This window comes from Kribbella catacumbae DSM 19601, assembly GCF_000372465.1.
Classification (GTDB): Bacteria; Actinomycetota; Actinomycetes; order Propionibacteriales; family Kribbellaceae; genus Kribbella; species Kribbella catacumbae.
In genome coordinates this window covers 1-57,671 of the sequence record NZ_AQUZ01000039.1, presented here as the reverse complement: position 1 = coordinate 57,671, position 57,671 = coordinate 1, and the positions used below count along the sequence as shown (strand labels likewise).

At 64.2% G+C, this 57,671-nt stretch carries 31 protein-coding genes and 4 pseudogenes; 21 read left to right on the top strand and 14 right to left on the bottom strand.

Annotation, left to right across the window (positions count from 1 at the left end):
* Positions 1 to 45: 45 nt before the first annotated feature.
* From A3ES_RS0131555 to A3ES_RS54450, 4 genes are all read left to right on the top strand, one after another.
* Entirely contained in the window at positions 46 to 399 is a 354-nt protein-coding gene (locus tag A3ES_RS0131555; RefSeq protein ID WP_157630852.1) for an LppU/SCO3897 family protein, read from the top strand.
* Positions 400 to 537: 138 nt separating this feature from the next.
* Positions 538 to 798 carry a twin-arginine translocase TatA/TatE family subunit gene (locus tag A3ES_RS49085; RefSeq protein ID WP_083933830.1) on the top strand — a complete coding sequence of 87 codons (261 nt, stop codon included), beginning with the start codon at positions 538 to 540 and terminating at the stop codon, positions 796 to 798.
* Between the two features lie 230 nt (positions 799 to 1,028).
* Positions 1,029 to 14,486, top strand: a complete 13,458-nt coding sequence (locus tag A3ES_RS0131545; RefSeq protein WP_237745110.1) for a putative Ig domain-containing protein — start codon at positions 1,029 to 1,031, stop codon at positions 14,484 to 14,486.
* A complete protein-coding gene (locus A3ES_RS54450; RefSeq protein ID WP_157630850.1) occupies positions 14,483 to 14,707 on the top strand; it encodes a hypothetical protein in 225 nt (74 codons plus the stop codon). The genes A3ES_RS0131545 and A3ES_RS54450 overlap by 4 nt, the downstream gene beginning before the upstream one ends.
* Before the next feature lie 145 nt (positions 14,708 to 14,852).
* Here A3ES_RS54450 and A3ES_RS49080 read toward each other — a convergent pair.
* Positions 14,853 to 15,359: pseudogene (locus A3ES_RS49080) on the bottom strand (DDE-type integrase/transposase/recombinase); the annotation flags it as partial.
* A 128-nt stretch (positions 15,360 to 15,487) separates the two neighbouring features.
* Here A3ES_RS49080 and A3ES_RS0131535 point away from each other — a divergent pair.
* From A3ES_RS0131535 to A3ES_RS49075, 8 genes and pseudogenes are all read left to right on the top strand, one after another.
* Positions 15,488 to 16,732: a tyrosine-type recombinase/integrase gene (locus A3ES_RS0131535; RefSeq protein WP_020390842.1), complete on the top strand. Its 1,245-nt coding sequence runs from the start codon at positions 15,488 to 15,490 to the stop codon at positions 16,730 to 16,732.
* A complete protein-coding gene (locus A3ES_RS0131530) occupies positions 16,729 to 17,541 on the top strand; it encodes a tyrosine-type recombinase/integrase (RefSeq protein ID WP_020390841.1) in 813 nt (270 codons plus the stop codon). Before A3ES_RS0131535 ends, A3ES_RS0131530 begins: the two co-directional genes overlap by 4 nt.
* 49 nt (positions 17,542 to 17,590) lie before the next feature.
* Positions 17,591 to 18,808, top strand: a complete 1,218-nt coding sequence (locus A3ES_RS0131525; protein ID WP_063746016.1) for a tyrosine-type recombinase/integrase — start codon at positions 17,591 to 17,593, stop codon at positions 18,806 to 18,808.
* A complete protein-coding gene (locus A3ES_RS0131520) occupies positions 18,805 to 19,722 on the top strand; it encodes a tyrosine-type recombinase/integrase (RefSeq protein ID WP_040456022.1) in 918 nt (305 codons plus the stop codon). Before A3ES_RS0131525 ends, A3ES_RS0131520 begins: the two co-directional genes overlap by 4 nt.
* The gene (locus A3ES_RS0131515) at positions 19,722 to 20,711 is read left to right on the top strand and encodes a tyrosine-type recombinase/integrase (protein WP_020390838.1); all 990 of its coding nucleotides are present in this window, start codon (positions 19,722 to 19,724) and stop codon (positions 20,709 to 20,711) included. The genes A3ES_RS0131520 and A3ES_RS0131515 overlap by 1 nt, the downstream gene beginning before the upstream one ends.
* Positions 20,712 to 20,852: 141 nt before the next feature.
* The gene (locus A3ES_RS54445; RefSeq protein ID WP_020390837.1) at positions 20,853 to 21,026 is read left to right on the top strand and encodes a site-specific integrase; all 174 of its coding nucleotides are present in this window, start codon (positions 20,853 to 20,855) and stop codon (positions 21,024 to 21,026) included.
* Entirely contained in the window at positions 21,023 to 22,012 is a 990-nt protein-coding gene (locus A3ES_RS0131505) for a tyrosine-type recombinase/integrase (protein ID WP_020390836.1), read from the top strand. The genes A3ES_RS54445 and A3ES_RS0131505 overlap by 4 nt, the downstream gene beginning before the upstream one ends.
* An 82-nt stretch (positions 22,013 to 22,094) precedes the next feature.
* Positions 22,095 to 22,601: pseudogene (locus A3ES_RS49075) on the top strand (IS3 family transposase); the annotation flags it as partial.
* 274 nt (positions 22,602 to 22,875) lie between these two features.
* Here the strand turns inward: A3ES_RS49075 and A3ES_RS49070 are convergent.
* The 8 genes from A3ES_RS49070 to A3ES_RS54440 form a co-directional block, all read right to left on the bottom strand.
* Positions 22,876 to 23,838, bottom strand: coding sequence for a T3SS effector HopA1 family protein (locus A3ES_RS49070; protein WP_020390834.1), 963 nt, complete (start codon positions 23,836 to 23,838; stop codon positions 22,876 to 22,878).
* Positions 23,835 to 24,950 (bottom strand): class V lanthionine synthetase subunit LxmK, encoded by a 1,116-nt coding sequence (gene lxmK / locus A3ES_RS0131490; protein WP_083933826.1) that lies wholly within the window; start codon positions 24,948 to 24,950, stop codon positions 23,835 to 23,837. The genes A3ES_RS49070 and lxmK overlap by 4 nt, the downstream gene beginning before the upstream one ends.
* A gap of 36 nt (positions 24,951 to 24,986) precedes the next feature.
* On the bottom strand, positions 24,987 to 26,228 hold the full coding sequence (locus A3ES_RS0131485; protein ID WP_020390832.1) for a M16 family metallopeptidase: 1,242 nt from the start codon (positions 26,226 to 26,228) through the stop codon (positions 24,987 to 24,989).
* Positions 26,225 to 27,475 (bottom strand): M16 family metallopeptidase, encoded by a 1,251-nt coding sequence (locus A3ES_RS0131480; protein WP_020390831.1) that lies wholly within the window; start codon positions 27,473 to 27,475, stop codon positions 26,225 to 26,227. Before A3ES_RS0131480 ends, A3ES_RS0131485 begins: the two co-directional genes overlap by 4 nt.
* Positions 27,472 to 28,401 carry a hypothetical protein gene (locus A3ES_RS0131475; protein ID WP_020390830.1) on the bottom strand — a complete coding sequence of 310 codons (930 nt, stop codon included), beginning with the start codon at positions 28,399 to 28,401 and terminating at the stop codon, positions 27,472 to 27,474. The genes A3ES_RS0131480 and A3ES_RS0131475 overlap by 4 nt, the downstream gene beginning before the upstream one ends.
* Positions 28,398 to 29,015, bottom strand: coding sequence for a flavoprotein (locus tag A3ES_RS0131470; RefSeq protein ID WP_020390829.1), 618 nt, complete (start codon positions 29,013 to 29,015; stop codon positions 28,398 to 28,400). Before A3ES_RS0131470 ends, A3ES_RS0131475 begins: the two co-directional genes overlap by 4 nt.
* Positions 29,016 to 29,133: 118 nt before the next feature.
* Positions 29,134 to 29,295: an LxmA leader domain family RiPP gene (locus A3ES_RS55170; protein WP_169501821.1), complete on the bottom strand. Its 162-nt coding sequence runs from the start codon at positions 29,293 to 29,295 to the stop codon at positions 29,134 to 29,136.
* 174 nt (positions 29,296 to 29,469) lie between these two features.
* Positions 29,470 to 29,607 (bottom strand): LxmA leader domain family RiPP, encoded by a 138-nt coding sequence (locus tag A3ES_RS54440; RefSeq protein ID WP_157630848.1) that lies wholly within the window; start codon positions 29,605 to 29,607, stop codon positions 29,470 to 29,472.
* Positions 29,608 to 30,014: 407 nt separating this feature from the next.
* On the opposite strand from A3ES_RS54440, the gene A3ES_RS0131455 reads away from it, so the two are divergent.
* Positions 30,015 to 44,072 carry a putative Ig domain-containing protein gene (locus A3ES_RS0131455; protein ID WP_237745109.1) on the top strand — a complete coding sequence of 4,686 codons (14,058 nt, stop codon included), beginning with the start codon at positions 30,015 to 30,017 and terminating at the stop codon, positions 44,070 to 44,072.
* On the opposite strand, the pseudogene A3ES_RS54435 reads toward A3ES_RS0131455, so the two are convergent.
* Positions 44,056 to 44,226, bottom strand: a pseudogene (locus tag A3ES_RS54435) (IS1634 family transposase); the annotation flags it as partial. The gene A3ES_RS0131455 and the pseudogene A3ES_RS54435 overlap by 17 nt on opposite strands.
* 317 nt (positions 44,227 to 44,543) lie before the next feature.
* Between A3ES_RS54435 and A3ES_RS49065 the strand changes: the two are divergent.
* Together A3ES_RS49065 and A3ES_RS49060 are read left to right on the top strand one after the other, a co-directional pair.
* Positions 44,544 to 44,762 (top strand): annotated as a pseudogene (locus A3ES_RS49065) (transposase); the annotation flags it as partial.
* A gap of 40 nt (positions 44,763 to 44,802) precedes the next feature.
* On the top strand, positions 44,803 to 45,183 hold the full coding sequence (locus tag A3ES_RS49060; RefSeq protein ID WP_083933824.1) for an IS3 family transposase: 381 nt from the start codon (positions 44,803 to 44,805) through the stop codon (positions 45,181 to 45,183).
* Here the strand turns inward: A3ES_RS49060 and A3ES_RS54430 are convergent.
* The 3 genes from A3ES_RS54430 to A3ES_RS0131435 form a co-directional block, all read right to left on the bottom strand.
* The gene (locus A3ES_RS54430) at positions 45,180 to 45,353 is read right to left on the bottom strand and encodes a hypothetical protein (RefSeq protein WP_157630847.1); all 174 of its coding nucleotides are present in this window, start codon (positions 45,351 to 45,353) and stop codon (positions 45,180 to 45,182) included. The two genes, A3ES_RS49060 and A3ES_RS54430, sit on opposite strands and share 4 nt — an antisense overlap.
* Before the next feature lie 369 nt (positions 45,354 to 45,722).
* A complete protein-coding gene (locus tag A3ES_RS57255) occupies positions 45,723 to 45,914 on the bottom strand; it encodes an alkaline phosphatase family protein (RefSeq protein ID WP_420323158.1) in 192 nt (63 codons plus the stop codon).
* A gap of 247 nt (positions 45,915 to 46,161) precedes the next feature.
* The gene (locus A3ES_RS0131435; protein WP_020390821.1) at positions 46,162 to 48,705 is read right to left on the bottom strand and encodes an FG-GAP-like repeat-containing protein; all 2,544 of its coding nucleotides are present in this window, start codon (positions 48,703 to 48,705) and stop codon (positions 46,162 to 46,164) included.
* Between the two features lie 577 nt (positions 48,706 to 49,282).
* On the opposite strand from A3ES_RS0131435, the gene A3ES_RS0131430 reads away from it, so the two are divergent.
* Together A3ES_RS0131430 and A3ES_RS0131425 are read left to right on the top strand one after the other, a co-directional pair.
* Positions 49,283 to 49,831, top strand: coding sequence for a GNAT family N-acetyltransferase (locus tag A3ES_RS0131430; protein WP_237745114.1), 549 nt, complete (start codon positions 49,283 to 49,285; stop codon positions 49,829 to 49,831).
* 438 nt (positions 49,832 to 50,269) lie between these two features.
* The gene (locus tag A3ES_RS0131425) at positions 50,270 to 51,127 is read left to right on the top strand and encodes a hypothetical protein (RefSeq protein ID WP_020390819.1); all 858 of its coding nucleotides are present in this window, start codon (positions 50,270 to 50,272) and stop codon (positions 51,125 to 51,127) included.
* A 233-nt stretch (positions 51,128 to 51,360) separates the two neighbouring features.
* Here A3ES_RS0131425 and A3ES_RS0131420 read toward each other — a convergent pair whose 3' ends face one another.
* On the bottom strand, positions 51,361 to 53,952 hold the full coding sequence (locus A3ES_RS0131420) for an ATP-binding protein (RefSeq protein WP_020390818.1): 2,592 nt from the start codon (positions 53,950 to 53,952) through the stop codon (positions 51,361 to 51,363).
* A 170-nt stretch (positions 53,953 to 54,122) separates the two neighbouring features.
* On the opposite strand from A3ES_RS0131420, the gene A3ES_RS0131415 reads away from it, so the two are divergent.
* Genes A3ES_RS0131415 through A3ES_RS0131400 form a run of 4 tightly spaced genes read left to right on the top strand, consistent with a single transcriptional unit; the run spans position 54,123 to position 57,670 of the window.
* Positions 54,123 to 55,100 (top strand): ABC transporter ATP-binding protein, encoded by a 978-nt coding sequence (locus tag A3ES_RS0131415; protein ID WP_020390817.1) that lies wholly within the window; start codon positions 54,123 to 54,125, stop codon positions 55,098 to 55,100.
* Positions 55,097 to 55,876, top strand: coding sequence for an ABC transporter permease (locus A3ES_RS0131410; RefSeq protein WP_157630846.1), 780 nt, complete (start codon positions 55,097 to 55,099; stop codon positions 55,874 to 55,876). Before A3ES_RS0131415 ends, A3ES_RS0131410 begins: the two co-directional genes overlap by 4 nt.
* Positions 55,873 to 56,658: an ABC transporter permease gene (locus tag A3ES_RS0131405; RefSeq protein ID WP_020390815.1), complete on the top strand. Its 786-nt coding sequence runs from the start codon at positions 55,873 to 55,875 to the stop codon at positions 56,656 to 56,658. The genes A3ES_RS0131410 and A3ES_RS0131405 overlap by 4 nt, the downstream gene beginning before the upstream one ends.
* A gap of 49 nt (positions 56,659 to 56,707) precedes the next feature.
* Complete coding sequence (locus tag A3ES_RS0131400) at positions 56,708 to 57,670, top strand: SMP-30/gluconolactonase/LRE family protein (protein ID WP_237745108.1); 963 nt, start codon at positions 56,708 to 56,710, stop codon at positions 57,668 to 57,670.
* Position 57,671 lies beyond the last annotated feature (1 nt).

The window sequence follows — 57,671 nt, the reverse complement described above, 5'->3', positions numbered from 1 at the left end:
ACTGTCAACCCGATCAAGGAGAATCTTGTGGCCTCGGAAGAATCGATGACCCCAACAGCAGGCGGCCGCGCCAAGCTGACCCGGAAGCAGAAGATCACGAATATCGTCGGCCTGGCGATCATCGCGCTGATCTTCGGCACGGTGTTCTACTTCGCCCGGAACAACGCTTCGAACACCGATGTCGGGGACTGCGTCAAGGAGACCGGATCGAACGGCCTTCAGCAGGTCGACTGTGGCAACTCGGAAGCGCGGTACAAGGTTGTCGGCAAGGTGAAGGACAAGAGCCAGGCCGAGGCAACCTTCAGTACTTGCAGCGAGTTCAAGGGGACGTCGGACCTCTACTGGCAGAAGTCCGGCAGCCAGTCGTTCGTCCTCTGCTTGGCCCCAGTCTCCCCGTAGTCGCTCCATCCGTGAGCTCTGCCTGCCTGGGAAGTCGGGCGATGTATCCGGATCGTTCCCAGCGGATGCCCAGCAGCACATTCGAAGCTATCTCACAGTCGATGCATCTGATGTCGGACCTATGGGAGGGGAGTGCGCGTGATTCCGATTCTGGGGATGCCGCAGGGCGGGGAATGGCTGGTCCTCCTCGCCATCGTCTTGCTGCTCTTCGGCTCAGCCAAGCTGCCGGGCTTGGTGAAGCAGTTGGCCAGGTCGAAGAAGGTCTGGGACAAAGAGGTTCTTCCGCGCCGCCGGCAGGCCAACGAGCTGGCCGAGCAAGTGACCAGTTCCCTGACGACTGCCTCGGAAAGCCTGCCGACTCAGCTGCGCGACCCATCAATCACGCACGTCTCTGACTGAGGTTTCTCTAACACACATCGGGCTTGCCTCTCGCCCGAAGCGCTTACCGGCGCAATTGGCGTGCCCTCTCTTTTCTCAACTCTCGAAGACTGTCGAAGTGGAGCTGGTCCTGCATGGTTGCGATCGTTGCTGGTAGTGGACTTGGTTTGTTCAATGCGAGCCCGAATATTCTCGGTGGCGCGGCCGTCCTGGGGCAGAGTTCTCTTGGGCAGGCCGGGGGCCGGTGTTATGTGAATGTTGCGACCGGCAACCTTGTGCTGCAGGCCGGCGATGAGCATCTCTCGGGACGCGGCCTTGGTTTGTCGCATTTGCGGACCTACAACTCTTTGGGTGCGCAGAGCGATGGTGACGGGGATGGCTGGCGCTGGGACGGCGAGCGAACTGTCGTGCTGGCGGGGACGAACGGAGCCGCGGGCAGTACGGTGACCCGGACTGATGGCGACGGTCACGAGACGGTGTACAGCTGGAATGGTTCGCGGTACGCCAGTACCGAAGGTGGCGGTGCGCACGACGGACTCGTTCACGAGCAGAGTTCCCAGCAATGGGTCTGGACCGATGGGTCGAGCCGGCTGGAGGAGAGGTACGCGGTTGCTACGGGCAAGCTGGCGAGTCAGCAGGACCTCAGTGGTAACAAGACGACCTTCCAATATGAGTCAGGCCGACTGACAGGCGTCACTGATCTGGCCACCGGCCAGAAGTTGGTGCTGGTGTACGAAACTCTTCCTGGGAATGCCAATCTGACCCGGCTGAAGCGGGTCGACACGATCGCTCTGACCGTTGATGCCTCCGGTCGTGCCACCAATGTGCCTGGGACCGCGGTCAAGCAGGTCGACTATGCCTACGACACAGCTACCGGCCGGCTGCTGTCGGTGCGTACCGAGTTGACTCCGACGGAGACGTCGGACAACAAGTTCTACATCACCGACTATGCCTATGAGATCGGCAGCAACCGCGTCGTCAGTATCACCCAAAGTGATGGCTCGGTCGCAACCTTCGCCTACGAGTCGGGCAAGGTCAAGACGGTGGTGGACGCGAATGGCACACAAACGTTCACATATAGACCACCGGCTAACGGCAGACTGGAGACCGACATCAGCTTCGATGTCGGTGGGTCTGCCCAGGTGTGGACGTATGTCTGCGACGGTTCACAGCGGCTGCTTGAGATCAAGTCTCCGCCGCCAGTCGCGGGTGCGGCGAGGCTATCGACTCAGTTTGAGTATCACCCCGACGACAGCGTGAAGCGGGTCATCGATGCTAAAGGCAACGGGACCGCGTATGAGTACGACGTCCAGGGAAACCGGCGGCTCGAACGCGACCCGTTCGGCAACACGATCATCCGGACCTTCGACCAGCGCAATCAGGTCGTCACCGAGACCCGCTTCGGGATCCCTGACCCGGACGGCGGTGACCAGCAGACTGCCGGCAATCCGGTGACGACCCGCTTCGCCTACGACAGCCAGGCACGTCTGCGGTTCACGGTCAGTGCGGAGGGGGCAGTCAGCGAGAACCGTTACGGCACGACCGCACCGGCCGTTGGTCTGCTCACCCAGACGGTGCGATACACCGGCGCTAGGTTCACCGTTGGTGGCATGACGCCGCCGGAGGAGCTGACCGAGGCGGTATTGGCGGCTTGGGCCAGCGGTCAGGATAAGTCGCAGGTCGAGTTGACCGACTTCGCTTACGACCTGCGCGGCAATCTGAGCAAGCAGACCGCCTTCGCCAAGACCACCGCCGCTGGTGTCGGCGTGCTCGATGCGGCCGCTGAGGTTACCGAGTACATCTATGACGCGCATGGTGATTTGCTGGAGACCGTCGTCGGGCGCGGGGCCGGCCGCACTAGGCGGACGATCGTGTCCAGCGTTGTACGCGATGGTCTTGGCCGGGTGACCCAGGCCACCAACGCTGGTGGAAACAGCAGCACGGCGTACGACGATGCCAACAGCAAGATCCAGTTGACTACGGCAGCTGGCCTGGTGGATTCCCGCCGCTTCGACAACCGCGGCCGGTTGGTCGAGGTGACGCAGAGCGGCAGTGGTGCAAGTCGCACGGACAAGAACGTGTACGACGAGGCCGGGCGGCTGCGGATGGCCGAGGACCCGCAAGGCGGGCGGGAGTTCATCTTCTACGATGCGGCTGATCGGGCTAGGTTCACGGTTGACGTGACGGGCGCGGTCACCGGTCTGGAGTACGACGCCAACGGACGAGTCATAGTGCAGACGCAGTACCGCAACGTGGCGAATACCAGCACCTGGTACGACGCCGGCACCAATACCGTCACCAAGAACTCCCTGACTCTCGGTACCACGAACGTGGATGTGGTGGTCGATACCGTCCATGATCGCGTCACCCGCTACGCCTACGACTCCTCGAACCGACGCACGACGGTGACCGACGCCGTCGGCACGGTCTCGACCACCGGCTATGACGGCAGGTCGCTGGTCACGCAGCAGCAGACCGGTGGCCGCGTGTCACGGTTCTTCTATGACCGCGACGACCGCCAGGTCGGTGTCGTCGACCCCCTGGGTTACCTGACTGAGTACAAGTACGGTGCCGCCGGTCGACTCTCCGAAACCATCCGGTACAACAAGCGCAGCCCAGCCGCCGCCAACGTCGCTGACCCGGTTTGGGGCGGAGCGACGAGTCTGACCGCGGTCGGCGGTCGACTGTTTGAATACCTCCTGCCCGCGTTCGACCCGGATGGCGACGATCTGGTCTACAGCAAGATCGGTACCTGGCCAGGCTGGCTGACACTCGATACCACTACTGGTTCCGCCATCTTGAAGGGCACCGTGCCGACCACGCTCACGTCGTATAGCGTGATCGTGAAGGCCGACGATCAGCGCACCAGGACGGCCAATAGAACCGTCACCATCACCGTGGTCAACACCCCGCCGACGTGGACGACGCTTCCGAACAGCACTGCGCCGAGGGGTAAGGCGGGTTACAGCCTGATCCTGCCGGCGGCGACGGACATCGAGCCCCCTGCCGGACAGTTGGTGTACTCGTTGCGCTCGCCGCTGCCTGCGGGGCTGGCCTTCTCGGCTGCCGATCGCAGGATCAGCGGCACACCCACGGCCGCCGGGGTCTCCACGTTGACCGCCCGGGTCACCGACCAGCAGGGCCTGTTCGCCGAGCAGAGTTTCACCGTGACGGTGACCAACAACGGGCCGACCTGGACGGCAGTGCCGACACAACCGGCCGAGTTCCAGGTACCGTTCAAGCGACCCGACGGCTCGCCCGTGACGGTGCCGCCGGCAACGGATCCGGACGAGCAGCCGCTGACCTACAGCGTCGTGTCCAAGCCAGCGTGGATGCAGTTCGATCCGAATACCCGCGTGCTGAGCGGTACGCCGACTGCGGTGCGCCTCGACTCGGTCGAGCTTCGGGCCGAGGACAGCCTCGGCCGGACCGTGACGGTCGCGTTCAGCGTGGACGTCAAGTTTCCTGTGATCGGGATCTCCGGGAACAACCGTCCGCCCACCTCGGCGAAGGCGGTGCCGATCGTGATGACCGCGGGTTCTCTGCTGAGCTATGCGCTGCCGCCCGCGGTGGATCCGGAGGGCACACGGCTGACCTACAGCGCGGTGAGCGGCCTGCCGGAGGGACTGTCGGTGAACTCGGCGACCGGGGTCATCACGGGCACGACGGCTGCGGTCGGACGGCATCAAGTGGTAATTCGGACCACCGATTCAGGCGGGCAGTCGTCGGACAGAGCCGTCCCGCTCGAGGTGAAGAAGGCAGCGCCACGATCCGTTGCGCCGCTGGCTTCGGAGCCGGTCGAGGATGTGCTTGCCGCATGGCGACCAACGGATGCCAGCGGGCTGCGCAGCTACCTGTACTACGACGGCCAAGGTGCGGTTGTCGGCTCGGTCGACGAGCGCGGCTTCCTGACCGAAACGGTGTACAACGCCGAGACCAACACGCAGCAGGACCTGCGTTATCGGAACGCTGTCACCGTGTTGCCCACTGACACCTTGGCGAGCCTGAAGGCCAAGGCGGGCAGCGGGAAAGTCACTACTACAGTCGAGTTCGACGACCTGGGCCGAGTGAGTCGGCTCATTGCCACCGACGGCACGGTGACACGCAACGAGTACGACAACGCGGGCCGGTTGGTCCGCGAGGTGCTTGCTGTCGGCGCGGGCGAGCAGCGTGCCGGGCGAACCCGGCTCAACGCGTTCGGTGAGGCAACCGGAGCCCTAGGTGGTGAGGGTGACGCGACCCTGCCGGTCGATCCCACCCAGCCGGTGATCGATGCGGCGATCGCGAGCCGTGGCGCGCGGTACGAGTACGACAAGCGCGGACGTCGGGCGAAGGCCATCAATCCGACCAACGACGCGACGCTGTCCTTCTACGACGGCGAGGATCGGCTGACCCACACCATCAACGCCGAGCGCGAGGTGGCCGAGACCAACTACGACGCCAACGGACAGGTCTCCTCCGTACGCCGGTATGCCACCCGGATCACGGCGCAGAACATGGCCATCCTGACCGGAGGCCCGGCTGCTCAACTGGCTGGCAAGCTGCCTGCCATCGACACCGTCGAGGATCAACTCACAACGTATGAGTACGACCGGCGCGGGCTGCTGACCAAGTTGACCGATGCCGAAGGCTTCATCACCAACCGGACCTACAACCAGTTCGGGCAACTGGAGACCGAAACCCGCACGATTAGCACAGGACTCGGCGGCACCAGGTCGGTCACGACCCGGTTCGACTACGACCTGCGCGGTGAGCTGTTGTCGCAGACCGCCGATGTCGGCGGGATCAGTCTCAATCAGCGCACGTCGTACGACGGTCAAGGTCGGCCGGTCCGATCAGTCAACGGCACCGGCCATGCCGCGAGCACTGCCTATCTCGACGGCGGACGAACGATCGAGGTAACGGACCCATTGGGCCGTAGGACGCGGTTGGAGCATGACTCGCTTGGCCGGATCCTCCGGCGGACGGATCCCTCTCAGCAACTGACCCGCTACGACTATGACGACTCGACACAGGCCGAGTCGGCGACCTCGCCTGAGAACGTGCGGGTCACCACTCGTAAGAATCGGCATGGTGAGGTCGCTGAGGTCGAAGACGGCGTTGGCGGTACGACGAAGTACCAGTACAACAAGGACGGGCAGCTGCTGAAGGTCATCGACGCGACCGGCGCGACGATCCGTGAGAACACCTATGACGCCAGTGGCCGGCTGGAAGCCAGCAAGGATGGCCGCGGGATGCTGGTGCGGCTCTCCTACGACGCCGCGGATCGGGTCCGGGAGCGGAAGGTCGAGTCCGAGAGCAACGTGACGACTGCCTATCTGTTCAATGCCTTGGGGCAGACCGCAACGGTGACTGAGGGCAAGGGCACCAGCGCGGAATTGATCACCAGTTACGACTATGACCGCAATGGTCGGTTGCTGGAGGTCGTGGTCGACCCGGGTGGGTTGAAGCTGTCGACCAAGTACAGCTATGACGGATTCGCTGCCGTGACTATCCAGCACGGTACGGTGGATAGCCCGGCGCAGCAGGTGATGACATACGAGTTTGACAACCTGGGACGTAAGACGAAGCAGATCGATGCGCCCAGTACGGTGCTGGGTACGGGTGCGCCCGGCACCAGGGATCTGACCACGCAGTATCGCTACGACGCTGCGGGCCGGCTCAGTCGGGTAATAGGCGTCGACGGCAATAGCGCCTGGACCGTGTACGACGCGGCCGGGCAGGTAACGCACGCGATCAACGCTGAGGGCGAGGTCAGCCAGAACACCTATGACTTGAATGGGCGGCTGATCAAGACTCGTCGCTATCTGAACCGGCTGGGCGCGGCGACCTTGGCCGGTCTGGGTGATATCGCGGGCCCGATGGTGCCGGCAGCGAACGCGAACGATCAGCGCAGCATCTTGGCGTACGACAAGGACGGCCGGTTGCGGTTCACCGTGACCGCAGTCACCGACACCGGGTGGGCGATCGGCGAGAACCGTTTCGATGCCAACAGCAACGTCATCGAGACGCGCCGTTACGACCAACTCTTGCCTGAGGACCGCATTGCTGCGCTCGACACTACTGCTTCGCCGGGCCTGTCCGTGGCCGAGGTCAATGCCGAGCTGACAGCTCTGGGGTACGGAGGAGAGGAGACGCTGACCCTGATCCAGCGCACCAGGTTTGCCTATCACGCGAACAACCGGTTGCGGTTCACCGTTGATGCTCTGGGGGCGGTTAGCGAGAACGTGTACGACCCGATGGGTGCCCTGGTGGCCACCGTGCAGTTTGCGGCCAAGCCGACTCTCACGACGTACACCCAGAACGCGATCAGTGCCGCGGTGGATCGCCTGAATCCCGGCAACCGGGTCACACGCTTCGCCTACGACACCCAGGGGCGATTGAGGTTCACGCTGCGCGTCGCGGCCAGCGACGGCCAGGGCAAGGCGACCCAGCATCTGGTGAGCGAGCAGGCCTATGACGCACTCGGCCGGCCGACCCAAACTACGCAGTACTTGACGCCGGTCGGTGCGCTAACCGATTACAAGCCCTCGACTATTGCGACCGCGATCACACCGAACGCTGAGGACCGTCGTCAGGTTTCGGTGTATGACATCGTCGGCCGGCAGGCCTACTCTGTGCGAGTCCTCACCGCAGGGCCGCAGGGCAAGCACCAAGTGACCAGGACCGAGTACGACGCCCTCGGTCGAGTCACGCAACGCACGGCGTACGCGCTCGAGATGGAACTGTCCGGCTTCTCCAAAGCCACGCTCGACGCCGCAGTCGCTGCTAACAAGACCAACAAGGACCGGACGACCACCTTTGTTTATGACCTTCTGGGACGGCAGCGTTTCGTAGTCGGCGCCGACGGCTCCCTCAGCGAGACGGCCTACGACATGCTCGGACGGGCTGACGAGAAACGCCGCTATTTCCTCAGGCTTGATGCTTCGACCCCCCGCACGGAGGCTGCGCTGGTCGAGCGTCGCGGCAGCCGCGCGCTGGGCGACGGAGCCACCCGCGGTGAGCGGTACACCTACGACAAGGTCGGGCGACTCCTGACCAGCACCGACGCCAAAGGTCTCACCGAGACCAACGCCTACAACGGACTGGGCGACCGGACCAATCACACCGACAAGAACGGTGCGGTCTGTACCTACGCCTATGACCGGCTCGGCCGGGTGTTCCGCAAGATCAACCCAGCGGCCGAGGTCTTCGCCCAACTGCCCGACCAGAGGCCGTCGATCCAAATCGTCGCTTTGGAGGACGTGACCTACCACGACGCGTTCGGCAACCTGTGCAAGACCGTAGAACGGGCGAACACCGTCGATGCTCGCACTACCGACTTCGGCTACGACACTCTCGGCCGGCTCACGAGCACGGCATTGCCTGGCTACTTCGCTGACCCAGCGGCTGCCGGCGCTGACCCGTTGTCGGTCGGCAAAGTGCACAAAGACGAAGCGGCCGGCCGCTTCCGGCGGACTGTTGAGCTCGGGTACGACGTGTTCGGCAGCGTGGTCCGGACCCAGACCCGCACTGGCCTGGCAACGAACCAGTTCGAGTACAAGACCTACGACCGGCTCGGCCGGGTCAAGCACGACGTGGACGCTTTGAACCACGTGGTCGCGTTCGCTTACACCACCTTCGACGAACAAGGGGACGTCACCCGGCACGGCGTGACCATCACCGGTACGCCGCCCAACGGCAGCCATTGGACTGAGGCCGAGATCGCGGGAAAGCTCGGCACTGACCCGAAAGCTCGCGTCATCACCACCAAGTACGACAACGCAGGCCGCAAGAGGGAGGTCAAGCTGCCGCCGGCGAGCTATTACCACAGCGACCGCCTGCAGCGGAAGAACGCTCCCCAGCCGCCGCTGGTCACAGACCGGGCGACAACGAGGTACTTCTACAACGCCTTCGACCAGGTGCGCCACGAAGCCGTCAAGCTGGATGCCACCAGCTGGCAGGACACGTGGCGCTACTTCGATGCGATGGGACGTGAAGTCCGCACGGTCGACACCCTCAAGCATCACACGACCAAGGGCTACGACCCGCTGGGCAACCTGGACCGGGTCGTGGAGTATAAGGAGCCCGGCCAGCAGGGCAGCGATAGCACCAACGAGCCGGGGGCGAACGACAGCGATAGTGATCGCATCACTGCCTTCTCCTACAACGTACTCGATCAGCAGACCAGCGTCCGGCGGCTGGGTGCGCGCTACAGCGAGTTCGACAACGACAGGTACGTGGAGGTGAACAACGCGCGCGACGTCGTGTCCACCCTGCAGAGCTTCACCTACGACGGGCTCGGCAGGGTCCTGACGCAGACGGACGGAACGGGTGCCGTGACCCGTCTCCGTTACAACTCTCTGGGGCAGGTCGATCAGATCACCGAGCCGCCTCGCCTGACGGCGGCGTCGGGTGCGGTCGATCCGTTCCGCAACCCGGTGACCGCGACACCTGTGACCGTCTTGACGCTGGATGGCTTCGGCAATGTTCGCACGCAGATGCGGACCAACGGCGGTGGCGCCGGCGAGCACCTGTTCCTGCAGCCTGCCTACGACCACGCGGGCAACCTCACCACAACGACCGACCCCAAGGGCAACGTCAGCCATCAGCAGGTCGACTATGCGGGCCGCGTCGTCAAGGAAGTCCAGCCGGTGAGCGTCGCGCAGGGCGACCAGTTCACATACTCGCACAACCTGGAACGGCGCTACGTCTACGATGCGGCAGGTCGCCAGACGCACACGCTGGACGTCTTCCTTGAGGGCACGCAGGCCAAGCAGAGCGGCGTGTGCACCCTGTTCAACGCCTTCGGTGAGGTGACCGAGGAGCGTAAGGTCTGGGGCCTGGCTGCGCAGACGCCGGCCGATCTCAGCAAGGCGGCCGTTGCCCTGTACAGCTACGACAATGCCGGCCACGTGTTCGACAAGACCTCCTCTGATGGCAAGACCCGGTTCCGCTACAACCTTGCAGGCCAGGTCACTCGGCAGGAACAGCTCGGCAAGAATCCGGACAGCAACGAGACCGCCACCCGGCTCACCGAAACGGGGTACGACGAACTCGGCTGCGGGGTCATCCGGCGGCTCCCGACCTTCAGCGCACTCGTGGACAACGCACCGACTCGGGTCACGCCACTCGTGATGCAGGACGACCATGACCGATGGGGCAATGTCGAGAGCCGGGTCGAGGGGAGGTTCGTTCGCAACGACAACGGTCTCGTGCTCGGTCAGTCCTCGACGACGAGGTACGAATACAACGCTGACAACAGGCCCACGATCCAGCGGCTGCCACCGACGACGGTCACGAACCTGGGCGGTTCTATCCACACTGCGGACCTTCGTCATGAACTGCGCTACGACCTGATCGGCCGCCTTGTTGAGGAGGTCGATATCTCTAGCCTGCCCGCGACGCCCCAGGTCTTTGTTGTCCAGCGACGCCGAAGCAGGAGGTACGACTCGGCCGGCCAGATGATGTCGGAAACGGACGGTACCCTCATCACCACCCGGTACGCGTACGATGCCCACGGCAACAGGGTCGGGGTCCAGAATGCGCTGGGGATCGTCCAAGTCGATCTCTTCGACAAAAACGGGAACGTCGCGGGTCACGGAGTTCTGCGTCAGGCTGGCAACGTTGTTTACAACGGCGGACTTGGTCAGACGCCGATCGTGCGTGCGTTCAATGCCTACCAGTACGACCAAGCGAACCGTCGCATCGGTAGCGGCGAGAGGCTGCAGGAGGACGGTACTGGTCCGTTCGTGCAATCGTTCACCAAGCTCGACGAGCGAGGCTTCGCCCGGATCAACAGTCATGCCGGCAGAGTCACGACCTGTGAGTACGACATTGTCGGCAACAAGACCCGCGAGAACGACGCCAACGACCAGGCCCGGACCTGGGTCTACGACGCTGATCCTGACCCGGCCGATCCGACTCAAGCGGTCCAGCACATCTTCCGGTTCGGGCGCCTGCTGAGCAGCACCGTCGGTGGCAACCGCACGACCGGGTACGAATACGACGACTTCGGCGAGGTCAAGAGGGAGAACTACCCGGTAGCCGCCTTCACCAATAGCTTCCGCAATCATGACTATCACGAGAACGGCCTGCTGAAGCGGGTCAACGAGGTCATGGCGAAGGGCACTCCCGGAGCAGGCGGCGAAGACGACTACGTGGCCACCAACGAAGAGACTCTCTATGACTACACGGCGCTGGGACAACTGGCCAAGGAGAAGTTCACTCGGACTGGTGAGCACGACGTCAAGAGATTTGTGAACCTCGAACTCCTCTGGGTGTACGAGGTTCAACCGCTGTCCCCGATCGGCCGCACCACCATCACGAGCTACGACGCGCTCGGCCGGATCAGCACTCTGTCCAGCACGCCCGCGAACGACCCTGTGACCGCGAACAAGCGTAGCTCGGTCGCTCTGACCTACGGCTACGACGAACTCGGCAACCGGCGGAAGGTGAGCGCGACTTTCACTCCCCCGGGATCCACTGCCCCCGAACAGTCCCGCGACCGATGGCACGTCTACGACGCCGAGGGCCGGATGAAGGTCGTCGAGGGGGGCATCACCGGCGCCATCAACCGTTCCACCGGGACCAAGATCACCTACGACCAGGTCGGCCGTCGCCTGACCGCGGAGAAGTTCCTTAGCACTGGGGGTGGACAGACGCCCTCTGGACGGACCATCGGATGGATCAATTACCGCGAAGAGCGTTACGACTACGACGACCGGAACTTCCTGATCGGCGTCTCGCAACGCATCAACAAGCGTGAGTACTCGGCCACCGGGACTGTTCCCCCAGATCTCCCAGCCAACGGGTCGAGCCCGTGGAAGAACTCCGAGATCCGACACGTCGCCGGCAGCGGTGTGATCGTACAGACAGACGTCTACGCGGCAATCCAGTCGAACGGCCCCCAGGCGGTCGACGTGACGAACCCGCAGCTCGATACGGTGATCGGGAGGTTCTATCTGCCGAGCGGCGAGCTCATCCGGCAGATCACGACCAACCACACCGGCCACGCGCCGAACTCGACATCGGACCACTACGCATACGATCCCGCCGGCATCCTCCGGTCGTACTCCTACCGCCAGGATGCCGTGCCGGGCAACAGCCAGAAGCCAGCCTTCACCAACACGTACAGCTACGAGTACTTCATGGAGTTCGGCGGCTACAAGGAAAAGAAGATCACCGTCTCCTCGAGCATGCCGGACCTGAGGACAGGGGAAACGACCTTCAAGTACGACGGGGGTGGCCGCCTGCGGGGCCAGTCGATCACCTTGGGCGGCGGGGTCACGAGGCGTCGCAGTTTCACATACGACATCGACGACCACGTGCTGACCAATGACGAGGCCACCGTCAACCCGAACGGCGATGACAGGTCCGGAAAACAAGACTTCAGCTACGCACGGGGCCGTCTGGTCTCAGTCGTCGGCAGCGAAACGATCAACAGCGGGCCACCCGCGTTGAAAATCGCAGAATTCACCAATGTCTTCACGCCGATCAGCGCTTCCTACCCCGCACCAACCGTCGCCGGCCACGTCGCCAGCGCCGGCGATACCCTCGCCGGGATCGCACAGCTCTACTTCGGCGACAGCTCCCTATGGCACCTCATCGCCGAGGCAAACAGCATCGCCAACGGCCCCACCGAGCCGCTGCCCGACACCGAGCTCGGCAAGACGTACCGCATCCCGAACGTCGTCGGCAACATTCACAACAACGCCAACACCTTCAGGCCTTACAACGTCGGCAACATCATCGGCGACTCCACCCCATATCCGCGACGCCCACTTCCGCCGAAGCCCAGTTACCTATTCCTCAAGCAGTTCGTGGTCTACGCCGTCAAGACCCTCGTTGCCGCGCTGGTAACAGCCGCAATCATTTACGTTGGGGGCCCAGGCGGCGCCGTGGCCGCAATCGCCGGCGGAGTCGGCCAAGCGTCCGGCGAGATGGCAGGGCAAGTTGTCGCCAACTGGTTGGGACTACAGGATGGCTACGACTACAGAGCCGTCGCGGCCGCGGGCATCACAGGAGCCATCACCGGCGGGGCCGGCTACCTGGCTCCGGGCAAAGGACTCAGCGACCGGGTCGCCCGGGCAAGTTCCAGGTGGATGGGTGCGTTCGCTGGCGATCTAGTCGCAGGCAGGAAGCGCCAGCCAGCCGATGACGCGTTCGATTTGGGATTCGGGATAGCCAGTGCCATTTGGCAGCCATACCTAACATCGGGCGACGGCTATTTCCAATGGGACGGCGCCGTGAACCCGATGCTCCGCAGTGCCCTCAATCCCGCCAACGGTTGGCTCTTCCACGACGAATCACGCGACTGGTCAACCATCGTCCGGCAAGCACTAAACGCACCCGGAAAAGTAGCGATCGGCGCCGGTATCGCCTGGTCACGTGACCAACTGGAGCAGGCAGTCAAGAAGTACCGGCTGGAGCAGGCCTCGAAGAAGGTCGCCGAAGCCCATCGCGTAACGGCGAGCCAGGTGAAACTGTTGCCTGAGACGGGCGAAGTCGGTGTCTATGTTCCACGTCTCGACATGGTCGTCTACACCGATAGCGCTGGCCGCGAATTTGCTTACTGGAATGGCCAGAGACTTCCGCTATTCTTCGCATTGAAGGCCCGAGCATCCGAAGGGCATGTGGTCGTCCACATGGACCTCCTGACAGATGACAACAGTTCGCGCGGCACAAGAAACCCACAACAAAGCGGCAATCAACCGCCAGAGACGAAACCCCTAGCATACGAACCGCGTCCTCCGGCGGACGCTCCGCACCCCGTATTCGACGGAATCAGCCTGCCCGATCTCCCAGTACTCGATGAGGCCTACCGTTCGGTGATAACGCAGGCCGGGTCGGCTGACTTGCCGGTGACGAATTTTGAGGTGCCTGCTAAGTCGATTTCGGAAATGCTGGAAAGCGCGGAGCGACAGATTGCGAGCGGCTCGGCTGGAGCGAGTATGATGCCTACCTCGGCTGTCCAACTTCGCTACGAAGATGGCGCGTACCAGTTGCCGGAGCAATTCATTTTCGTGCACGGCAAGGCCCCCGTTGACGAAGTCGCGATCGGGATTAGAGGCAAAACCGTGGATATGGATTGGTATGGTGCGCACGATGCCAAGCTGAGACGAGAGTGGGACGACTGGGCGAAACGCAATCCTCAATTGGCTGAAGCCGCTCGCGCTCAATGGGGCTACGACCCTGAAGGTGCCGCAGAAGCGTGGAGTGAGTTCTCTCGAGCCGACCACAACAAGGCCTGGGACAGAAGGCGCGCCGAGGTCGACCGCAATCATCGCCTCATGGATGGTCATGCGCAGATTGGTAACGCAATCGGTCGGGTCATCATTGAAGTCGCCCCATTTGGGGACTACGCCGAAGATGCTGTAGACCTTATCGAGAGCCTGCGAGAAGGTGGTCCCATCGGAATCCTCTCCGATGGTGACGACCCCTTCGACATCCCCTTTGGCCGGCGGCGATCGCGGGGATCAAAGTCACACAAGGCCAAGGGTAAAGACAAGTCTGGACGGCGGCAGCATGATGAGGACGAAGATGAAGGAATTCCACGCAAGAACACGAAACAGAATATAGAGTTCGATCGCGCGATGACGGAGGTCGAGAAGCGAATTGGACGCAAGCTTACTGGCGACGAAAAGCGAAGAGTGCACGATTTCATTACCGGGCAACAGGTGCCGAGTAGGGACATCGTGGACCATGCTATGGCCTTGTTGGGTTTATGACAGTGAAGTCCGTCTCGCGGATGCTGCCCGTGCACGGACCTCCTCGTGGGGATCTCGGCGCCGTCGCCGCAGTACCGGCAGGCCATCTGTTCGGCGCCGAATTCACGCCCGCGAGGCTTTGTGCAGTTACGTCGGGGCGGAACGCTCTCGCTGCTGACGGCGATTGCCCCGGGCGGGCTGGTTCGCAGGGCCTCGGCATAGTCGCCTCGCAGGCCGTGTGACCTGGGCTTTTGTGCTCCGACATGCCGCGTCGCTTGTGTGACTGGTGTGGTCCTTGGGACTTGGATGCAGGTGTCTACTCCGAACCCAGCCAAGGACCACACCGTCGATGAGCCGCCCCGGCGAGTCCGGAGGCTTTGTTAGGTGTTAAGCGGCCTCGGCGAGGCCGGTTCGGTGAGTGTAGTGAGTCTGCTCTGCCTGGATCGGGGTGAGGTCTTGGATGGACTCGTGGGATCGTTCGGTGTTGAACCAGTGGACCCAGTCCAGGGTTGCTGTTTCGACGTCGTTGTGGCCTTGCCAGGGGCCGTCGGGCCAGATCAGTTCTGACTTGTACAGGCCCATGTGGGTCTCGGCCAGGGCGTTGTCGTAGGCGTCACCGACGGACCCGACCGAGGCGTCGATGCCTTCGGTGATCAGGCGCTGGGTGAACGTGATCGAGGTGTACTGGGAGCCGGCGTCGTTGTGGTGCACCAGCCCGGTCAGGTCGGTGATGCCTTCGGTTCGGCGGGTCCACAGCGCCATTTCGAGGGCGTCCAGGACGAGCGGTGTGGTCATCTCGGTGGCGGCTTTCCAGCCGATGATCCGGCGGGAGAACACGTCGACGATGAACGCGACGTAGACCGTGCCGGTCGCGGTGGCGACGTAGGTGATGTCCTATGCCGACCTTCGAACTATGCCGATGTCGCCTGCGACGTTGCAGGTCATCGGGCTTGCTGAGGTTCAGGAGGTCGGCATAGTCACGTAGTTGCGATCACGCTTCAGGCACGGAGTGTCTGGAGGTGATGTCCGTGACGAAGAGATCGCCGACGGCCCGGTCGTATCCGGTTCGGGTTCCGCGGGTTCCGGTGGGTCCCTTGGCGCCAACGGTGCTGGGCGAGTGCTCGGGATGGTTGGCCGCACAGGGGTACTCGCCGAGTTCAGCGGCCGGGATCGTGAACCTGCTGGAGCGGCTGAGCTTGTGGATGCGGGTAGTGGGCGCCGGTGTCGATGACATCGACCAGGACCTGCTCGCCGAGTTCGTCGCAGCAGAGCGCTCCCGAGATCTTCCCTGCGTCGCTGTGAAGCGTTGGGTGGGCACGATGCGCCGGTTCTTGGTGGCAGTTGGCTATCTGGGTACGGCCGGGATGGAACCGGGTCAGCTCACGCCGGCCCAGGCTGCGGCGGCGGACTGGCGTTCGTGGATGCGTGACCAGCGCGGTCTGACCGAGAAGACCATCGCGGCCAACTGTCACTACGCGGCTGGCCTCTTGGACGCGCTGACGGCGCCGGACGGATCGGTGGAGTGGTGCCACCTCGACGCGTCGATCGTCAACGCGTACGTCGCCGAGCGCAGACGCCCTTACGGCGTTGTTGCTCGTGCCCACATCGTGACTGCGGTCCGCTGCCTGCTCCGGTGGGCGCTGAGTACCGGACGCCTCGACCGGGACCTGACTGCCGGGATCCTCAAGCCTCCCGGGACGCGGCGATCTCTGCCGCGAGGGGTGGATGCCGGGCAGGTCGCTGCTTTGCTGGCCGTGTCCGATCCGGCCACGGCGATCGGGGCGCGTGACCGGGCGGTCGTCATGATCCTCGTGCGGCTGGGCCTGCGCGCTGGCGAGGCCGCTCGTCTGGGGCTCGATGACATCGACTGGGCGAGTGGACATGTGAGGGTCGCAGGCAAAGGCCGCGAGCATGTCCTGCCGCTACCGGTCGATGTGGGCCAGGCACTGGAAGCGTGGTTGCGGCTTCGACCGCCCGCCCTGGACCGGGCTGTGTTCGTGCGGATGAGAGCGCCCCGCCAGATGATGGCGCCTTCGGCGATCTCGGGGATCATCGCCCGGTTGTCGGATCGGGCGGGGACCGACCGGATCTACGCGCACCGGCTCAGGCACACCGCCGCGATGGCCGTCCTGGCCGCGGGTGGCACCTTGACCGAAGCCAAGGAGCTTCTGGGCCACACCTACACCGTCACCACGATGGCCTACGCGAAGGTCGACCTCGCATCGCTGCGCGAGCTGATCGTCCCGTTTGGGCAGGTGCCGCGATGACGACGCTGCGGGAACGACTGGACGAGTACCTGGTGATGCGCCGGTCCCTGGGGTTCCAGCTCAACGACCTCGAACGGCAGGTCGGCCTGTTCTGCGCCTGGCTCGAAGCTCGCGGCCAGACGCAGACCTTCACCATCGACGACGCCGTGACGTGGGCCCGGCTCAACCCTGATGCGCACCCGTCGTGGTGGGCGACACGGCTGTCGTTGGTGCGCCGCTTCGCCGCCTACCTCAATGCGAACGGTGTTGACGTCCCGGTCGTCCCCAATGGCCTGCTGCCGGCCAGGAAGCCCCGAGCTGTGCCGTTCATCTACAGCCAGGACGACGTCGATGCGTTGCTCGCCGCCTGCGACACCGAGTTCGCCGACGCGCGGGTCGCTGCGACGGTGCGCACCGTCATCGGCCTGCTCGCCGCGACGGGCCTGCGGATCAGCGAGGCGCTGAACCTGCGAGTCGACGACATCGACCAGGACAACGACGTGTTGGTGATCAAGGCCGCGAAGTCTGCCGAGCGTCTCGTTCCCATCCACCCGTCGACGACGACCGCTCTGCGGCAGTACGTCGCTCTGCCTGCCCGGACGGCCACACACCCCGACCCCCACGGCCCGCTCTTCGTGACCTGCAAGGGAACCGGATACGTCTACGTGTCCTTCCAGTCCCTGTTCAAACGAGTCCGGGAGGCTGCCGGGCTCACCCCGCGAGGCAGGGCACGACCCCGCCTGCACGATTATGCCGACCTCCCCGTTATGCCGACGTCGGCTCGGATCTGCTGCTCTGCTTGGAGAACTGTCTGTTGTAGGTCGGCATAACGCTGGTTCTCGACGATCGTGGTGTTTCTCATCGAGAAGGAGGAGCGTCATGGTCAGGGCGAGGAGCAGGGTCAGCGGGGTCGTGGTTTCGGGGCCGTTGGAGCCGTTCGTCGGCGCCTACCGTCTGGAGCTGGAGAGCCGCGGGTACACGCCGCGGTCGATGGTGCCTCTGTTGCGCCAGGTGGGGCGGTTGAGCCGGTGGCTTCGAGGCCAGGGATTGACCCCCGCGCAGTTGGACGAGCATGCGGTCGAGGCGTTCTTCGCCGTTCAGCGGGCGGGCGGGCGGTATCGGTCGCAGTGGTCCCGTCCGGGGCTGCGGTGCCTGCTGGACGTGCTCGGGGAGCTTGGCGTGGCCCGCCCCGCTGTCTCTTGCCCGGGGTCTGACATCGAGGTGCTGGTGGGCTGCTTCGAGCGGTACCTGCTCGACGAGCGCGGTCTGGCGATCGGCACCGTCGGCGGGTATGTGGCGCACGCCCGCCGGTTCGTTGGCGGGCTGTCAGGCCAGGAACTGCACGAGCTGGAGGCAAGCCAGGTCACGGCCGCGGTGCTTCGCGAGGTTGATCGCGGCGTTTCGGTCAGCGCGGCACAGAACTTCGTGGCTGGGCTTCGAGCCTTCCTGCGCTACTGCTTCCTGGACGGCCGGATCGGCACCGATCTGGCCGGCGCCGCGCTCGCGGTGACTGGCCGGCGCCGCTCGACGCTGCCCCAGGGGATCAGCCCGGGTCAGGCGCGGGCGTTGCTCGACTCGTGCGATCGGCGAACCGCGCTGGGGCGACGCGACTACGCGATCATCCTCAGCCTGCTGCGGCTGGGCCTGCGGCGCGGCGAGCTGGCCGCCGTGACGCTGGATGACCTGGACTGGCGGGCCGGTGAGATGGTGATCCACGGCAAGGGCGGCCGAACCGACCGGCTCCCGCTGCCGGCCGACGTCGGCGCCGCGATCGCCGGCTACCTCAGTCGTGGTCGGTCAGCCAGCTCGCGCCGGGAGCTGTTCCTGCGGGCCCGGGCGCCGTTCGGCCCGATCGAGTCCGGCACGGTGTCCTCCACGGTGCGCCGGGCATGCCGGCGGGCCGGTATCGCCTCGATGGGCGCGCACCGGCTGCGGCACACCATGGCGTGCCAGATGGTCGACGCCGGCGTCCCTCTGATCCAGATCGGCCAGGTGCTGCGGCATCAGAGCCTGCAGAGCACCGGGATCTACGCCCGGGTCGACGTCGAACGTCTTCGTGAGCTGGCCCCGCCGTGGCCCGGGGTGGTGCAGCGATGAGCGGCCTGGGCGCACAGCTCGGCGACTACCTGCGGCTGCGGCGCGCCCTGGGATACCGGCTGGAGCGTGAAGAGATATGGCTGCGCGAGCTCGTCGGGTATCTGGAGACCGCCGGATCGGACCACCTCACCAGCGAACTGGCGATCAGCTGGGCGCGGCTGCCCGCAACCGCACAACCGCGGTACTGGGCGCAGCGGTTGGGCTGCGCCCGCAAGTTCGCCGCCTACCTGCACAGTATCGACAGCTCCACCCAGATCCCGCCGACCGGGGTGTTCCCGACCCAGCGGTATCGCCCTATGCCGTATCTGTGGACCGCCGAGCAGATCGAGCTCGTACTGACTGCCGCCGGTCAGCTACGCCCACCCTTGCGCGGGCTGACCTACCAGACGCTGTTCGGCCTGCTCGCCGTCTCCGGGATGCGGCTGGGCGAGGCAGTCGGGCTGCACCGCGAAGACGTCGACCTCGACGATGCGGTCATCACGATCCGGCACGCAAAGTTCGACCGGCCTCGGATCGTTCCGCTCCATCCGACATCGTCGGCCGCGCTGCGCCGTTACGCCACCCAGCGCGATCGGCTATGCCCCCGGCGACATGCGGAAACGTTCTTGGTGTCCAGTCGCGGCAATCGCCTCAGCCGCAGCGAGGCAGACAAGACGCTGCGACAGATCACCACCACGCTGGGCATCCGCACCACGACCGTGCATCCGCGCGCACACGACCTCCGGCACAGTTTTGCTGTTCACACCCTGATCCGCTGGATGCGCGACGGCGTCAGCGTTGATGAGCACATCGGCGTGCTCGCCATCTATCTGGGGCATGTCAGCCCGGCCGGCACCTATTGGTACCTCACCGCCGTCCCGGAGTTGATGGAACTGGCCGCCGGACGGCTGCAATTGCCGGCGGGGGTGCGCTGATGGCCACGCTGGCGCCCGCACTGCAGGCGTACTTCACCGAACGGTTGATCAACCAACGGGCCGCAAGCCCGAACACGATCGCCGCCTACCGCACCACGTTCCGGCTCTTGCTGGCGTTCACCGTCCAACGAACCGGGACCGCCCCCAGCCGGCTCGACATCGACGCCCTGGACGCCACCTTGGTCAGCGCCTTCCTGGACCACCTGGAACGGGTGCGGGGCAACAGTGCCGCGACCCGCAACAACCGGCTCGCCGCGATCCACTCTCTGTTCGGCTACCTCGCCCTGCACTACCCCGAGCACGCCGAGTGCATCCAACGAGTGCTCACGATCCCGCCCAAACGCACCCAGCGGCACATCCTGACCTACCTCACCGACCTGGAGGCAGACGCCCTCCTCGCCGCCTGCGATCAGAGCACCTGGACGGGACGACGCGATCGCGCCATGCTCGCGCTCACCCTGCAGACCGGGCTACGGATCTCCGAAGTTGCTGGACTCACCCGCGCCGACGTCACCTTGACCACCGGCGCGCACGTGCACACGATCGGCAAAGGACGCAAGGAACGGCGCACCCCGCTGATCCCATCCACCAGGGCGGTGCTGAAAGCGTGGCTCGCAGAAGTCGGTGAGAACCCCGGCGCGCCCCTGTTCCCCAGCACCACCGGCAAGCACCTCAGCCGCGACGCGATCGAACACCGCCTCGCCCGACACCTCACCGCCGCAGCCCGCACATGCCCGTCGCTGCAGACCAAGTCAGTCACCATGCACACCCTGAGACACACCGCCGCGATGCGCCTCCTGCTCGCCGGCAACGACATCACCATCATCGCCCTCTGGCTCGGCCACGAGCAGGTATCCACCACCACGATCTACCTGCACGCGGACATGACCCACAAGCAGCAAGCCATCGACCGGGTCGCCCCGCTGACCGCCAAGCCCGGTCGATACCGACCCCCCGACGCCCTCATCGCCTTCCTCGAAAGCCTCTGATTATGCCGACCTACAACAGACAACTCTCCAAGCAGAGCAGCAGATCCGAGCCGACGTCGGCATAACGGGGAGGTCGGCATAACGTGGTTGTGCCGACGTCGGCACAATCACGACCTGAGGCACACCTTCGCTACCGCGCACATGACCGCGGCCTACGCCCACGGCGGTGACCCCGACCGGGTGCTGTCCCTGCTGGCCACCTGGCTGGGGCACTCCGACGCCGCCCACAGCTACTGGTACTTGACCGCGACCGGGGAACTCATGGCCCTGGCCGCCGGAATGCTCGAGCCCCTCGCCGAAGGAGAACCCTCATGAACGCCCTGGCGATCAGCCTGCAGACCTACTTCACGACCTTCGCCCACACCCAGCGTGACCTGTCTGCCAACACGATCACGTCCTACCGCGACACCTGGCGGATGCTCCTGAAGTACCTGACCGCGACGCTCAAGGTTCCTGCGGACGCGCTCGACTTCGACGCCATCACCGCGACCAACGTCACCGGGTTCCTCGACCACCTCGAACATGAGCGTGGCAACGGCACCAGAACCCGCAACGCCCGGCTGACCGCGATCCGCGCCGTGCTCGGCCGAGCCCTGCCCGACTATCCCGAGCACGCCGCAACGATCACCCACGTCCTCGCGTTCCCACCCAAACGCACCACCAGACCCGTCATCGAGTTCCTCATCCCCGACCAGGTCGACGCCCTACTCGCCGCACCCGACCCCACGAACTGGACCGGACGACGTGACCACGCCCTGCTGGCCATGACAGTGCAGACCGGTCTTCGAATCAGCGAGATCTGCTCCCTGACCCACGACGACATCCACCTCGGGACCGGCCCCCACATCGCCTGCACCGGCAAAGGACGACACCAACGCATCACCCCCTTGACACAAGCCACCGTGAGCACCATGACGACCTACCTCGCAGAACGGATCACCCGCCCAGGCACTGCGCTGTTCTGCGGCCCTCACGGTCAACCCCTGTCCCGCGACGCGCTCGAGCACCGCCTCGCCAAACACCTCGCCACCGCAACGGCCACCTGTCCCAGCCTCGCCGCCAAGCACGTCACGATGCACACCCTGCGGCACACCGCGGCAATGAACCTTCTCGCCGCCGGCGTCGACGTCTCCGTCATCGCACTATGGCTCGGGCACGCCGACACCCACAGCACCGACGCCTACCTCCACGCCGACCTGGCCATCAAACAAGCCGCCATTGACCGGACCCGGCCACCCGACGTGAAACCCGGGACCTACCAGCCCGAACCCGACATCCTGGCCTGGCTCACATCCCTCTGACTATGCCGACCATCCCGCCCCGAAAGTCTCACCGGCACCCACGATCGCCAGGACTGTCGGCATAGTTCGAAGGTCGGCATAGGACTTCACCTATGTCGCGACCTGGACAGGGACGGTCTATGTCGCGTTCGTGATCGACGTGTTCTCCCGCCGGATCGTCGGCTGGCGGGCCGCCACCGAGATGACCACCCCGCTGGTCCTGGACGCCCTCGAAATGGCGTTGTGGACCCGCCGCAAAGAAGGTGTCACCAACCTGACCGGGCTGGTGCACCACAACGACGCCGGCTCGCAATACACCTCGATCACGTTCACCCAGCGCCTGATCGAGGAAGGCATCGACGCCTCGGTCGGGTCCGTCGGTGACGCCTACGACAACGCCCTGGCCGAGACCCACATGGGCCTGTTCAAGTCCGAACTGATCCACTCCTACGGCCCCTGGAAGGGCCTTGACCAAGTCGAATCAGCAACCTTGGACTGGGTCCACTGGTTCAACACCGCCCGGCCCCACGAGTCCATCCAGGACCTGACCCCGATCCAGGCCGAACAGACTTACTACACTCACCGAACCCGTCTCGCCGAGGCCGGTTAACACCTAACGAAGCCTCCGGACACGCCGGGGCGTCTCAATAGGGGACTTGCGACACCGGCTGCACTAGTCAACCTGGAGACGCCGACACCAACACCGCGCCCGAACCAGCCACTACCAACGCCGACAAGCCATCCTGGCCTGAGATCACGAACTACGGCTGCCGTACTAGGAGTCCACCAACATGGTCACCGCTGGGCAAGTAGCCTGACCACATCACATCGACTCTGTCCGTCGAAATGGTCTACCCCAGCCACACCGAGGGGCCTCAAGTGTGTCAGGCCGGCGAGCCGAGGTTTCGGTGTGGTTGATAGGGATCGATGTTTGCGGCTCGGAGCGCATTCCGGACCGCTTGGTATCGGTCCGGATCCGCTTTACCGGCAGCGTGCGCGACGAGGGCCTCTGCCACGGCGCGGGATCTGTGTTGTCCAAGACTCAGACCGACATTTCCGGGCCGGCGGTCATCGGGTTCCCATGCCCACGCCATCCCGGGAGCGAGTGGCGCTGCAAAGACGGATACTTCGGGGGCAAGCTGGAGGGAGGTCAGAACCGTCGGCAGTGAGGCGATCATCTGCAGGGCCGCGGAGTCGAGATACACCACAAGTGCGTCCCGGCGCGGGTAGAACCGGGGGGCGGAACTCGCCTTGGCCTGGTAGGGCACCTTTAGGTCGTTGAGGGCTTGAAGGACTGCCCCCCAAGCTGCTGGCGCGGCGTCTGCTGCAGGCAGATGCAGGTAGATCCGGAGTATGCCCTGGCGCGGGTCGAGAGTCCCGGATTCGCCTTGAACGAGGAGGAATCCCGGTGAGGCGGCCGGTCGGGTCGCCGGCACTCGGAAGCGCACACGTTCACCGACCTGAGCTGGGCTCGCGCCTGCCAGGGCGTCCGGGGGCACAAGCACGCGCAGGCCGTCCATCGCGACAACGATCCCTCTGGTTCCGGATACCTCGACGGCGATCTGATCCATCCAGATGAATGAGTGCGGCACCTGGTCCAGCAGCAGTTGCTCGAACCTTGCGTCGCGTACCGATTTCGGTTGCGGGCCTTCCGTACTGCGGCGTCCGGCATGCAGAACGTCGTACATCGCGTCGGCCAGTTCGCCGACAAGCTGTCGGTCGGAGTCTGCGGAGAGTATCCGGTCGTCAACCCGCGCGTGCCACGGGTCTGTGGTCACCTCTATCTGGTCGATTGCCTCGGCCAGACCGGCATTCAGATTCTCTGCACTGGCCGTTCGCGCGCTCACAACGCAACCGCCAGACCGATAGTGCTGGTGAACTGCGCCGGCTGGGCGAGCAGCCTTCGGCCGACACCGGCAGCCGCGCGATGAACAGCTGGTAGTCGCGGCCGCATGGCTGCAGCCGCGAACGCCCGGTCGATCAGATGCCGGCCAGCGACGGCGGTGGCGGTGTGAGCCAGCTCCGGTTCATCCGCGGAGGTACCCCGCGCCTCCAGGTAGCCGTGCCAGAACGCAGCGATCTGTGGGCGGATCCGGCGAAGTTCGTTGACGGCACCTTGCACGAGCCAGCCTTCGTCGGGCTCGCCGTACGGGTCAGGCTCGGCGTCGGAGAGGCGGCTGATGGCTCGCGTGAGCCATTCGCCGGCGATGGCGCCGACATCTCGGGCAGGATCGCCGATCCGGCACTCCTCCCAATCGATGAGGTGGAGCGTCTCGTCATGGCGAAGGAACTGATCCAGTCGCAGGTCGCCGTGAATCAGGACCTGTTGGCTTGCCCGGCGCTCGCGGGCGGAGAGGCTGGCCAGGCCTTCGGCCAGACTCTCGTCGGCTTGCAAGAGTCTCCAGATCTCGAGTTCGGCGGCGGTTGCCTGGCTATATGCGGCGAGCGGGAGGGATCGTGCGATCCCTGAGTGCAGGCCATGCGACTCGCGCCGATCTGAGTTGAGTGCAGCGGAAGGGGTGAGTTTGTGCAGTCGCCCGACCAGCCGGCCCATTTCCGTCGAGAGGGTTTCTGTGAGGTCGCCTGCGTCGTAGAGTTGCGAACCGTCTTCAGCCGCCACCAGCAGCTGAGTAGCGACTAGGCCGCGATCTTCATCGACGCCGAGGCATCTCGGCGAGGGCACCTCATCTCGAGCCTTCCGCAACAGTTCATCAACGGCGCTGACGCGCCGCACGCGGGTCCGGATGTCATCGGCGCCACCTACTAGACGTTTAACGAACACGGGATGTCCGGAATCAGTTGTCCCTGCCCAGATGTCATTGCGGCCGCCTGCGGAGGTGATGCGCTCGGGATCTAGACGACCCAGGCCCAGGCTATCAAGGAACACCGGTATCTCGGGAGCCTCGTGCAAGGCGATCGGCGCGATGCGATGCCGTTGTTTCAGTTGCTCGACAACCATGATGGGCTTCCCTTCAGAGGCAGACGCTCGCCGGTCTTAGCGGACGGGGCCGGCCAGGACACCGGTGAACCGGTCCGGATGCAGGAAATCGGCCGCTGCCGACCTAACAGACTGTGCGGTGACCTCGCGCAGCCGGTGCCTGAAGCGGAAAGTCTCGGTGGGTGACTGATGCCGTCGCAGATCAGCTGCGACCGCGTCGGCCAACGCAGCCTGCGGTGCGAGCCGGGTGGCGAAGGCCCCGGTCGCGCAAGTGCGAGCCGCGTCGACTTCGGCCGCGGTCGGCGGCTCAGCGCTCAGTTGGGCGAGTTCGTCGTAGGTCTTGGCGAGCACCTCGTCGGCGAATTGCCGTGCTGTATCTGTGAGCACGTGGACAAGGCTCGCGCCAGGAATCGGCTCGTAGTAGCCGCTGACGCTGTAAACAAGGCCTGCCCGATCTCGGATACTGCTTGCGAGCCGCGACGTCGTCAGTCCGGCAAGGATATTGCCGGCGAGGAAGAGCGCGGGGTAGCGGTGGTCGTCGGTGGCGACCCCTGTCGCACAGATGCTCAGGTGTGCCCTGCTGAGCCGGGCATCGTCGACTCTCGTTAGGTCGCTCTCCGCGACCGCGCGCAGCGGCGGCATGGGTGTGGGTAGCAGGCCGTCGATGTGATCGGTCCACTCTCCGAATGTGGAATCGAAGACCGCGGCCACCTCATCGATGGCGATGTTTCCCACGACTAGCAGGCATGCACGACTAGGCATGATCGCTTCCCGCCACAGCGATGTCACATCTGAACAGGTGACGGCCGCAATGTCCTCCTGTGCGGAGAGCTGAATCGTCAACGGATGTGGGCCGAAGAGGTGTCGGAGCAAGGCAGTGCGGACCACAGCCTGCGGGATCCGCTGAGCCACCTGCAGTTGTCTTGCCAACCGCTCCCGTTCTCTCGCGACGACGGCAACAGTCGGGGCCCCCGTCCGGAGTACAGACTCCAGCAGGTTCAGCACGGTGCTGATCGCTGAGCCCGGACATCTTCCGGACACGATCAGGCCGTACGGATCGGCAGTCGCCGTCAGTTCGGCGCCGAGCCGCGCCAGCTCCAGAGTCGGTGTTGGATGCTCAGGGCTGATACCGTCGGCGAGGAGACAAGCCGCAAGCAACGTCGTACAGGCTGCCTGGCTTGCGTCAGTTCGAGGCAGATCGATGGATAGGCGAATCTCGGCCAGCGGAACCGTCGGGTGCCGCATCGCGACGACCCGCAGTCCATTCTCCAGGTAGTGATCCTTGTACGGCGGTGTCATCGCAACTTCCCCTCTGGAGCGATGGAAAGTACGGCTCTCGGGCGGGTGGTCAGCCAGTCGGCCGCGGCGGCGATGTCGCCCGCGCTGATGCGACCGAACCGGTCCGGCAACGTGAGCGCGAGCTCCGCGTTGCCGAAGAGCAGCTCGGCTCGGCCTAGGGCACGGACCCGCACGGACGGCTGGTCGATACCGCGGTAGTACCCGGTGCGTTGCCCTGCCCGCGCTCGCGCGAGTTCATCGAATCTCGGCCCGTTCGCGGCCAGGTCGGCCAGTTCGGCATCCAGCCGATCAAGCACCTCGGACCGGCCGAAGGCGTCCCCGTTGTGAACAGCGGTGAGGATCCAGACATCTGTGTCGCGGGCATCCAGAAGGTCGAAGAAGCCGACTCTGGCTGACACCGACTCCACAGCATCGGACAGCGCCCTGGGCAATCTTGCCTCCCTGCCGCGAGTGAGGATCGAAGCGAGGGTCGTCAGCGAAAGATAGGCCTCGATGTCGTGCGAGACGGCCGGAATCTGGTACGCCGCGGCCACCGCAGGCAGCGGCGCCAATGGACGGACGCAGACCTGATGCGCCTCCGTGTCGAGTGCGGGATCGCCGACATCAGTGGGGCACCAGGGTCGGCTCGGGATCTGCCCGAAGTGGTGGACTACTTGCTCCAGTATGTCGGTGCCGACGTCGCCGGAGATCGTCAGTACGGCGTTGGCCGGTGCGTAGTGTGCTTCGAAGAAGCCTGTTACCTCGGCGAGCGTCGCGCGGGCAAGACCCGCTGCCTCGCCATAGCCGTTGTGGGCGTTGGGATAGTGGCGATACAAGATGGGGGAGATCAGCGGCCACGGGAACCCGCCGTACGGGCTGCCTGACATCTTCCGGTTGATCTCGTCGCACACGACGCCGATTTGGGCATGGAGCGCCGCCTCGCCGAACTTCGGCGCCCTCATCCGCTCCGCTTCGATCTTCAGCACACTCTCCACTGACCAGGCCGGTACGACGGTGTAGAAGTCCGTGTAGCCCTGCCGGGTGGAGGCGCTGCAAAATCCCCCCCAAGCCTCAACGGCCCGGAAGTGCTCAGGCGCGTCGGAGTCGCTGGAGAACATCAGATGTTCGAGCAGATGAGCCAATCCCGGCCTGTTCTCCGGGTCAGCGCTGAACCCCGCGCCATAGTGCACTGCGACTGCCGCCACCGGCGCTAGCTGGTTCGGCACGATGAGAATCCGCAGTCCGTTGTCCAGCGTCGTGCGGATCATGCGGTCGCCCGGCTGGCGTCGTCGAACGCGTTCAGCAGTTCGCCATCTGCGGCGGTGTCCAGCGTATCGATCAGGAACGGGATGTTCGTCTGGAGATCGTCGTTCCAGCCCATGTACGCCGAGAAGTCGTGGAGGTGGTTCCAGATGCCGGTTGCAGCAAAGCGGCCCACTGCCTGAAGGTCGTCCACTTCACCGTAGCCGTCCAGCAGGGCGCGGATCAGCTCCTCGAAGTACGCCGGATCTGCCTGACCGACGATATGACGCAGCTCCAGGAGCTCGCCGGCAAAGTAGCCAAGGTCAACGGCTGACGGGCCGGTCGCCAGTTCGTCTCCGACCAGGAGGTGTGCCGGTCCGGGGCTGCTCGCGGGGATCACCAACCCGCTTCCGGGGCGCCCGTGGAGTACCACTGCTGACTGCCTGGCAGCTGACTCGTCGCACCACTCGGTCAGCAGGTCCAGACGTTGCTGTCCGGCCAGGTCAGCCACTACGCGGTGGAATCGCGACGCCGCACGGGGGCCACTTCCGTCCCGCAGCCAGGCCCGCAGGCGGCGCGGCCCGATGGGCGTGTGCCCGTCCACCTGATCCGGATCGCCCAAGCTGTGCAGCACGGCCAGTAGCTCGCCCACCCCACGCAGAACCGTTGCGCACCAGGACGGCCGATCGTCGGGTCGCCCGATCAGCAATTCCGCCAGGCTTTTGGGGCCTCGAACGGAATAGCAGGCGCCGTCGGCTGGAGCCAGCTCGGCGAAGGCGATCTCCGCGGCTGGGACGGCGATCCTCGGGAAACTCTGGGTGGTGCGCGGTATGCCGAATGGTTCCGGACAATCTCTGCCAGGGTTGCGGATCCACTCATACCGGCCGTCCCCAAGGTCGAGCACCGTCGTACGCATCCGCCCGGTTTCCATCTGGGCGACGACGTCGCTCACGACGGTGCTCCAGATGGCTCAAGCTCGACGCGGCGCTTCTCCATCAACCGGAGGAGATCCCACATCGGGACAGCGGCCCCGACCTCCTCGCGACGCAGGTGAAGACTGAACCCGGTGGTAGGCGGCGCAACAACGACATTGCGCATGGCGTCGAGGGTGCGGAGGTGCCTCAGATACGCGGTGGACGTGTCCGCGCCGGGGGGAAGGGACGCTGCCAGGCCCAGTACTGCTCGGGTGCATTGCGCGGCGAGCATCACCGGCGTATCGCCCAGACCGAGGGCGAATCGCGAGACGAAATGGAAGGTGGCTGGGTAGATCGCGATCCCGTCCGGCCAGGTGCTGTATTCGACGTGCGGAGCACCCGGCTCGGCCTGGTCCGACCATCGGTCGACCGCCACTGCTTGGCCGACGACTGCGCTGACCGTGTAGCGGCTGACAAATCGCTCCGCGCTGGCCGTCAGCACGCAGCGCACCTCCAGGTCCGGGTGACTTGCGCCCAACCACTGCAGCCACGACGGCAGCGTATTCACGCTGACCGATCCGGTACCCAAGATCAGCAGCCGCTTCCCCCGAAACACAGGTCCACGCTCGGCAGACTGTTCATTGTCCAGCATGACGGAACTCCTGATTCGCGAGGATGGGTCCGTTCCGGTCGATGTCGTAGCCGGAACGGACCCCGCTCACCAGTTGACCGTCCTGACCGGCGAAGCGGTCAGTAGACGGCCGCACCGGCTAGCAGGCGAGAAGGATCGTGGCCGTCACGATCGTGGTGGTGGTGGTCACGACCTCGGGCGCGTCGGACGCACCTTCAGCGAGCACCTCGGCCGGCGTCGTGTATTCGACCACTCCGCCCATCAAGCTCAGTTCTCCAGAATTCTCCATGATGATTCTCACCGCCTCTCCTGTGATGGCCCACGGAACGCCCGGCGAACCCAGGCCGCGATGGCCCCAATTGGACGCAGGATTTCGTGAGCAGGGTCCGTTCCGGCCGACTTCGTAGCCGGAACGGACCCTGCCGTCCAGCCGACCGTTCTGACCGGCGAACCGGTCAGCAGACGGCCGCAGCGGCTAGCAGGCGACGAGGAACGTGACCGCGATCGTGGGTGTGAACTCGGGCGCGTCGGACGCATCTTCAGCGAGTACCTCGGCCGGCGTGGTGTATTCGACCACTCCGCCCATCAAGCTCAGTTCTCCAGAATTCTCCATGATGATTTCCACCTCCTCTCCTGTGATGGCCCACGGAACGTGCGGTTCCAGAGTTGCCTGTTGCGACGTTCCATCCGTGGGTAGTTCCGTTTCGCCGCGACTACAAGGCGACCTGGCTCCCGAGGAGTAGGCGGCAAGCTCACGTTCGCCAACTCGGTCGGGGAGTGATGCACCAGTCGGCAAGGAGGTAGGCGTCAGTGCCTACGCGATTTGTCGACTAGAACGAACAACCCGAGCCTCCTCGGGAGAGCTGGGCAACTGCTGGGAAGGTTGCCGGAAGCGGCTGCAGTAAAGAGGGAACCGGCCAGCCACAAGTTGCTCATGGCACCGAGTCGATCCGGACGGGATAGGCGCCAACTGGATGACGGATCGGCCGTCGGCGTTGAAGTCGACTAGATAGCCAACCAATGCCGGAGCAACGCTTCACCCAGTGGTTTCCCAGCGCTGCCTGTGAGTCTTCCGGGGAGGTAGATCTATGTCGCAAATTTCTTGAGTGGAGCTGGTCCTGCATGGTTGCGATCGTCGCTGGTAGCGGACTCGGTTTGTTCAACGCGAGCCCGAATATTCTCGGTGCTGCGGCTGTGTTGGGTCAGAGTTCGCTGGGGCAGGCGGCTGGCCGGTGCTATGTGAATGTAGCGACGGGCAACCTGGTGCTTCGGGTCGGCGACGAGCATCTTTCGGGTCGTGGCGTGGGTCTGTCGCACTTGCGGACGCACAACTCCCTGGGCACGGCCAATGATGGTGATGGGGATGGGTGGCGCTGGGACGGTGAGCGCACTGTTCTCCTACAGGGGACCGTTGGTGGGGCTGGTAGTTCGGTGACTCGGACTGATGGCGATGGTCATCAGACGGTGTATGGCTGGGATGGTTCGCGCTACTCGAGCACTGAGGGTGGTGGGGCGCACGACGGTCTTGTTCATGAGCCGGGCCCGCAGCAGTGGGTCTGGACTGATGGGTCGAGTCGGCTGGTGGAGAGGTACTCGGCCTCGACGGGCAAGCTGGCAAGTCAGCAGGACATCAGCGGCAATAGCATCACCTTTCAGTACGACTCCGGCCGGTTGGCAGGCGTGACTGATTTGTTGAGTGGCCAGAAGTTGGTGCTGGCGTATGAAACTGTGCCTGGGAGCCCGAATCTGACGCGGCTCAAGCGGGTCGAGACTGTTGCTTTGACGGTGGATGCTTCGGGTCGGGCAACCAGCGTGCCTGGGTTGCCGGTTAAGCAGGTCGACTATGCCTACGACGCGGACACTGGCCGGTTGTTGTCGGTGCGAACCGAGCTGACGCCAACGGATACGTCAGACAACAAGTTCTACATCACCGACTACACCTATGACGGGTCGAGTTCGCGGATCGCGAGTGTGTCGCATAGCGATGGCTCCAGGGCGACCTTCGGCTACCAGAACAACCAGGTCAAGACGGTCACTGACGCCAGCGGCACACAAACCTTCAGCTACGAGGTGCAAACCGACCCGCAGGGCGATGGGGATGGGTCGCTGTCGGTCACTCGTACGCATGTCAGTGTTGATGTCGGTGGCGCACCGAAGGTGTGGACTTATGTCAGCGACAGTGCACAACGGCTGATTGAGATCCTGTCGCCTCCGCCGACCGCTGGTGCCGCGCGGTTGTCGACGCGGTTCAGCTATGAAACCAACGGCAATGTGAAGCAGATTGTCGATGGGCTTGGCAATACGATGGACTACGAGTATGACGGTGCGGGCAACCGTCGACTGGAGCGGGACACTCGCGGCAATACCGTGGTACGTACCTTCGACCCGCGCAACCAGGTGGTCACTGAGACCCGGTTTGGGCTCCCTGATCCGGATGGGCCGGGTCAGCAGTCTGCCGGCAATCCGGTGACGACGCGGTTCGCCTATGACACTGAGGCGCGTCTGCGATTCACGGTGAGTGCCGAAGGCGCGGTTGCCGAGAACCGATACGGGACGTCCGGTGGCGCGAAGGGCTTGCTCACGCAGACGGTGCTGTACACCGGAGGTCGATTTGGCGTCGGAGGCCTGACTCCGCAGCAAGGGCTGACCGAGCTGGAGTTGGTGACCTGGGCCGGCGCGCAGGACAAGACGCAGATCGAGCTGACCGAGCTCGCCTACGACCTGCGCGGCAACCTCAGCAAGCAGACGGCCTTCGCCAAAACAACCACCGCAGGCATCGGTGTACTCGATGCCGCCGCCGAGGTCACCGAGTACATCTACGACGCCCACGGCGACCTACTGAAGACACTCGTGGGACGCGGTGCTGGGCGCGCTCGCCCGACGACCGTGTCCAGCGTGGAGCGTGACGGCCTGGGGAGAGTGACCCAGTCTGCCAACGCAGGTGGACCCGGCACCACGGTGTATGACGATGCCAACAGCAAGGTTCAGGTATCCACCGCGGCGGGCCTGGTGGAGACCCGCCAGTTTGATGACCGTGGCCGGCCGGTCGGGGTGACGCAGGGCGGCGATGGCGCGAGTCGTGCGGCCAAGACCGTGTACGACGCCGCTGGGCGGTTGCGGATGTCCGAGGATCCGCAGGGCGGGCGGCGGTTCATTTTCTACGACGCTGCTGACCGGATCCGGTTCACGGTTGATACGACCGGTGCGGTCACCGGTCTGGAGTACGACGCCAACAGCCAGGTCAAGGTGGAGACGCGTTACCGCAACCTCGTTGCGAACACCAACAGTTGGTACGACGCGAGCACCAACACAGTCACCAAGAACTCCCTGACCGTCGGCGCCAGTGGCGTCGACGTTGTGGTTGATGCTGTCAATGACCGGGTCACCCGCTATGACTACGATTCATCGAACCGCCGGACGTCGGTGACCGACGCGGTCGGTACCGCCTCGACCACCGGCTATGACGGCAGGTCGCTGGTTACTCAGCAGCAGACTGGTGGCCGCGTGTCACGATTCTTCTACGATCGTGACGACCGCCAGGTCGGTGTCGTCGACCCGCTGGGCTTCCTGACCGAGTACAAGTTCGACGCGGCCGGCCGTCTGTCTGAGACGATCCGATACCGCAAACGCAGCCCGATCGCTGCCAATGTCGCTGCGCCGGCGTGGGTCGGGGTGACGAACCAGACCGCGATCGGCGGCCGGCATTTCGTGTATCCCCTGCCTGCGTTCGATTCGGACGGTGACGATCTGGTCTACAGCCTGGTCGGTACACCGCCGAGCTGGCTGACGCTCGATACCAGCACTGGCGCCGCAGTCCTGAAGGGCACCCCGCCGACCACAATCACGTCGTACAGCGTGACGGTGAAGGCCGACGACCAGCGCACCAAGACGGCCAACGCAACGATCACCATCACCGTAGTCAACACGCCGCCGTCCTGGACCACGCTGACCGACAGCACGGTGGAGGTCAGCACTGGCGGCTACAGCCTGACCATGCCGGCGGCGGCGGACATCGAGTCGACAGCGGCGCAGCTGACGTACTCGCTCCTCTCACCGGCTCCGGCCGGGTTGACGTTCAGCGCCGCCCTGAGACGGCTGAGCGGGACGCCGACGGCCCGCGGGGTGTACACGTTGACGGCCAGAGTCGCCGACCAGCAAGGCCTGTTCGCCGAACGGAGCTTCACACTCAGGGTGACAGGCTCCAAGCTGCGCTGGGCGGCGGTTCCGAAGCAGGAGCTTGTAGCCGGTCAACCGTTCAGCATGACGGTGCCTGCCGCGGAGGACCCGGACGGTCATCCTGTGGTGTACAGCGTGGTGTCGAAACCCGGGTGGCTGGCCTTCAACACCAATACCCGCGTGCTGAGCGGTACGCCGACGTCGCCAGGTTTCGTGTCGGTCGTGCTACAGGCGCAAGACTCCACGGGCGCAGGAGTAGTTCTGTCGTTCGGTTTGGACGCAGCCGGCAACAGCGCGCCGGCCTGGGCGCAGATGGCGCCCACCGTGATGGCGGCCGGGTCCCCTGCCAATCTCACCCCGCCCAAGGCTGTGGCTGCGGGAGGCCGGTCGGTTACCTATAGCGCGGTGAGCGGTCTGCCGGAGGGACTGTCGGTGAATTCGGCGACCGGAGTCGTGACGGGCACGACGTTGGCCGTCGGACATCACCGGTTAGCGGTGCGGGCCACCGATCCGGGTGGAAAGTCCACGGACCGTACCGTCGAGATCGAGGTGGAGAGGGCGGGGCAGCAGCGAGCGGTTGCGTCGGTTGCGTCGGAGCCGGTCGAGGATGTGCTGGCCGCCTGGAGACCGAAGGAGACCGCCCCGCTGCGCAGCTACTTGTACTACGACGGTCAGGGCCGAGTCGGCGGTTCGGTAGACGAGCTTGGCTTCTTGATCGAGTCGGTGTACGACGCTGAGGCCAACACCGCGCAGAAGATCCGCTATCGGAACCCTGTCGCTGTAACGCCGACTGACACCTTGGCGACGCTGAAAGTGAAGGCCGGTACGGCGAAGCTGACCGGCACCGTCGAATACGACGACTTCTGCCGGGTGAGGCGGCTCGTTGATGCCGACGGGACGGTGACGAGCAGCGAGTACGACAACGCCGGTCGGCTGGTGCGTCAGGTGCGTGGTGTCGGCTCGGACGAGCCGCGTGCGAGGCGGACCCGGCTCACCGCATTCGGCGAGGCCAACGGGACCTTGGGTGGTGAGGGTGAGGCGACCCTGCCCGCCGATCCGACCCAGCCGGTGATCGATGCGGCGATCGCGAGCCGCGGTGCGCGGTACGAGTACGACAATCTGGGACGCCGTGCGAAGGCAGTGAATCCGAGCAACAAGGTGACGCTGTTGTTCTACGACAGCGAGAATCGGCTGACGCACACGATCAACGCCGAGCGCGAGGTCGTCGAGACCAGGTACGACGCCAATGGGCAGGTCGCCTCTGTGCGCGGCTACGCCACTCGGATGACTCCGCCGAATATGACGGGTCTGACGGGTGGCCCGGCTACTCAGCTGGCTGGCAAGCTGCCGGCCGTCGACACCGCCAAGGATCAACTCACAACGTTCGAGTACGACCGGCGCGGGCTGCTGACCAAGCAGACCGACGCTGAGGGGTTCATCACCAACCGCACCTACAACCAGTTCGGGCAGGTGGAGACTGAGACCCGCACGATCAGCACGGGACTCGGGGGGACGAGGTCGGTCACGACGCGGTTCGACTACGACCTGCGCGGTGGGTTGTTGTCGAAGACTGCCGATGTCGGCGGTATCGGTCTCAACCAGCGCACGTCGTACGACGGTCAAGGTCGGCCGGTCCGGTCGGTCGACGGCGCTGGCAAGGTCACCACATCGGCCGTTGAGAACGGTGGCCGTGCTATCGAGGTGACCGATCCGCTGGGCCGTACGACGCGGTCGGAGTACGACGTACTCGGTCGGGTCTCTTTGCAGGTGGACCCGTCGCAGCAGGTGACACGGTTCGACTACAACGACGCGGTGCGCACGGCGACCGTGACCTCGGCGGAGAATGCGCGGGTCACGACACGCAAGACCCGCCATGGTGAGATCGCCGAGGTCACCGATGCTCTGAGCGGTACGACGAGGTACCAGTACAACAAGGACGGGCAGCTGCTCACGGTCATCGACGCGACCAATGCGACGATCCGCGAGAACACATATGACGCCAGCGGCCGGCTGGAAACCACCAAGGACGGCCGCGGAATGTTGGTGCGGCTGTTCTACGACGACGTGGATCGGGTCCGGGAGCGGCGGGTGGAGTCCGACAATAACGTGACGACCGCCTACCAATTCAACGCCTTCGGGCAGAACGCAACGGTGACCGAGGGCAAGGGCACCAGCGCCGAGTTGGTGACCAGCTACGACTATGACCGCAACGGCCGGTTGTTGCAGGTCGTGGTCGACCCGAGCGGGTTGAAGCTGTCGACCAAGTACAGCTATGACGGGCTTGGCAACGCCGTCACGATCCAGCACGGCACGGTGGATAGTCCGGCGCAGCAGGTCACGACCTATGAGTTCGACAACCTGGGACGCAAGACCAAACAGATCGATGCACCCAGCGCGGTGCTGGGTAAGGGTGCGCCCGGCACCCGGGACCTGACTACCCACTACCGCTATGACGCCGCGGGCCGGCTCAGTCGCGTCATCGATGCTGCTGGCGAGAGTGCATGGACGGTGTACGACGCCGCGGGCCAGGCCACCCACATGATCAACGCTGAGGGCGAGGTCAGCGAGAGCACCTATGACCTCAATGGGCGACTGATCAAGACTCGTCGCTATCTGAACCGGCTGAGCGCGGCGGTCTTGGCCGGTCTCGGGGACGTCGTCGGCCCGGTAGCACCGGCTGTCGACGCGAACGACCAGCGCAGCATCCTCGTGTACAACAGGGACGGCCGGTTGCGGTTCACGCTCACCGCGGCCCAGGGCGACAAATGGGTGGTAGGCGAGAACCGTTTCGATGCCAACGGCAACATCACTGAGACGCGCCGCTATGACCAGTTCCTGCCTGAGGCCAGCATCACCGCGCTCGACACCACTGCTTCGCCCGGCCTCTCCGTGGCCGAGGTCAATGCCGAGCTGACAGCCCTCGGGTACGGCGGTGAGGAGACGCTGACGCTGATCCAGCGCACCAGGTTTGCCTTTCACGCGAACAACCGGTTGCGGTTCACCGTTGATGCTCTGGGTGCGGTCAGCGAGAACGTGTATGACCCGATGGGTTCTCTGGTGGCCGCCGTGCGCTACGCGGTCAAGCCGACGCTCTCGGACTACAACCAGAACGCGATCAGTGCCGCGGTGGACCGCACGAATCCCGGCAATCGGGTGACCCGGTTCGCCTATGACACGCAAGGCAGGCTGCGATTCACGCTGCGCGTCGCGGCCAGCGATAATCAGGGCAAGGCGACCCAGCACGTGGTGAGCGAGCAGGCGTATGACGCGCTCGGCCGGCCTGCCCAAAGCATGCAGTACGCGACGCCGGTCGGTGTGCTGGCCGACTACCGGCCCGCGACCATTGCCACCGCGATCGCCCCCAATGCGGAGGACCGCCGTCAGGTCTCGGTGTATGACATTGCCGGACGGCAGGTCTACTCCGTGCGCGTCCTCACCCCTGGCGCCCTAGGCAAGCACCAGGTGAGCAAGACCGAGTACGACGCCATCGGCCGGGCCACGCGCACCACCGCGTACGCGAAAGAGGTCGGCCTCGCCAACTACACCAAAGCCACCATCGACTCCGCCGTCGCCGCGAACGTAAGTCCCCATGACCGGACCACCGCCTTCGTCCACGATGCCGTCGGTCGACAGCGGTTCACGGTTGCGGCCGATGGCGCGCTCAGCGAAACCGTGTACGACGTAAAGGGCCGGGTGACCGAGAGGCGGTCCTTCGACGTCGTAGTGGCCGCAGCCACCCCCCGCACCGAGGCCGCGCTCACCCAGCTTCGTGGCGACCGGCACGTCGGTGACGGCGTTACCCGCGGTGAGCGCTACTCCTATGACCGCGTGGACCGCATCTTGACCACCACCGATGCCAAGGGCTTCACCGAGACCAACACCTATAGCGGCCTCGGTGACCGAACCACCCACAAGGACAAGAACGGCGCCATCTGTACCTACCACTACGACCGCCAGGGCCGAGTGTTCCGCAAGGTCACGCCACAGGTCGACGTGTTTGTCCAACTGGACGGTCAGACCGTGCCCACCCTCCAGCCAACAACGTTGGAGGACCGCACATACCACAATGCGCTGGGGAACCTGTTCAAGACCGTGGAGCGGTTCAACACCGCCGACGCCCGCACAACCGACTTCGACCACGACACCCTGGGGCGGCCGACAAGCACGGAACTGCCGGGCTACTTCGCCGACCCCAACGCCGAAGGCGCAGATCCTGCGCAGGTTGGCCGCGTATACAAGGAGAACGCCACCGGCCGCTTCCGACGGACGGTCACGTTCACGTACGACGTGTTCGGCCAGATGGTGCGGACGCAGACCCGTACCAGCTTGGTGACGAACCAGTTCGAGTACAAGACCTACGACCTGCTCGGCCGGGTCAAGCATGATGTGGATGCCTTGAACCACCTCACAGCCCTTGCTTACAACTCGTTCGACGAGCAGGGCGAGGTGACCCGGTACGGCATGAAGGTCAAGGGTGCGCCGGCCAACGGCAGCCATTGGACGTCGGCCGAGATCGCGACCCAGATCGCCAACGAGCCGCAGGCTACTTTGCTGCCTCGGCCCATCGTCACCCGCTACGACAACGCCGGACGGAAGTTCGAGGTCAAGCAGCCGCTGGCGAACTATTACCATGGCGATTCCTCGATCAGGAAGAATAGTCCGGCAGCCGTGACGGTCGAGAGCGCGCATGCCATCACGACCTACGCGCACAACGCGTTCGGTGAGGTTCGGCGCGAGTCGGTCAAGGTGAACGCCACAGATTGGCGGAACACCTGGCGCTACTTCGATACCAGAGGTCGGGAGGTTCGCAGCGTCGACGATGGTGCCCAGCACATCGTGTTGAGCTATGACGCGTTCGGCAACCTCGAGCGGACGGTCGAACATGCACAGCCCGGAATGTCGGGCAGTGACAGCAACCTCAACCCGCCCGGTGTCGGCAACTCTGACGACGACCGCATCACCGCCTTTGCCTACGATGTACTGAACCGGCGGCAGAAGGTCCGGCGACTGGGCGCGCGGTACACCCACTGGAACGGAAGCGCCTACGTCGATGTGGCCAACGGGCGCGATGTGTCGACCGATCTCCAGACGTTCGGCTACGACGGGGCCGGACACGTTCTGACCCAGACGGACGCGCTGGGTGGCGTGACGAGCTTCGCCTACAACGCGCTGGGACAGCTGACCCAGACCACCGAGCCGACCCGCAAGACGGCGCAGGCCGGTCAGGTCGATCCGTTCGTGGTCCAAGGGCCGATCGTGCCCTTTGTGACCTCGACACCGACGGTTTCGCTCACCCTGGACGCCTTCGGCAACGTGACCCGTCAAACGCGTGTGGTGGGATCTGGTCCAATCAGCGCGGCTGGCGGAACGCTGGTCGTTCAGCACGAGTATGACGCCGCGGGGAATCAGTTCCGGACCGTCGACGCGAGGGGCAACGAGACGTTGCGGCGCCACGACCACGCCGGCCGGATCGACAGGGAAACGGTACCCACGAGCGTTACGTTCCCTGGGACGGGGGAGCACGCCCACCCGATCGAACGACGTTACGAATACGACGCCGCCGGACGCCAGATCGCGACCCTGGATGCGTTCAAGGATGTGGACTTCTTCGAGGACCGAGGGATGAAGCAAAGCGGCGTGCGCAGCATGTTCAACGCGTTCGGCGAGGTCTTCGAGGAACGCAGGGTCTGGGGCCCTGCGACGGTCCCCTGGGTGCAGTTCCTCAGCCAGGCGAAACTGGCCTCCTACAAGTACGACAACGCCGGCAATCTGGAGCGGAGGCAGGCATCAGATGGCGTTACGGTGCTCTTCTACAATCTCGCAGGACAGGTGACCCGGCAGGAGCAGCGCGGTAAGTCCGGGAACCTGGGCCCGGCCACCCGCATTACCGAGACCGGATACGACCCGCTCGGCAAGGCCCGCATCCAGCGGCTGCCGGTGTTCACTTCTCACACCGGCAGCGCACGTATCGTGACTACGCCGATCGTCGAGCAGGACTACGACCGGTGGGGCAACGTCGGCTTCCGCAGCGAAGGCCGCTCGGTCCGAAACGACACTGGGGCCCTGCTCGGCAACGCTGCCGTGTCCAGGTATCGATGCAACGCCGAGAACCAGGTTGCCACCGAGGTGCTACCGGTGGTCACGGCGGTCCGGGCGAACGGCTCGGAGTACCAGGCGATCCCGCGTCACGAGTTGCGTCATGACCTGCTGGGCCGGGTGGTTCAGGAGATTGACCTGTCCGATGTGCACGGCACACCGACGGATGAAGCCACGGTCCTGCGGCGCCGTAGCCGCGAGTACAACCCGGCCGGTCAGCTGGTGGCCGAGACCGATGGCACGGGCGTCACCACCCAATATGTCTACGACGGCCATGGCAACCGGCTCGGTGAGCGCGATGCGCTCGGCACGGTGCTCGTAGATACGTTCGACAAGAACGGCAACGTTCTGACCCACAGTGTGCTGCGCCGGCCCAGCCTCACTGCACCGCCAGTGGTACACCTCATTAATCAGTACGAGTATGACCAGGCGAATCGACGATTTAAGAGCGGGGACAAGGTCGAGGACTTGAAACCCTTGTACTTGTCGTTCACCGAGTTCGACGAGCGGAGCTTCGCCCGCGAGCAGAGGAGACCCTCCGCGAGTAGCACCCAGTGCGACTACGACGTTCACGGCAACAAGGTCCGCGACATCGACAGCGGCGGGGAGCACCAGATATGGACCCACAGCGCAGCCGAGTACACCTTCGGTCAGTTGGCGACCAGCACGGAGGGGGGTCGGCTGACCACCTACCTTTACAACGACTTCGGACAGCTCGAGTCCGAGACACACCCGTTGGGGTCCAAGTCCTACGCCTACCATGAGAACGGTCTGGTGAGGCATGTCCGCGAGGTGCTGACCAGGGGGATCAAGGGGAGTGCTGGTGAGGCGGACTACTGGCAGAACGACGACCGCAGTTTCTACGACTACACAGAACGCGGTCAGCTGGCCCGGGAGGAGTTCCGTCGAGCCGGTGAGTACGAGATCCGCTGGCCCGAAGGGGATGAGGGGAGCATCGAGACCGTACCGATTGAGGAGACCACCCGGACGACGTACACAACCTATGACGCGCACGGCCGGATGGTTACGGTCCGGGCGCCGCAGGAGGAGAATCAGAAGAGGCAGCCGCTGAGCCTGACGTTCTGGTACGACGAGCTCGGCAACCGCCGCCGCATCGAAGGCTTCGTCAAGAGCGACCAGAGCGACAAGAGCGACAAGTGGTACACCTACGACGCTGAAGGCCGGATGGCCATCGTCGACGGGCGCCTGGAGAACGGCGAGGTCAAGCAGGGCCTGGGTACCGTGGTCACGTACGACCAGCTCGGCCGCCGTGCGACCGCGCACAGCTTCGCCGGCGGCAAGCACACGGAGATCATCGACGGCGAGGGTCGGCCACAAGTCGACTGGCATTGGCTCGAGTTCTCGCTCGAACGCTACGGTTACGATCGCCTGAACCATCTGTCATCGACACACCGGAACCCGATCAGGCGAGACATCACCGCGGGTCAGGCTGTGGAGCCCAGACCGGCCGACAGCGGACCCGAGAGACTCGTCGAGACCCGGGTTTACGACCGCAGAGGCGGCCTGCTCCAAGTCGACGCGTTCGCCCCCGACACAGGTGCCGCCAAGACCACGACAACTTCGACATACCGTCCGGACGGGCAGCTGGAATTTCAGAGAACTGTCGACCACGTCAATCCCGGCAGGAGCTCCGAGGTCGACCCCAAGTACAACAACAACATTCAGCCTGCCGAGAGGCTGAAGAGCTACACCTACAAACAGGTTGGCGCTGGAACGGACGCCACACCGGCATATACCAATACCTACACCTACTTCTACAGTTCGGAGTTCAGCGGCAGCAAGGTCGACGCCATCTTCGTCAGCACGACGCTTCCGTTGATGGGCGCGGGAAAAACGGAGAATACTTACGATCCCAGCGGCCGGCTCTTGAACCAGACTGTCGGACTGGGCCTCCACCAGTTCCGGAGCAGCACCTTCGCCTACGACATCGACGACCTCGTCCTCAGCAAGTCGGAGTTGACCCGCACCGACTCGTTCCCACCGCAATCCTCAGGCCTTCAGGACGTGTACTACGCACGGGGCCGGCATGTTGCGGTCATCGGCAGCGGCTCACTGGCGAAAACGACGCAGTACAGCAACGGCTTCACACCCATCAGCGCCGCCTACCCGGGCTCCAGCCCGGACAGCTATGTCGTCAAGGACGGCGACACCCTCACCACGATCGCGCAGTTGGTCTTCGGCGACACCGCCCTCTGGTACCTGATCGCCGAGGCCAATTCACTCGCCTTCGGACCCGCCGACGAACTCCCGATCACCGAACGCGGCAAGACCTATCGCATCCCCAACGTCGTCGCCAACTTCCACAACCACGCCACCACGTTCCTCCCCTACAGCCTCGCTGATGTCATCGGCGACCAGACCCCCCAACCCAGTTTCGCCCCACCACCGCCACCCCCGCCCAAGGGCTGGCTCACCGTCGTCCTCGGCACCGCCGCGATCATCGCGGTAGTCGTCATCGTCACCTACGCCACCGCCGGCCTGGCCACCGCCGCGCTGGGCGCCTTCAGCAGTGGCTTCGCAGCCGGCGCGGTCGGGGTAGGCATCAGCGCTGGTATCGCCGCAGCAGTCGGCAACGCCGCCGGCCAGTGGGTCGGCATGGAATTCGGGTTGCAGGACAAGTTCAGCTACAGGAGCCTCATCGCGGCAGGTGTCGGCGGCCTCGTCGGCGGCATGATGATCGGCCATATGACCATCGACCCCATCACCAAGTTGCCGCGAGGTACCGACCTCAGCTCTCGGCTAATGCAGACATACACCAAATGGATCACCAGCAACGTCGTCGACCGCCTCACCGGGATGCCGATGCCATCCACCAACCCAGCGATCGGCCTCGGCCTCGCCCTCGCAGGCACCGCCCTAGGACACCACACCGACGCCGCCCTGGGACGGCCCCAAGGGACCTACGCCCCGGCGATCGCCGAGGCGACGAACCTCGTCGGCAGCGCCGTCAATCCCCACTCCGGCTGGCTCTTCAACGACCGCTCCCGAGACTGGAAGAACATCCTCGGCCAGGCCCTCGGCGCATTCACCGAAGTGGCAGTCGGCGCCGCCCTCAAGCCGGCAGCCAACAAGCGAGCTCAGCTACGGCGACCGGCGTTGCCAGGATCATTCAAGGATAACGTCGCTGCCTCATACGGATTGGACCCAAGCGCAGTTCAGTTCATCGGCGGATCGAAGGGATCCGCCGACGTCATGGCGGGGACGCCGGGCGGTGAAGCTCGCAGAATCCGCCGTGAGGTTCTGCTGGAGATGTCTGGTCGCGACACTGGATCCTTGATCGGCTACGTCGGCCAACTGCTCGGGCTTACCCAAATCGGCCCCGAAGAGGAATACCTGCTTCTGGATCGCTATACGGTCCAGATTGTCAGGGAGTTCCTTGCTGGTCCATACCGCGCATGGGAAAATCGCATTGAAGGCAAAACCTATTGGACAAACTTCTTCCAGCCGGAGTTGAATTATGAGGTCGCAACGATTCGTGCGCCCGAGCTGGCCAAGCTTCGCGTTGGTCTCTTGGACTCGAAGGATCGCTTTATCATGAATCACAGCGATACCGAAATAGCCATATTGATCGGCGATACCGCCTGGCTAGAGGACCTCAATCGCCAAGCCGCAGAACTCGCAATCCAGGAAAGTGTGCGCATGCGGGTAGAAAGTGTGCGCATACAGGTAGAAAGCATCCTATTCTGGGCTGCTGGTGGCCCGGGAGGCGGGTTAGCCTGGGATGATGATGAAATTGAAGTAAGCGTAGTCTGGGATAAGGGCGCCCAGGCCTATCGGCGCGAGTCGGATGTGGGCACGCCCTTTGCGCGTGGGGGGTATGGTAAACGGGGAATTTTGGGAGCTGCTGGCGTGGCTACCGTCCGAGCCCTCGCCGGCGCAGGCGAAACGCTAATTGCAGGCACCCTCGAGATGGTTAATGAAATGGATCCGACCTACAAGGATCGGGTCAACCGGCTGAGGCGACAAGGCGAGACACTCGTGACATCGTACGATTACTGGCAATACGGTGCGGAGAAGGCCGGGATCGACACTCAATCCGTTGAATACGACGCGGGTCGCGTAGCCGGAGCGGTAGTCCCGATCGCCGGAGCCGCACTGAGCCTCGCCAAGGGCGGCTACAACGTGGCCCGCAGTTGGGCCGCGCAACGCGAAACAGCACGCATCGAAACCGCAGCGGCTGCGGTGAGCGGGGCGCGAGCGGGCGGTCTGAATAGCGAGCGCGTCATAGATCTCGCTGAGGTGGGCCTGGATAGCGGTGTCATCTCGCCGGCGTCACGGCCGTACATCCTCAACCCACCGGGGCTTGGTCAGAGTCACTATGTTCCTCGTGACATACGCACTGGAGAACCGCTGCCGCTAAACGTCGCGGAACACAATGGAATTCTTATTCCGGTACCAGATCCACGAGCTCCGGGAGCGCACACAACGATTGGGGTTAGAATCAGCAGTCAGGGAGGCTATCCTTATCGCCAGGCAGCATCATTTGGTGAGAGCGTCACTTGGCCACCCGCCCAAGGACTGACAATCCCTCGAACTCCGTCTACGTTGAGCAACAGAGTCCCAGAATGGTTTTACCATTGGTCCAATCACGCTAAGCAGTCGGGGCAGTATCTCAATCCTATTAGCCGGAGTGGCAGTCCTAATCCGCTGTATCATCCTGATCCGCATCGCCATGCCTTCAGTTTTCAGACGGTCAATGAATATCTCAGTAGGTGGGATACACTACCTGCCGAAGATCTCGATAGATTGAGTCTAATCAATCAAGTGCTCACTGCGGGCAGGTGATCGGGGTGAGGCCGCCTCGTAGATCGGTCGGGAGCAGGTCCTCGGCGGTGACGAATTTCTTTGATCGGTCAGCCGGTTCATCCTCGATGAACCTGGTGATGGTCAGTGCTGCGAAGACGATTGTGAGGTGGGCGCCCATGGATTCGCGTTTGTGCGGTAGATCGGTTATGCCGTGACCTTCGGATTGTGCCGTCCTGCACTCGGTCTGCCCTTGCCTGATGGGCATCATGTTTGGCATATTCAGAGGCTGTCGAGCCAGGTGGCGATGCTGGCCATCGGGTGAAGGGGCCGAGTTCGATATCCGGTGGGCGGGTTCGGTCGATGGTGGCCCACATAGTCGTCATGTCGCGTGCAGGTGGGCTTCTCCTCGTAGCGTGGAGACATCTCCTTTGAGGTGAGGGCGATGGGTAAGGCACGACGGAAGTTTGATCAGGGAGTTCAGGCAGGGCGCGGTCCGGATCGTCCGGCAGGCCAGTCGCGCAGGTCGCCCGGGAGTTGGGCATCAATTCGGGCACGCTGGCGAACTGGGTGGCCGGGGACCGGCGGGCCCATGGTGGTGACGGGCAGTTGAGTGAGGACGAGCGCGCCGAGCTGGCCAGGTTGCGGCGGGAGAACGCGGAGCTGGCGATGGAGCGCGCTGTGCTCAAGCGCTCGGTGGCCCTCTGGGTCGAGGATGCGATGGGCCGGTAGCCATGGCGCCTTCATCGCTACCCAGAGGGTTTAGCATCGGGTGCCTCACGCGGTGGTGTGCCGGGCGTGGTTCTACAAGTGGCGCCACGGCGACGCCTCGCCCCGGCACGCGCCGCGGGAGCAGTTGAAGGTGGCGATCGGGCGGCGGTTCGCCAAGCATCACGGGACCTACGAGTCGCCGCGGATCGCCGCCGACTTGCGCGACGAGGGATGGCGGGTCAGTGAGAACACCGTCGCCGAACTCATGCGGGAGCTCGGTCTGCAGGCCCGGCGCAAGCGGCGCCGCAAGCAGACCACCAGCCAAGGGCGAGGCAAGTGGCGGGCACGGGACCTGATCCGGCGTGACTTCGCCACCGACCGGCTGAACCGCAAGTGGTATGGCGACGGCACCGAGATTAACACCGATGAGGGCAAGCTCTAGCTGGACAGCGTGCTGGACATGGGTTCGCGGCGCATCGTCGGGTTCGCGGTCGGGAGCATCACGATGCTGGCCTCGCCTACGACGCGCTGGTGATGGCGGTCGCGGTCCGCGGCGGCAAGCCCACGATCGCCGGGTCGTCTTCGCCCAGGCCCGCGCCCGGGTCGCCGCATGGATCGAGGAATACAACCACGACCGGCGCCAGTCCGTGATCGGGATGCGCTACCCGATCACCTACGAACTCACCCTCCCCACGGGCCACGAGCCGCAACACGACCAGGCAGCAGGAACGACCGGCTCCCGCACACCGAGTCTGACCTCGTCCTCGTCGACGTCAAGGCCAAGCCCTCGGGAGGCCTCCGCCCAGCCCTGACCCCGACTCCGGGCGAGTTCCTCACGCAGCAAGCGGGACGCCGGCCCACAAACCGAAACAACAAGACTCAGGTCTCTACGGTTTCAGGGGATTGCCAGTCCATCCGGCTGGGGGCCGGTGTGTCCATCCGAGGACAGTGGACCGATGACGCTCTCATAGGACCGCGGGTTCAAGTGGGCGGCCAGGGCGTCGAAGGCGTCTGAAAAGCGTGTTCGCAGATCCTATTGCCGCTGAAGCTGTTGTCCTTCATACCATGCTTGTCTGGCCAGGCACCGGACGCGATGCTGGACCAGCCGGGGCCGCTCTTGGAGGTGGAGACGTCACCGCAGTACGGAAAGGGGCTCTCCGCGAATGTGCTCAGGGCAAGGTTGCCGAGAGTCGGGGCGTTCGCCTCGACAACCTTGGCGCCCAGTTGACTCTGTCAACGCCGATGACCAGAACCTTCGGTGTCAGCGCTGCTGGCTGAGCAGTGGGCATTGTGAAGCCGGCAAGTGCCGTAGCCGGCAGCGCTACAGCCCACTCGAGCCCTAGCTCGTCATCCAGATCGGCGTGACATGGAGTTCGGTCATTCTCCTTCCGGAGCGAGAAGCGGGGGCTGTTCTGGCCTACTAAGGGCATGGGGTTGTCGGCTTTGAGCCGACTGTCAGGTTGATGGTGCTGCCTCGGGGGGCGGGGGTGTAGGCGGTTGGGCTTTGCGTCGTGATTTTGCCGATGCTGTTGCAGGTCTTGTCGACAACGGGCTTAATCGTGCCGGCCTTGAGCCCGACGGCGGTGAGGTCGGCTTGGGCTTGCGCGGCTGTTCTGCCTTTGACGTTTGGGACGGTGACGTTGCCTGGGGGGACGTCGGGTAGGACGACGCCTGTCCCGTACTGGAAGACCTGGCGGACGGCGGCGATTTGGTAAGCGGTCCCCAGCGGGAGGTCGGGAGAAGTGGGGTAGATGTCCGCGGCGTAGCTGCCGCCGTTCATCAGCCAGATTGCTACGTTTCCGCCCTGATGGTGCCAGACGATGTCTGAGCGGCCGTCGGCGTTGGCGTCGGCGATGCCGACCACCTTCCAATCCATGCCGGCCAGCAGGCTGGGGTTGTTCTGGAAGTTGGGGTAGGAGGCGCTGGGATGAGTGCCGTGGAGCCAGATGATCTTGAGCGCTCCGTTGTCGGGGCGGCGTACCAGTATGTCGGAGCGGCCGTCGGCGTTGAAGTCGCCTACGCCTTGATATACCCACTTGAACGGGTCCTGGGTCTGCGGTGGCGGCAGGTCGTACGTCGCGGAGACGTGGTGTCCGTCCATGTACCAGATCGACAGGCGGCCATCATCGTCGGCCCAGAGCAGGTCGGAGCGACCATCGAGGTTGAAGTCACCTGCGCCTTTGATGCGCCAGGCGCCGCCGACGATGATGGTCGGGTCGTCGCCTTGATTGATTGTTGCGGCGTTGTCCTTCTGGCCGGCGGGCCAGAGCTCGATCTGGCCGTCCTGATGGCGCCAGACGATATCGGCCCTGCCATCGCCGTTGAGGTCGCCGGTCGCGGCGAGAGTGGTTGTCTTCGGCAAGGTTCCCCGTAGGTCCTGCAGTGATCCGATGTCGGGGACCAGCTCGCCTAGGTGATTGACGGCCTGGACTGCAACTTCCCCGTTCGGCCCGCGCAACACGCTGTCCGTAATGCCGTCCGCGTTGAAGTCGGCGCTGCCGGCCAGGTTCCAGCCAGTGCTGTAGTTGCCGGACACATAGTCGCGTTGGACCGTGCCATTGCGGACCTGCCAAACCCGCGACAGCGCGGTACCGGTTGACTTCCAGAGCAGGTCGATGCGGGCTGGTGGCGCGGTCCGGCCGCCGCTGAAGATGACGCCGTCGCTTTTGGTTCGTACGTCGCAACGGCCGTCGTGATTGAAGTCGGACAGGTCGAGATCGGCCAGCTTCGTTCTGGAGGTGTTGAGGTAGAACCAGCCCTGGGTGCTGCGGTACCACCACGTGGCCCCGGTCGCGAGGAAGTTGTCCTTTCTCCCATCGGCGTCGAAGTCGCACAGGCCGGGCAAGGAGACGCCAAGCCTGAGCTCAGGAAAGCTCACCCCGAAATCGTTGTTCGAGCGGTTCAGGTTGTTGCCCTCGGTCTGGTAGAAGGCGCCGGGCTCGATCAGCGGCGTTGGGCCTTCCCAATCGCGGCTGAGCGAGAAGACGTTCCAGCTTGCATCGGCTCGCACGGCCGGCTTGCCGCGCACCTTGATCGACGTACCGTCGTTGTAGGCGATCGTGTTGTAGCGGAAGTCGAAGTACTCGCCGGCTGGGCCGCAGTACTGAGACTTGCCGCCACAGGACTCGGTGCCGTGGACATCGAACATGTGGGTATCGGTCAGCCAGGTGTTCTCACCACCACCAGGCAGGACTAGGTTGCGGTAGGCAAGGTAGCCGGTGCCGTTCTCGCCGTCGCTCGCGAGGGCATGCCGGTTGAAATCGAGGACATTTCGCTCGATCAATGTGTACGCGCCGTCGTACGTGACGACGCCGTAGCCTTCGCGTCGTTTGTGGCGATTGTGATGGATGTAGTTGTCGTGGATCCGTACCGCGGTCGCATTCTGCATACTCAAGCGCTGGCGAGGATCGCGGACCGTGACCCCAGTGCCCTGCCACCCGTAGATCTCGTTGTTGTCGATCTCGACGTTGATGCTGGAGTAGATGACGATCCCCGTTGATCCGGGGGTGTCTTTGCTCACGATGCCCATCTCACCGCCGTACAGACGGATACCGCTGATCCTGATGTTGTCAGCGTTGTTGGAGAAGTCGGTCTCGAGCAGGATCTTCGGTGAGGTGGTGGTGAACAGCCGCGGTCCGGGATTGGTGGACGTCCGGCCGCCGAGGATATGAACCCCGTCGGCGATGACGAGGGATTCATAGCCGCTGAGGTCGAGGTCGACGTGATCCTGGATCCGTACGACGGTCTTCGGCGTCGCGATCGCCTGCCGGAACAAGGCCTGCTGGCTGTTGTTCGAAATCGTGACGTTGCGGGGGACCGTGACTCGTACATTGGCACTGCCCAAATTCGCCTCGAAGCCATCCGGCCTCTGAATAGTCAGCCGGTAGGTCTTGGTCGACTGCGGCTGATCGACCAGTGAGCCTTGGGCACTGACCGGACGGCCGTCGAGCATGACGGACAACACCCCAACACAATCAGGGGTGATCTTCACACTCCACCGGAGGGTGACGTTGCCTCCGAGTTGGATATCTGCAGGACCCGCAGAGAAGCTCGGTGACGACCAGCCGTAGCTTATGCAATGGTTCCAGTCTGGGTCTTCGTCGGCCTGTGCTGTTCTTGTGACTGACCAGCCGAGCGCCACTGCTAGCGCCAGCGCCATGCTGATGATGGCGGCGAATCTCTTCCGGCCCGCGCGTCCTGCACCGCGGCGAAACGTCGGGATGCTGACAGTCATACGGATACTCCCCGTCTAGTCTGGTACCGCCGTTCGAAGCGTGCCCGGCCGCGCGCCAACTGTGGCTCAGGCCCCTTGGAGACTGATGGGAAGACGGGTGTGGTCCTCCAACCACTCGGTACGACCGAGCGGAGCCTAAAGCTACTCACATTCCACCGATAGAACTTCGTGGGGAAGTGGATCACTAGCCGACTCTGGAGCCCTGCCCGGTCGGCGCAAATCGCATCTGTTAGAAGATTGCAGACCGATCCCGATTGGAGCATTAGTGATTACCTCGTCGCTCGGTGATGACGCCGAGTTGGAGCTGATGGAGCCTTGGCAGGCCGGCCAGTTCGCTGCGGCTGTTGAGGGTGCTCGAGAGCATCTCGCGCCCTGGATTCCGTGGGCGCTGTACATCAACGACGCCGACTCCGCGCGCACCTTTCTGCAACGCGTAGCGGATGCGCACGCCCGCGATGCCGACCACTTCTATGGAATTCGGGTGGGTGAGGTCCTGGTGGGTGGCGTGAGGCTGGCCAACTTCAACGCCAGCGGAGGCACGAGCGAGCTTGGGGTCTGGCTTGCGCCCGAGATGCAAGGCCGTGGACTAGCGTCTCGGGCCTCCCGCTGTCTCATCGACTGGGCCTTCCAGCAACGCGGTATCAGCCGGGTCGAGTGGCGCAACGATCCACGCAATGCGCGAAGTAGCGCTGTGGCTCGGCGGCTAGGCATGACAAGAGAGGGATTGCTGCGTTCGTCGTTCGAATTCGACGGCCTCCGCCGCGACGAGGAGGTGTGGTCTCTTCTTGCCGAGGAGTGGCCTGCAGTTGAGTCGCGCCTCGCCGGCTCCGCCCAGCCGCCGTCGGCGGACCTTTGAGTACCAGCAATGTCCCCAAAGGCGAGTCGAACGCCACTCGAATGGTTCTCCGCGTTCCTTGGGACGCAGTCGGCGTAACCCCGCTGCACTTAGCACTAGAGGTCGGCTGCTGGAACCGGGAACCGGGAACCGGGAACCGGGCGCGCCGAGCTGGCGAGCTGCCAGTTCCCGACTCGACGGCATCCGTACGACGAAGTCTTCCCTCGTGCCGATCATCGGCGGCACCATGCGCGTGGTTCGCGGCGTCTGCCGGGGGCGAGCCACATCAACTACCCGCCGGGGTACTTCCCAGTGATTGCCCATCAGTCGATGTCAGTCTCTGCGACGTACCTGCGGTCGCTGGTCGCCCAGCGGCGTGCTAACGGATCGAAGGAGAAGCGAATGACGACAAAGAGAGTCGTTCGACTCAGCGGACGGCTAGGACGGATTCTCGGCACGGTGGTGGCCACATTCGCTCTCGTTGCCGGTTCGAGTCTGGTGGCGCAGGCGAAGGTTCCCGGCTTGATCTATCTCTCTGCCAGCACAATGGTTGACTCCATTGTCTACAAGTCGGTGCGCGTTGCTTGTCCCGTAGGTACTCGGGTCGTCGGCGGGTTCTTCGCACTGGAAGGCGCCGACGGGGCGGTGGTGCTCGATGACTTCATCCCGTCCGCGACCGACCTGCTCGTTGGCGCCGGCGAGATCGTCGAACCCGGCACCGGCAACGGCGGAACGGAATTCTCCTGGAAGATTACCGCGACAGTTGCCTGCGCCAGCACACTGGCGAACTATGTGCTGATCACCAGTACCTCGGCCTTCGGCCAAGGCGCCGCACGCGCCGCGACCGCGCGGTGCCCTTCCGAGACCAGGCTGGTTGGTGGCGGCGCATCCTTGAGCAACGGATGGGGACATGTGTCGATCGACCGGCTCAATTACACGACCAGCACGGCCAACTCGGTCAACGCGCACGCCGTGTCCGACGCAGGCCCGGGTGGCTTCAACGAACCCTGGTCGGTATCCGCCTACGCCATCTGCGCCTCTGTCACAAGCACCGTCGACTTCAATACGGACAAGTCCCCCTCGGTCGGCATCACCAAGTCGGATGCCTGGATCTGCCCAGGAACAGTCTGGAGCCTCACCACCGTGGGCTGGCTCATCAACCCAGCAGCCACGAACAGCACCGATCGCTACATCACCCGCACAACAATCGACATCTTTGGAACCCAACCCGTCGGCACAGCACATGCAATCGCCACCCGACCCGACGACACACCCTGGATCCTCCGCGCCGACATTGTGTGCGTCACACAGATGTAGATCGTGACCGTTAACTGATTGGCCTTGCAGGTAAGCCGATGTGTTGTGCGGTTCAGATGGGCGGGTGTTTCCCGCGCGTGGAGGCGTGGCCGACCCGCGGGGCGTGCCATTGACGGGTTGCTGGCGGACCTGGCACGCAAAGCCGCTGGAGCCCTGCCCGGGCATGGCGCGTCGGATCAGGTTCTACTGCCGTAGTACTAGCAATCGCCCAGCTACTTGTGGCGAGCCTTGGCTTAGTCTGCGGTGCTGAGAAATTGACGTCCACGGGCGACAGCGTCTTCTCTGGTATGGACGCTCAGCTTGTCGAGGATGGCGGCGACATGGTTGTCGGCTGTGCGGACTGACAAGACCAGGCGGTCGGCGATGTCGGCGTTGGTCAGTCCCTGCGCCAGTAGGCCGAGTACTTCGAGTTGTCGTCTGGTGAGACCGGCGTGGTTGCGTCTGGTTTCCATTCCGGTGCCACGCGGTATGCCTGTGACGCCCGCGGCACGCAACTCGGACCGAATACGCCGAGCCAACGGTCGTGCGCCGATGGAGTCGAGCATGGTTAGCGCCTCGAGGCGGTCGGCTGTACGGGGGCTTTGTGCGAGCGCCGAGGCTTGTTCGTAGGGATAACCCGCATCGCCCCACACTTTCGCAGCATCCTGCCAGCGCCCCACCGCTTGCATTGAGTACGGGTCGTCCAAAAACAGCGGTGCGACTTCCTCGCCCGCCAAGCTCAGCCAGTAGGCCAGTTCGCCCTGGACTGATCGTCGCCGACGCACGGTTGCCTCGTCGTACACAGGCCTCGCTATTCGCCGGATGGTGTCGAGATCACCGCGGAGCCACGCGTCTTCGCACATAACCGACTCAGCCGGCCCGGTCACCTGAACCTCACTGAGGTTGCTGGCGAGGTGCTGCACCTCAGTCAGCAAGGTCTGTGCATTTTGTCCCGATCGGATCATCGCACGGGTCATCAGGATCAACGCGGGGGCCCGTGTTATGCGAGGCGAGTCGAGGCCGCGCGCGATCAAGTTGATTGCTTCAGCCCAGTGTGCGCGAGCGAGCTCGATCCTGCCTTTCTCAACGAACATGTGATCTAGGAAGGCGATGTGTTCCAGCCGTTCCGCAAACTCCATCGCCTCTGCCAGGTACGTCGCTGCCTCCGCGAGGCGCCGCTCGTCGAGCAGCTGCCAGACAATGTTCACGTACGCACGGCAAGCATGTTCGCTTTCGCCGGCTCTCAGAGCGACCTTCAAGCTTTCGGTCAGGGCCGGTTGACCGTTGAAATCGTTGGTTCGCCAACTGGCCGCGCCTAGATTGTTGAGCGCGTGGCTGAGCACGGCTGCGTCGCCGGTCTCACGCGCCAGCACGATCGCCTGCTGTGCGCCAGCGATCGCCTCGGCATTACGCTCGGCGAGCATGTCGAGCTGTGACAGGTTGCTGTAGGCCATCGCAAGCAGTCGCCGGTCGCCGGTACATTCAAGTACTTCGATGGCCTCGTGACCTGCATCCTCAGCCCCCGCCCGGTCGCCGTGCCACCAGAGAAGGCGCGACAACCACCGCAGACTCGTTCCCAGCGCTACTGGATCGTCGACGCTGCGACGGAGCGCGACGGCAGCCTTCTGGTCCTCGCTGGCACTTCGGTCATCGTCCCCCACGGTGTAGCACTCGATAGCCGATAATTCCAGAAGATCTGCCTCCTCAGCCGCGGTGAACGATCTGCGATAGCCGAGGACAAGCCGGAAGTGAGCCCTGGCTTCTCGATGGGAACCACCTTGTGCTGCAGCGATTCCGGCGGGACGGCCGAATCGTAGGATTGCTTCCTCGTTGCCGGCCTCGGCCGCATGGTGCAGAAGTTGAGATAGGTCGGCGCCATCGTGTTCGATGAGCGCATTCAATACCCGCTCATTGAGATCGATACGTCTGCTTGCGGGCAGCGCATCCACTATGGCGCGACGGGTGAGTTCATGCCGAAACGTTACTCGCCTCGGTGTCACTGTCAGGAGGCCGCGCTCCTCACTCGTGATCAAGCTCGTCACCCCGCCCGGGATCAAGGCATCCACAAGCCATCGATCAATGGCAGAGGGGACAACGCTCAGGTACTCGACGGCACCGCGCGATGCGCTGTCAAGACTCCGGAGTCTTGCCAGTACTGCGTCCACCACGGTGCGTGGTACCCCGGCACCAGGCGTCGTCGCCAGGATTTCGCTGACAAAGAAGGGATTTCCGGATGTCACCGCGAAGACCTCTGCCGGGTCAATGTCAAGTCCGTTGCTCAGTTCATCGACCGCCTCTGGCGAAAGCCGGCGAAGCGGCAACTGCCGGGTCCGCACGCTGCCCGACGCCAAGCCGAGGAGCTGGCTCAGCGGATGGTCACGACCGACTTCGTCGTCGCGATATGTCAGCAACAGCACGCTCGGCCATTGCGTGATCCTGCGGACCAGGTAGCGCAGTACATCCAAAGTGGCTTCGTCAGCCCAATGGACATCCTCGATCGCCAGCACCGTCGGGCGGCCGGTCCGGTTCAGCTCAGCGTGGAGACCAGCGAGCAGCTGATCGCGGTCGGCCCCCGTTTGGAGAGCCGCTGTGAGGTCGGCGCCCACGCTTCCGATCAGGTCGCGGAATGGACCGAGGACGCGTGCAGTTGCCAGATCGTCGCAGTGACCGATCAGCATGCGCCCTTCGGCCGGTAGCTGTCCGCGGACCGCGTCGACGAGGCTCGACTTGCCGATCCCCGCCTCGCCGTACATCAGCACGACAGATCCATCACCAGCTGCCGCGGCGCGGGCTGCGTCGGCTAGCTCGGCAAGCTCGTGCTCACGCTCAAGAATCCACCGTGCCATAACCAGATGTTCTCATGCCAGAAGTTTGAGCCGACGCCTCGATAACCAGGCAGTTGCTTCGACACTAAGGCCACAAACATCCTGATCGAAGCCGACCATGGCTGACTGATCACAAGCCGTACCTGGGCCGACGGCTCGGGTCAGGCGACAGGATCATGGAGGGCAGTAAAATGAGCGTGATCGAAGCGGACGGGCTGCGGCGCTCGTACCGGACAAGCACCGGGGTACTGCGGCGGCGAACCCACGAGATCGAGGCGGTCCGCGGCGTCAGCTTCACCATCGACAAGGGCGAACTCTTCGGACTGCTGGGACCCAACGGAGCAGGCAAGACCACAACCATCAAGATGCTCACCACCTTGCTCCTGCCCACCGCCGGTACCGGACGTGTCCTCGGCTACGACGTAGCGACCGAGACCGCTCGGGTGCGCGCGTCGATCGGCTACGTCTTCGGCGGGGACCGTGGACTCTACGAACGGCTCAACGCCCTGGACAACCTGCGATACTTCGCCGACCTGTACGCCGTCGAACCACGAATCCAGCGGAAACGCATCGCGGAAGTCCTCGACATCGTCGGCTTGTCCGGACGGGAACGCGAGCGCGTCGAAGGCTACTCGCGAGGAATGCGACAACGACTCCACATCGCCCGTGGGCTCCTGCACGACCCGCCCGTGATCTTCCTCGACGAACCCACCATCGGCGTCGATCCAGTCGGCTCCCGCGAACTGCGAACGACCATCGCCGCGCTGTCCGCGGCCGGCAAAACCATCCTCCTGACCACCCACTACATGTTCGAGGCCGACGCCCTGTGCGATCGGGTCGGCATCATCGCCAAAGGCCAACTACTCGCGCAGGGCTCACCAGCCGAACTGAAGGCCCGGGTCGCCGATCGGACGGTTGTCGAGATCGAGGCCCACGCCGTCACCGCTGACGCCGTTGAGAAGTTGCGCCGGATTCCCGGTGTCGTCGCCGTGACCCTCGACGAGCGCGACGATGGCCAGCTGCTGCGCGTTCAGTCGGCATCGGGCCTGGAGCTGACACAGACCATCCTGGCCCGACTGGGTGATGCCCGCGTCGGCCGGATAGCCACCCGGGAACCGACGCTCGAGGACGCCTACGTAGACGTGGTCACCCAAGGGACGCGTTCGTGAGCCGGGCCGCCGTACCCAGGATGCTCCTGCGTGGCTGGGCCATTCAGGTCAAGGACTCATCGTCGTTCGGGTTTTTCATCATGTCGAGCCTGATCGAGCCAGTCATCTTCGCAGCGATCGCGGCCTACATGTTCCGCGCCGGCAACCGGCCCGACGCACTCCTGTACGCCGCCATCGGCGCGGGCATGCTGGGCGTATGGATCGTGACCTTGATCGGATCAGGCCAGGCCCTCACGTTCCTGCGCCATGCCGGAATCCTGGAACTTCTGATCGTGGCGCCCGTCCCCTTCGTTCTCGTGCTCGCACCCATCACGCTCGCGGCCGCCACCGTCGGCATGTACTCACTGGCCGCGACGCTGGTCTGGGGATGGCTCCTGTTCGATGTGCCACTCGGCGTCGAGCACCCATGGTTGCTCCTGGCATCGGTTCCCGCCACCGTGATCGGCCTCGGCATGCTGGGCATGCTGATGGCATCTGTTTTCGTTCTCTTCCGGCACGCCAACGCCTTGACCAACATGCTCGGGTATCCAGTCTGGCTTGCCTCTGGATTCTTGGTCCCAGTGAGTCTCCTGCCGGACTGGGTACGACCCGTCTCCTGGCTGCTCCCCACCACCTGGGGAGCAGAAGCAATCAGAACCTCCATGATCGGCGGACATCCACTACCCGCAATCGGCGCATGCCTGGGACTGGCCATCGGCTACTTCGCGCTTGCAGCTCTCACCGTTCGTCACTTCGAGCGGCTCGCCCGGCAGCGAGCCAGTCTGGCGCTCGCATGAACAGCGCGAGAGTCTTCTTCCGCGGCGGCCTCCTTGCGTACAAGGCGCTCTTCAACTTCAAACAGACAGCCGTCTACATCCCGACCATGCTGATCTCACCAGCATTCCAGATCCTGTTCTTCGCCTACCTGGGCCGCTACAGCGGCCTGGCCGATGACAACTTCTTCGTAGTCGGAAACGCGATCCAGGCCACCGCGATCGGATGCATCTACGGGATGGTCCTCCTGCTCGGCAACGAACGCCAATTCGACACCTTCTCCGCAGTCATCGCGACATCGACCAGACGCGGCGCGCTGTACTTCGGACGGGCCGTGCTACCGATCGCCAACGGCATAGTCGTGACCACCTTCGTCCTCTGCACCAGCGTCCTGCTGCTGGACTTTCGGATGCCGGCTACTGCGTTGCCTGCCTTCGGAATCGTTGTCCTCGTGTCGGCGGTGTCCTGCGCCATGTTCGGGTTGACGCTCGGCGCACTGGCCCTACGACTCAAGGACATCTGGATCATTTCGAACCTGTCCTACACGCTAATGCTGCTTCTCTGCGGCGCAAACGTGCGCCCCGCCGTCCTACCCGGTTGGCTCCACGCCATCAGTAGCTGCCTACCACTGACCCACGGCATCGAAGCCGCCCGCAAGGTCGCCGACGGAGCCGCCCTGTCACAAGTCGCCGGCCTCATTGGCATCGAAGCCCTGATCGGTGGCGTCTACGCCCTCCTGGGCTACGCGCTACTACGCCTCTTCGAAGCCGGCGACAGACGCGGCGCCACCCTCATCACCGTCTAGTAGGCACGCCACATTGAGCACTCTTTACCAACTTGCTGGAGGACAACTGATGTATGACGTTGTTAGAAGCCACCGTTTGATGGCCCGCGTACTGTGGGCCGGGCTGCCATTGCTACTGCTTGCCGGGACGAACACATTTGCACCGTCGACAGCTGCCCACGCGTCGGCTACTTCAGTCTTCAAGACGATCGTGCTGCCCGGCGCTACTTCCGCCGAGGGCATCGCCGCAGGCGAAGGTACTACTTTCTACGCCGGGGATCTTTTCACCGGCGACATCTTCCGCGGCGACATCGAGAAACGCACAGCCGCCCCGTTCATCGACGCACCGACCGGCCGCATGGCCGTCGGCATGGCCGTCAACACCCGGCACAATCTGCTCTTCGTCGCCGGCGGATTCACCGGGCAAGCGTACGTATATGACACCGACTCAGGTGCGACCGTGGCCACCTTCCAACTCGGCGACCGCGGAACCTCGCTCATCAACGACGTCGCAATCACACCCCAGGGCGCCTGGTTCACCGACACCCTCCATGCCAGGCTCCACTTCATCCCGATCGGCCAGTACGGAAACCTCGGGCCGTTCAGGACATTGCTGCTCAGCGGACCAGCCGCCGACACCGGCGACGAATTCAATCTCAACGGCATTGCCGCCACACAGGACGGGAGAACCCTGATCGTCGCCCACACAGGCAACGGCGAGCTCTACACCGTCAACCCCGCCAAAGGAACGAGCGCCCACATCACCGGTGTCAGCGTACCAACCGTCGACGGCATCGTGCTGGACGACAACCGGTTGTGGGCAGTGCAGAGCTTCTCCAACCAGATCACCCGAATCGCACTGAACAACGATCTGTCCAGCGGCCTGGTCAAGAAGACCATCACGAGCCCTCTGTTCCAGGTCCCAGCCACGGCTGCCCTCTTCGGCGACACCCTCGCTGCCGTCAACGCAAAGTTCGACACCGGCGTCCCACCCACCGCGGACCAGTACGAAGTCGTCCTGGTCGACGCCTGAC

What these genes read in the sequence shown, in the direction of transcription:
- A3ES_RS0131555 (WP_157630852.1), top strand. Translation starts at nt 46, where the DNA reads ATGACCCCAACAGCAGGCGGCCGCGCCAAGCTGACCCGGAAGCAGAAG.
- A3ES_RS54450 (WP_157630850.1), top strand. Translation starts at nt 14,483, where the DNA reads ATGACAGTGAAGTCCGTCTCGCGGATGCTGCCCGTGCACGGACCTCCT.
- A3ES_RS0131535 (WP_020390842.1), top strand. Translation starts at nt 15,488, where the DNA reads ATGTCCGTGACGAAGAGATCGCCGACGGCCCGGTCGTATCCGGTTCGG.
- A3ES_RS0131530 (WP_020390841.1), top strand. Translation starts at nt 16,729, where the DNA reads ATGACGACGCTGCGGGAACGACTGGACGAGTACCTGGTGATGCGCCGG.
- A3ES_RS0131525 (WP_063746016.1), top strand. Translation starts at nt 17,591, where the DNA reads ATGGTCAGGGCGAGGAGCAGGGTCAGCGGGGTCGTGGTTTCGGGGCCG.
- A3ES_RS0131520 (WP_040456022.1), top strand. Translation starts at nt 18,805, where the DNA reads ATGAGCGGCCTGGGCGCACAGCTCGGCGACTACCTGCGGCTGCGGCGC.
- A3ES_RS0131515 (WP_020390838.1), top strand. Translation starts at nt 19,722, where the DNA reads ATGGCCACGCTGGCGCCCGCACTGCAGGCGTACTTCACCGAACGGTTG.
- A3ES_RS54445 (WP_020390837.1), top strand. Translation starts at nt 20,853, where the DNA reads ATGACCGCGGCCTACGCCCACGGCGGTGACCCCGACCGGGTGCTGTCC.
- A3ES_RS0131505 (WP_020390836.1), top strand. Translation starts at nt 21,023, where the DNA reads ATGAACGCCCTGGCGATCAGCCTGCAGACCTACTTCACGACCTTCGCC.
- lxmK (WP_083933826.1), bottom strand. Translation starts at nt 24,950, where the DNA reads ATGGTTGTCGAGCAACTGAAACAACGGCATCGCATCGCGCCGATCGCC.
- A3ES_RS0131485 (WP_020390832.1), bottom strand. Translation starts at nt 26,228, where the DNA reads ATGACACCGCCGTACAAGGATCACTACCTGGAGAATGGACTGCGGGTC.
- A3ES_RS0131480 (WP_020390831.1), bottom strand. Translation starts at nt 27,475, where the DNA reads ATGATCCGCACGACGCTGGACAACGGACTGCGGATTCTCATCGTGCCG.
- A3ES_RS0131470 (WP_020390829.1), bottom strand. Translation starts at nt 29,015, where the DNA reads ATGCTGGACAATGAACAGTCTGCCGAGCGTGGACCTGTGTTTCGGGGG.
- A3ES_RS54440 (WP_157630848.1), bottom strand. Translation starts at nt 29,607, where the DNA reads ATGGAGAATTCTGGAGAACTGAGCTTGATGGGCGGAGTGGTCGAATAC.
- A3ES_RS0131455 (WP_237745109.1), top strand. Translation starts at nt 30,015, where the DNA reads ATGCCGGAGCAACGCTTCACCCAGTGGTTTCCCAGCGCTGCCTGTGAG.
- A3ES_RS54430 (WP_157630847.1), bottom strand. Translation starts at nt 45,353, where the DNA reads ATGCGGCGACCCGGGCGCGGGCCTGGGCGAAGACGACCCGGCGATCGT.
- A3ES_RS0131430 (WP_237745114.1), top strand. Translation starts at nt 49,283, where the DNA reads ATGGAGCCTTGGCAGGCCGGCCAGTTCGCTGCGGCTGTTGAGGGTGCT.
- A3ES_RS0131420 (WP_020390818.1), bottom strand. Translation starts at nt 53,952, where the DNA reads ATGGCACGGTGGATTCTTGAGCGTGAGCACGAGCTTGCCGAGCTAGCC.
- A3ES_RS0131415 (WP_020390817.1), top strand. Translation starts at nt 54,123, where the DNA reads ATGAGCGTGATCGAAGCGGACGGGCTGCGGCGCTCGTACCGGACAAGC.
- A3ES_RS0131405 (WP_020390815.1), top strand. Translation starts at nt 55,873, where the DNA reads ATGAACAGCGCGAGAGTCTTCTTCCGCGGCGGCCTCCTTGCGTACAAG.
- A3ES_RS0131400 (WP_237745108.1), top strand. Translation starts at nt 56,708, where the DNA reads ATGTATGACGTTGTTAGAAGCCACCGTTTGATGGCCCGCGTACTGTGG.